General features: G+C 59.7%; 42 protein-coding genes (2 of these 42 cut by a window edge). 23 read left to right on the forward strand and 19 right to left on the reverse strand.

Going from position 1 to position 57,671, the window contains the following annotated elements; all coding sequences use genetic code 11:
• Together rloB and rloA are read right to left on the reverse strand one after the other, a co-directional pair.
• On the reverse strand, window positions 1-355 hold the 5' portion of the coding sequence (rloB, locus tag AB4N44_RS26445) for an osmotic stress tolerance membrane protein RloB (protein ID WP_008080999.1). The gene continues 1,181 nt to the left of window position 1, outside the view; the window shows 355 of its 1,536 coding nt (coding positions 1-355); its start codon is at window positions 353-355; its stop codon lies beyond the left edge, outside the window.
• A gap of 5 nt (window positions 356-360) precedes the next feature.
• Entirely contained in the window at window positions 361-897 is a 537-nt protein-coding gene (gene rloA, locus AB4N44_RS26450; protein WP_016983749.1) for a retropepsin-like aspartic peptidase RloA, read from the reverse strand.
• Between the two features lie 406 nt (window positions 898-1,303).
• Between rloA and AB4N44_RS26455 the strand changes: the two genes are divergently transcribed.
• The 6 genes from AB4N44_RS26455 (at window position 1,304) to prpD (ending at window position 10,171) form a co-directional block, all read left to right on the forward strand.
• Complete coding sequence (locus AB4N44_RS26455; protein WP_172828118.1) at window positions 1,304-2,026, forward strand: GntR family transcriptional regulator; 723 nt, start codon at window positions 1,304-1,306, stop codon at window positions 2,024-2,026.
• A complete protein-coding gene (prpB, locus tag AB4N44_RS26460) occupies window positions 2,023-2,913 on the forward strand; it encodes a methylisocitrate lyase (RefSeq protein WP_007916432.1) in 891 nt (296 codons plus the stop codon). Before AB4N44_RS26455 ends, prpB begins: the two co-directional genes overlap by 4 nt.
• A 119-nt stretch (window positions 2,914-3,032) precedes the next feature.
• On the forward strand, window positions 3,033-4,160 hold the full coding sequence (gene prpC, locus AB4N44_RS26465; protein WP_127926479.1) for a bifunctional 2-methylcitrate synthase/citrate synthase: 1,128 nt from the start codon (window positions 3,033-3,035) through the stop codon (window positions 4,158-4,160).
• Between the two features lie 200 nt (window positions 4,161-4,360).
• A complete protein-coding gene (acnD, locus tag AB4N44_RS26470) occupies window positions 4,361-6,955 on the forward strand; it encodes a Fe/S-dependent 2-methylisocitrate dehydratase AcnD (RefSeq protein WP_460111419.1) in 2,595 nt (864 codons plus the stop codon).
• A gap of 54 nt (window positions 6,956-7,009) precedes the next feature.
• Window positions 7,010-8,200: a 2-methylaconitate cis-trans isomerase PrpF gene (gene prpF, locus AB4N44_RS26475; RefSeq protein WP_460111417.1), complete on the forward strand. Its 1,191-nt coding sequence runs from the start codon at window positions 7,010-7,012 to the stop codon at window positions 8,198-8,200.
• Between the two features lie 486 nt (window positions 8,201-8,686).
• The gene (gene prpD / locus AB4N44_RS26480; RefSeq protein WP_460111415.1) at window positions 8,687-10,171 is read left to right on the forward strand and encodes a 2-methylcitrate dehydratase; all 1,485 of its coding nucleotides are present in this window, start codon (window positions 8,687-8,689) and stop codon (window positions 10,169-10,171) included.
• Here prpD and AB4N44_RS26485 read toward each other — a convergent pair.
• Entirely contained in the window at window positions 10,164-11,069 is a 906-nt protein-coding gene (locus AB4N44_RS26485) for a DMT family transporter (protein ID WP_174245107.1), read from the reverse strand. The genes prpD and AB4N44_RS26485 overlap by 8 nt on opposite strands.
• Before the next feature lie 114 nt (window positions 11,070-11,183).
• On the opposite strand from AB4N44_RS26485, the gene AB4N44_RS26490 reads away from it, so the two are divergent.
• The gene (locus AB4N44_RS26490; protein WP_460111414.1) at window positions 11,184-12,593 is read left to right on the forward strand and encodes an aminotransferase-like domain-containing protein; all 1,410 of its coding nucleotides are present in this window, start codon (window positions 11,184-11,186) and stop codon (window positions 12,591-12,593) included.
• Window positions 12,594-12,707: 114 nt separating this feature from the next.
• On the opposite strand, the gene ppsR is transcribed toward AB4N44_RS26490, so the two are convergent.
• On the reverse strand, window positions 12,708-13,526 hold the full coding sequence (gene ppsR, locus AB4N44_RS26495) for a posphoenolpyruvate synthetase regulatory kinase/phosphorylase PpsR (RefSeq protein WP_007916411.1): 819 nt from the start codon (window positions 13,524-13,526) through the stop codon (window positions 12,708-12,710).
• 174 nt (window positions 13,527-13,700) lie between these two features.
• Between ppsR and ppsA the strand changes: the two genes are divergently transcribed.
• The 9 genes from ppsA (at window position 13,701) to AB4N44_RS26540 (ending at window position 23,253) form a co-directional block, all read left to right on the forward strand.
• On the forward strand, window positions 13,701-16,076 hold the full coding sequence (ppsA, locus tag AB4N44_RS26500; protein ID WP_127926486.1) for a phosphoenolpyruvate synthase: 2,376 nt from the start codon (window positions 13,701-13,703) through the stop codon (window positions 16,074-16,076).
• 183 nt (window positions 16,077-16,259) lie between these two features.
• Window positions 16,260-17,249, forward strand: a complete 990-nt coding sequence (locus AB4N44_RS26505) for an alpha/beta fold hydrolase (protein WP_150751637.1) — start codon at window positions 16,260-16,262, stop codon at window positions 17,247-17,249.
• A gap of 225 nt (window positions 17,250-17,474) precedes the next feature.
• Window positions 17,475-17,966, forward strand: coding sequence for a ribonuclease E activity regulator RraA (gene rraA / locus AB4N44_RS26510; protein WP_160038931.1), 492 nt, complete (start codon window positions 17,475-17,477; stop codon window positions 17,964-17,966).
• 22 nt (window positions 17,967-17,988) lie between these two features.
• Window positions 17,989-18,984, forward strand: a complete 996-nt coding sequence (locus tag AB4N44_RS26515; RefSeq protein WP_460111411.1) for a zinc transporter ZntB — start codon at window positions 17,989-17,991, stop codon at window positions 18,982-18,984.
• 63 nt (window positions 18,985-19,047) lie between these two features.
• Complete coding sequence (locus AB4N44_RS26520) at window positions 19,048-19,296, forward strand: hypothetical protein (RefSeq protein ID WP_008076827.1); 249 nt, start codon at window positions 19,048-19,050, stop codon at window positions 19,294-19,296.
• Window positions 19,297-19,298: 2 nt separating this feature from the next.
• Window positions 19,299-20,123, forward strand: coding sequence for a mechanosensitive ion channel family protein (locus AB4N44_RS26525; RefSeq protein ID WP_007916401.1), 825 nt, complete (start codon window positions 19,299-19,301; stop codon window positions 20,121-20,123).
• A 90-nt stretch (window positions 20,124-20,213) separates the two neighbouring features.
• Entirely contained in the window at window positions 20,214-20,804 is a 591-nt protein-coding gene (gene sigX / locus AB4N44_RS26530; protein WP_011333251.1) for an RNA polymerase sigma factor SigX, read from the forward strand.
• A gap of 107 nt (window positions 20,805-20,911) precedes the next feature.
• Window positions 20,912-21,946, forward strand: coding sequence for an OmpA family protein (locus AB4N44_RS26535; protein WP_126361745.1), 1,035 nt, complete (start codon window positions 20,912-20,914; stop codon window positions 21,944-21,946).
• 248 nt (window positions 21,947-22,194) lie between these two features.
• Window positions 22,195-23,253, forward strand: coding sequence for an IS110 family RNA-guided transposase (locus AB4N44_RS26540; RefSeq protein WP_150774724.1), 1,059 nt, complete (start codon window positions 22,195-22,197; stop codon window positions 23,251-23,253).
• A 162-nt stretch (window positions 23,254-23,415) separates the two neighbouring features.
• Here the strand turns inward: AB4N44_RS26540 and cobA are convergent, their stop codons facing one another.
• The 8 genes from cobA to AB4N44_RS26580 form a co-directional block, all read right to left on the reverse strand.
• Window positions 23,416-24,246, reverse strand: coding sequence for a uroporphyrinogen-III C-methyltransferase (gene cobA / locus AB4N44_RS26545; protein WP_460111409.1), 831 nt, complete (start codon window positions 24,244-24,246; stop codon window positions 23,416-23,418).
• 13 nt (window positions 24,247-24,259) lie between these two features.
• Window positions 24,260-26,974, reverse strand: coding sequence for a nitrate reductase (locus AB4N44_RS26550; RefSeq protein ID WP_160038936.1), 2,715 nt, complete (start codon window positions 26,972-26,974; stop codon window positions 24,260-24,262).
• Entirely contained in the window at window positions 26,974-27,291 is a 318-nt protein-coding gene (nirD, locus tag AB4N44_RS26555) for a nitrite reductase small subunit NirD (RefSeq protein ID WP_095120050.1), read from the reverse strand. The genes AB4N44_RS26550 and nirD overlap by 1 nt, the downstream gene beginning before the upstream one ends.
• Entirely contained in the window at window positions 27,288-29,741 is a 2,454-nt protein-coding gene (nirB, locus tag AB4N44_RS26560) for a nitrite reductase large subunit NirB (RefSeq protein WP_127926492.1), read from the reverse strand. Before nirB ends, nirD begins: the two co-directional genes overlap by 4 nt.
• A 423-nt stretch (window positions 29,742-30,164) precedes the next feature.
• A complete protein-coding gene (locus tag AB4N44_RS26565; RefSeq protein ID WP_160038938.1) occupies window positions 30,165-31,835 on the reverse strand; it encodes a bifunctional protein-serine/threonine kinase/phosphatase in 1,671 nt (556 codons plus the stop codon).
• A 7-nt stretch (window positions 31,836-31,842) separates the two neighbouring features.
• Window positions 31,843-33,054 carry a nitrate/nitrite transporter gene (locus tag AB4N44_RS26570; protein ID WP_460111406.1) on the reverse strand — a complete coding sequence of 404 codons (1,212 nt, stop codon included), beginning with the start codon at window positions 33,052-33,054 and terminating at the stop codon, window positions 31,843-31,845.
• Between the two features lie 430 nt (window positions 33,055-33,484).
• On the reverse strand, window positions 33,485-34,060 hold the full coding sequence (locus AB4N44_RS26575) for an ANTAR domain-containing response regulator (protein WP_038365449.1): 576 nt from the start codon (window positions 34,058-34,060) through the stop codon (window positions 33,485-33,487).
• 15 nt (window positions 34,061-34,075) lie between these two features.
• Window positions 34,076-35,287 (reverse strand): CmpA/NrtA family ABC transporter substrate-binding protein, encoded by a 1,212-nt coding sequence (locus AB4N44_RS26580; RefSeq protein WP_150775092.1) that lies wholly within the window; start codon window positions 35,285-35,287, stop codon window positions 34,076-34,078.
• A 223-nt stretch (window positions 35,288-35,510) separates the two neighbouring features.
• Here AB4N44_RS26580 and AB4N44_RS26585 point away from each other — a divergent pair, with 223 nt between their 5' ends.
• Window positions 35,511-36,530, forward strand: coding sequence for a quinone-dependent dihydroorotate dehydrogenase (locus AB4N44_RS26585; protein WP_034152862.1), 1,020 nt, complete (start codon window positions 35,511-35,513; stop codon window positions 36,528-36,530).
• A gap of 244 nt (window positions 36,531-36,774) precedes the next feature.
• On the opposite strand, the gene rmf is transcribed toward AB4N44_RS26585, so the two are convergent.
• Complete coding sequence (gene rmf / locus AB4N44_RS26590; protein ID WP_003223300.1) at window positions 36,775-36,990, reverse strand: ribosome modulation factor; 216 nt, start codon at window positions 36,988-36,990, stop codon at window positions 36,775-36,777.
• 532 nt (window positions 36,991-37,522) lie between these two features.
• Between rmf and rlmKL the strand changes: the two genes are divergently transcribed.
• Together rlmKL and AB4N44_RS26600 are read left to right on the forward strand one after the other, a co-directional pair.
• Window positions 37,523-39,793 carry a bifunctional 23S rRNA (guanine(2069)-N(7))-methyltransferase RlmK/23S rRNA (guanine(2445)-N(2))-methyltransferase RlmL gene (gene rlmKL, locus AB4N44_RS26595; RefSeq protein ID WP_316917912.1) on the forward strand — a complete coding sequence of 757 codons (2,271 nt, stop codon included), beginning with the start codon at window positions 37,523-37,525 and terminating at the stop codon, window positions 39,791-39,793.
• Between the two features lie 145 nt (window positions 39,794-39,938).
• The gene (locus AB4N44_RS26600) at window positions 39,939-42,320 is read left to right on the forward strand and encodes a sensor domain-containing diguanylate cyclase (protein ID WP_127926496.1); all 2,382 of its coding nucleotides are present in this window, start codon (window positions 39,939-39,941) and stop codon (window positions 42,318-42,320) included.
• Between the two features lie 119 nt (window positions 42,321-42,439).
• Here the strand turns inward: AB4N44_RS26600 and dacB are convergent, their stop codons facing one another.
• The gene (gene dacB / locus AB4N44_RS26605; protein ID WP_127926497.1) at window positions 42,440-43,900 is read right to left on the reverse strand and encodes a D-alanyl-D-alanine carboxypeptidase/D-alanyl-D-alanine endopeptidase; all 1,461 of its coding nucleotides are present in this window, start codon (window positions 43,898-43,900) and stop codon (window positions 42,440-42,442) included.
• Window positions 43,901-44,133: 233 nt separating this feature from the next.
• Here dacB and AB4N44_RS26610 point away from each other — a divergent pair, with 233 nt between their 5' ends.
• Entirely contained in the window at window positions 44,134-44,478 is a 345-nt protein-coding gene (locus AB4N44_RS26610) for a YggL family protein (protein WP_007916365.1), read from the forward strand.
• 242 nt (window positions 44,479-44,720) lie between these two features.
• Here the strand turns inward: AB4N44_RS26610 and AB4N44_RS26615 are convergent, their stop codons facing one another.
• A complete protein-coding gene (locus AB4N44_RS26615; RefSeq protein ID WP_150775095.1) occupies window positions 44,721-45,911 on the reverse strand; it encodes a benzoate/H(+) symporter BenE family transporter in 1,191 nt (396 codons plus the stop codon).
• Between the two features lie 357 nt (window positions 45,912-46,268).
• Between AB4N44_RS26615 and AB4N44_RS26620 the strand changes: the two genes are divergently transcribed.
• Window positions 46,269-47,033 (forward strand): GntR family transcriptional regulator, encoded by a 765-nt coding sequence (locus AB4N44_RS26620; protein ID WP_007918375.1) that lies wholly within the window; start codon window positions 46,269-46,271, stop codon window positions 47,031-47,033.
• A gap of 270 nt (window positions 47,034-47,303) precedes the next feature.
• On the opposite strand, the gene guaD is transcribed toward AB4N44_RS26620, so the two are convergent.
• The 4 genes from guaD to xdhA all read right to left on the reverse strand — a co-directional run bounded on the left by guaD (window position 47,304) and on the right by xdhA (window position 53,446).
• On the reverse strand, window positions 47,304-48,608 hold the full coding sequence (gene guaD, locus AB4N44_RS26625; RefSeq protein WP_460111400.1) for a guanine deaminase: 1,305 nt from the start codon (window positions 48,606-48,608) through the stop codon (window positions 47,304-47,306).
• A gap of 13 nt (window positions 48,609-48,621) precedes the next feature.
• Entirely contained in the window at window positions 48,622-49,479 is an 858-nt protein-coding gene (gene xdhC, locus AB4N44_RS26630; protein ID WP_150751627.1) for a xanthine dehydrogenase accessory protein XdhC, read from the reverse strand.
• A 126-nt stretch (window positions 49,480-49,605) separates the two neighbouring features.
• Window positions 49,606-51,999, reverse strand: a complete 2,394-nt coding sequence (gene xdhB / locus AB4N44_RS26635; RefSeq protein WP_460111398.1) for a xanthine dehydrogenase molybdopterin binding subunit — start codon at window positions 51,997-51,999, stop codon at window positions 49,606-49,608.
• Window positions 51,992-53,446 (reverse strand): xanthine dehydrogenase small subunit, encoded by a 1,455-nt coding sequence (xdhA, locus tag AB4N44_RS26640; protein ID WP_460111396.1) that lies wholly within the window; start codon window positions 53,444-53,446, stop codon window positions 51,992-51,994. Before xdhA ends, xdhB begins: the two co-directional genes overlap by 8 nt.
• A 268-nt stretch (window positions 53,447-53,714) precedes the next feature.
• On the opposite strand from xdhA, the gene AB4N44_RS26645 reads away from it, so the two are divergent.
• Window positions 53,715-54,374, forward strand: coding sequence for a GntR family transcriptional regulator (locus tag AB4N44_RS26645; protein WP_038365421.1), 660 nt, complete (start codon window positions 53,715-53,717; stop codon window positions 54,372-54,374).
• Between the two features lie 2 nt (window positions 54,375-54,376).
• A protein-coding gene (smc, locus tag AB4N44_RS26650) for a chromosome segregation protein SMC (protein ID WP_460111394.1) crosses the window boundary here: on the forward strand, window positions 54,377-57,671 show its 5' portion. It continues 194 nt past the right edge of the window; the window shows 3,295 of its 3,489 coding nt (coding positions 1-3,295); its start codon is at window positions 54,377-54,379; its stop codon lies beyond the right edge, outside the window.

The following is a 57,671-nucleotide window of genomic DNA, read 5'->3' on the forward strand; positions in this document are numbered from 1 at the left end:
GCTTGGTCAGCACCAGACGGTAATAAAGGGTCTGGTTGCCCTTGGCCCGGCGTGCCGACCAAGTGACCTTGCGGTTGCCATCGACGCGGTTCACCGCAACGCCGTAGTTATTGGAGATAAAGCTCTCGTTGAGGCTGACGTAATCGCGACTCAACGGTGGCACGAACATCTGGATCTTCACCGGATCCTTGGTGCTGGCGACGAACTCGACCTTGGCGTCGATGTTCCACAAGTCGTCGGTGGCGTCTTCGGTTACCGGGATGCCGAGCACGAAAATCTGATAGGCCGTAACCGAAACGCCCAGCAGCACCAGAATGGTGATCAGGATTTTCAGGTGGAAGGTTAGAGAACGCATGGAAATTACTCGGCGGTATGAGCGGCGATGGTGCAGGCGGGTTTGCCGGCAGCGTATTTAAGACTTGGATCGACCAGCGCGTCGAAGCGTTTAAGCGCCTCGGAGCCAATCAAAAGCGGATATTGGAACGCACTTCGGTCGGTCAGGTTCACTTCGATGCTGCGCATCGCTGATCCCATGCAGATATCCAGCTCGATCACCGGACGGGCGGTGTACTTCTTGCCTTCTTCCGGGTCGTAGTCGCCAGCACGGCGCTTGATCTTGCTGACCCGGGCCAGCGGCCGTTCGATCGGGTGTGAATGCGCAGCGTCTATCGCCAGGTAGAAACGTACCCAGGACTCACCGTTGCGTTTAAAGCGTTTGATGTCGCGGGCACTCAGCGAGGCGGTTTTCGCGCCCGTGTCGAGTTTGGCCGCGACTTCGAGGTTGATGCCGTCAAGCGAAGCGTATTCGTTGAGGCCGTACACGGTTTTCTCCCCCGCGGCGGCGAGGCCGGGCAGGCAAAACAGGGCAAAAAATGTGGGGAAGGGCTTGAGTCTCATAAATCCTGGTGCGCAGCGTTCCGTTTTCGGTTCAGGTCCTTGGCAATACTTGCGCAAGACCCTTCGTGTGCCTGGCAGCTTTTTATGACAAGCCGTACAAATGGCCAGCAAATGCGGGCGGCATTCTAGCACGGTGGTTTTATGGCGCCAGCGCCCGAGCCGGTCTATACCCCTTTGGGAACCCTGTGGGAGCGAGCCTGCTCGCGAAGGCGGTGCGTCATCCCATGCAGATGCTGACTGACAGTACGCTTTCGCGAGCAGGCTCGCTCCCACAGGGATTAATCGACCAATGGGAGATTGCCTACGGTTATTAGACGATTGTCGACAATACCTATTTATCCTTTGACTGATGCGGGCTAATTGGCTAGTTTTTGCCGCATCGGATTTAAAGGTGTCGACAATCATGCTGGATCAACTCGATCCCCCGGTCATCAGCGGCGACGATTCCGAGACACTTTCGGAAAACGTCTTCCGGCGCATTCAAGCGGCTATCGTCAAAGGCGAGATCGCCCCGGGCAGCAAGATCTCCGAGCCGGAGCTGGCGCGCACCTACGGCATCAGCCGGGGGCCATTGCGGGAGGCGATCCACCGTCTGGAAGGCCAGCGCCTGTTGGTGCGGGTACCGCACGTCGGCGCGCGGGTGGTGTCGCTCAGCCACGCCGAATTGCTCGAACTCTACGAAATCCGCGAATCCCTCGAAGGCATGGCCTGCCGTTTGGCAGCCGAACGCATGAGCGTCGAAGAAATCGACGAACTGCGCCGGGTGCTGGAAACACATGAGCGCGATGCGGCGTTTCAGGCCGGTGTCGGCTATTACCAGCAGGAAGGTGATTTCGACTTCCACTACCGGATCATCCAGGGCAGCGGCAACCGCACGCTGACGCAGATGCTCTGCGGCGAGTTGTATCAACTGGTGCGCATGTACCGCATCCAGTTTTCCACCACGCCGAACCGCCCGCGCCAAGCCTTCGCCGAACACCACCGGATTCTCGATGCCATCGCCGACCGTGACGGCGAGCTCGCGGAATTGTTGATGCGCCGTCACATCGGCGCCTCGAAACGCAACATCGCCCGTCATTACCAGGACGGCGCCCACAATAAGACAGCCACTGAACGAGGTGAGTCATGAGTTCCAAGCACAGCACTCCAGGCCAGCGTTTCCGCGATGCGGTCGCCAGCGAGCATCCATTGCAGGTGGTCGGCGCAATCAACGCCAACCACGCGCTGCTGGCCAAACGCGCCGGTTTCAAGGCGATCTACCTGTCCGGTGGCGGGGTGGCTGCAGGCTCGCTCGGCGTGCCGGATCTGGGCATCACCGGTCTGGATGACGTGCTGACCGACGTGCGCCGCATCACCGACGTTTGCGATCTGCCGCTGCTGGTCGACGTCGACACCGGTTTCGGTTCCTCGGCATTCAACGTCGCGCGCACGGTCAAATCGATGATCAAGTTCGGCGCGGCGGCGATTCACATCGAGGATCAGGTCGGCGCCAAGCGCTGTGGCCACCGTCCTAATAAAGAGATCGTCAGCCAGCAGGAAATGGTCGACCGCATCAAAGCCGCCGTCGATGCCCGCACCGATGACAGCTTCGTGATCATGGCGCGCACCGATGCGCTGGCGGTGGAAGGTCTGGAATCGGCACTCGATCGCGCAGCGGCGTGCATCGAGGCTGGCGCTGACATGATCTTCCCGGAAGCGATCACTGAGCTGGAGATGTACAAGCTGTTCGCCAACCGTGTGAAAGCGCCGATTCTGGCCAACATCACCGAGTTCGGTTCGACACCGCTGTACACCACCGAGCAACTGGCCGGCGCCGACGTGTCGCTGGTGCTCTATCCACTGTCGGCGTTCCGCGCGATGAACAAGGCTGCCGAAAACGTTTACACCGCGATCCGTCGCGACGGCACGCAGCAGAATGTCATCGACACCATGCAGACTCGCATGGAGCTTTACGATCGCATCGATTACCACACCTTCGAGCAGAAACTCGATGCGTTGTTTGCCGCCAAGAAATAAAGATCAAAAGATCGCAGCCTGCGGCAGCTTCTACACAGCTCCCTGTAGGAGCTGTCGAGTGCAACGAGGCTGCGATCTTTTCGCCACACTCCCTAACAAATTCAAGATTGGAGAACACAATGGCCGAAGCAAAAGTACTCAGTGGCGCCGGGCTCCGTGGCCAGGTCGCCGGGCAAACCGCACTGTCCACCGTGGGCCAGGCCGGTGCCGGGCTGACCTATCGCGGTTACGACGTGCGCGAACTCGCTGCCGATGCGCAATTTGAAGAAGTCGCTTACCTGCTGCTCTACGGCGAGCTGCCGACGAAGGCGCAACTCGACGAATACCAAGGCAAACTGAGCAAGCTGCGCGACCTGCCGCAAGCGCTGAAAGAAGTGCTCGAACGCATCCCCGCCGACGCCCACCCGATGGACGTGATGCGCACCGGTTGCTCGTTCCTCGGCAACCTCGAGCCGGAGAAAGACTTCTCCGAACAGCGCGACAAAACTGACCGCTTGCTGGCCGCATTCCCGGCGATCATGTGCTACTGGTATCGCTTCAGCCACGACGGCAAACGCATCAACTGCGTCAGCGACGAGCCGACCATCGGCGGCCACTTCCTGCACTTGCTGCACGACAAGAAGCCGAGCGAACTGCACGTGAAAGTGATGAACGTCTCGCTGATCCTTTATGCCGAGCACGAATTCAACGCCTCGACCTTCACCGCCCGTGTTTGTGCATCGACGCTGTCCGATCTGTATTCCTGCGTCACTGCCGCTATTGGTTCGCTGCGCGGTCCGTTGCACGGCGGCGCCAATGAAGCAGCGATGGAAATGATCGAGCGCTTCTCGTCGCCGGAAGAGGCGATCAAAGGCACCCTCGGCATGCTTGAGCGCAAGGACAAGATCATGGGCTTCGGCCACGCGATCTATAAGGACAGCGATCCGCGCAACGAGGTGATCAAGGGCTGGTCGAAAAAACTCGCGGATGAAGTCGGCGACAAAGTGCTGTTCCCGGTTTCCGAAGCCATCGACAAGACCATGTGGGAGCAGAAAAAACTGTTCCCCAACGCCGATTTCTACCATGCCTCGGCGTACCACTTCATGGGCATCCCGACCAAGCTGTTCACGCCGATCTTCGTCTGCTCGCGCCTGACTGGCTGGGCTGCGCATGTGTTCGAACAACGCGCCAACAACCGCATCATCCGTCCAAGCGCCGAGTACGTCGGCGTCGAACAGCGCAAGTTCGTGCCAATCGAACGTCGCTGAAATGGTGAGCTGACGCGATCCCGGAAAACACCGCTAGACCCTGTGGGAGCGAGCCTGCTCGCGAAGACGGACTGACATTCACCATCGATGTCGACTGATCTACCGCTTTCGCGAGCAGGCTCGCTCCCACAGTGGATGGTGTGTAACTCAGGTTTGTGTCAGCCACCCTTTGAAACTACCGTGACCCGAGTCCTGACCCGATGAACACAGAATTTCGCAAAACCCTGCCCGGCAGCCCTCTGGATTATTTCGACGCCCGTGCGGCGGTCGAAGCGATTCAGCCCGGCAGTTACGACACCCTGCCGTACACCTCCCGCGTGCTGGCGGAAAACCTCGTGCGTCGCTGCGACCCGGCCACGCTTACCGATTCCCTCAAGCAACTGATCGAACGCAAACGCGACCTCGACTTCCCGTGGTTTCCGGCGCGTGTGGTTTGCCACGACATTCTCGGTCAGACCGCGCTGGTCGACCTCGCTGGCCTGCGCGACGCGATCGCCTTGCAGGGCGGTGACCCGGCGCAGGTCAACCCGGTAGTGCCGACGCAATTGATCGTCGACCACTCGCTGGCAGTGGAGGCAGGCGGTTTCGACAAGCAGGCGTTCGAGAAAAACCGCGCCATCGAAGACCGTCGCAACGAAGACCGTTTCCACTTCATCAACTGGACCAAAAAGGCCTTCAAGAACGTTGACGTGATCCCACCGGGCAACGGCATCATGCACCAGATCAACCTGGAGAAAATGTCTCCGGTGATCCAGGTGCGTGAGGGCGTGGCGTTCCCCGACACTTGCGTCGGCACCGACAGCCACACCCCGCACGTCGATGCTTTGGGCGTGATTGCCATCGGCGTTGGCGGTCTCGAAGCCGAGAGCGTGATGCTCGGTCGCGCCTCGTGGATGCGCCTGCCGGAAAGCGTCGGCGTCGAATTGACCGGCAAGCTGCAACCGGGCATCACCGCCACCGACATGGTGCTGGCGCTGACCGAATACCTGCGCAAACAGAAAGTCGTCGGCGCATGGCTGGAATTCTTCGGCGAAGGCGCAGCGGCGCTGACCCTTGGCGACCGCGCGACCATCTCCAACATGGCCCCGGAATACGGCGCCACGGCGGCGATGTTCTACATCGATCAGCAAACCATCGATTACCTGAAACTCACCGGTCGCGAAGACCAGCAAGTGCAGTTGGTCGAGCAGTACGCCAAGCTCACCGGCCTGTGGGCAGACAGCCTGAAAGGCGCGCAATACGAGCGCGGTCTGACTTTCGATCTGTCCTCGGTGGTGCGCAACATGGCCGGCCCGAGCAACCCGCACGCCCGCGTCGCGGTGGCGGATCTGGCCGCCAAAGGCATCTCCGGCCAGTGGGATGACGTGCCGGGACAAATGCCCGACGGCGCAGTGATCATCGCCGCCATTACCAGTTGCACCAACACCAGTAACCCGCGCAACGTCATCGCCGCCGGCCTGCTCGCGCGCAACGCCAACAAACTCGGCCTGACCCGCAAGCCATGGGTGAAATCCTCGCTGGCGCCGGGCTCGAAAACCGTGGCGCTGTACCTCGACGAAGCAGGGCTGACCACGGAGCTGGAGCAGCTCGGATTCGGTGTCGTCGCCTTCGCTTGCACTACCTGCAACGGCATGTCCGGTGCGCTCGATCCGGTGATCCAGCAGGAGATCATCGACCGCGATCTGTATGCGACCGCCGTGCTCTCGGGCAACCGCAACTTCGACGGCCGCATCCACCCGTACGCCAAGCAAGCGTTCCTCGCGTCGCCGCCGCTGGTGGTCGCCTATGCGATTGCCGGGACCATCCGCTTCGATATCGAAAAAGACGTGCTCGGTGTCGTGGACGGCAAAGAAATCCGCCTGAAAGACATCTGGCCGAGCGACGAAGAAATCGACGCCGTAGTGAAATCTTCGGTCAAGCCTGAGCAGTTCCGTCAGGTCTACATTCCGATGTTCGCCGTCCACGAAGACACCGGCCCGAAAGTCACTCCGCTGTACGACTGGCGTGATATGAGCACCTACATCCGCCGTCCGCCGTACTGGGAAGGCGCACTGGCCGGCGCGCGTCCGCTCAAGGGCATGCGCCCGCTGGCGGTGCTGCCGGACAACATCACCACCGATCACCTGTCGCCATCCAACGCAATCATGCTCGACAGCGCCGCCGGTGAATACCTGGCGAAAATGGGCCTGCCGGAAGAGGACTTCAACTCTTACGCCACGCACCGTGGCGACCACTTGACCGCGCAGCGTGCAACGTTTGCCAACCCGAAACTGTTCAATGAAATGGTCGTGGAAAACGGCAAGGTCAAACAGGGTTCGCTGGCGCGTGTCGAGCCGGAAGGCAAAGTGATGCGCATGTGGGAAGCCATCGAAACCTACATGGAACGCAAGCAGCCGCTGATCATCATTGCCGGCGCCGATTACGGTCAGGGTTCGTCGCGCGACTGGGCGGCAAAAGGTGTGCGTCTGGCTGGCGTCGAGGCGATTGCCGCAGAAGGTTTCGAGCGCATTCACCGCACCAACCTGGTGGGCATGGGTGTGTTGCCGCTGGAGTTCAAGCCGGGCACTGACCGTCACACGCTGGCCATCGACGGCAGCGAAACCTATGACGTGATCGGCGAGCGCAAACCGCGCGCGGACCTGACGCTGGTGATCCATCGCAAGAACGGCGAGCGCGTTGACGTGCCGGTGACCTGCCGTCTGGATACCGCTGAAGAAGTATCGATCTACGAGGCCGGCGGCGTGTTGCAGCGCTTCGCTCAGGACTTCCTTGAAGAGTCGGCGGTTGCCGTTTAAATCAACTGATGCGGGCATGGGATTTTAAGTCCCATGCTTTCGGTAAGGAGCAATATGGCTCACGCACCACAAATAAAAATCCCCGCCACCTACATGCGCGGCGGCACCAGCAAAGGCGTGTTTTTCAGCCTCAAGGATCTGCCTGAAGCGGCGCAGATTCCCGGTCCGGCTCGCGACGCTTTATTGCTGCGCGTGATCGGCAGTCCCGACCCGTACGACAAACAAATCGACGGCATGGGCGGCGCGACGTCGAGCACCAGCAAAACCGTGATCCTGTCGAAAAGCATCAAGGCTGATCACGACGTCGATTACCTGTTCGGTCAGGTCTCCATCGACAAGCCCTTTGTGGATTGGAGCGGCAACTGCGGCAACCTCTCGGCAGCGGTCGGTTCGTTCGCCATCAGCAATGGCCTGGTCGATGCCAGCCGCATTCCGCACAACGGTGTCGCGGTGGTGCGCGTGTGGCAGGCCAACATCGGCAAAACGATTATTGCCCACGTGCCGATCACCAACGGCGAAGTGCAGGAAACCGGTGATTTCGAACTCGATGGCGTGACTTTTCCGGCTGCTGAAGTACAAGTCGAATTCATGGACCCGGCGGCGGAAGAAGAGGGTGGCGGTGGTTCGATGTTTCCTACCGGCAACCTGATCGATGAGCTGGAAGTGCCGGGCGTTGGCACGTTCAAGGCGACCATGATCAACGCCGGCATCCCGACGATTTTCGTCAACGCCGCAGACATTGGTTATACCGGCACTGAGCTGCAAAGTGCGATCAACAGCGATCCGCAAGCGCTGCAGATGTTCGAGAAGATTCGGGCTTATGGCGCGCTGCGCATGGGACTGATTGCTAATCTTGATGAAGCGGCGAAACGGCAGCACACGCCGAAAGTCGCGTTCGTTGCCAAGCCTGTGGATTACGTGGCGTCGAGTGGTAAAGCGGTTGGCGCTGGTGACGTGGATTTGCTGGTGCGGGCGTTGTCGATGGGCAAGTTGCATCACGCGATGATGGGCACGGCGGCGGTGGCGATTGGTACGGCGGCAGCGATTTCCGGCACGTTGGTGAACCTTGCGGCGGGTGGCGTTGAACGGAATGCCGTGCGCTTCGGACATCCGTCCGGAACGTTGCGTGTTGGCGCTGAAGCCAGTCTGGAAAACGGCGAGTGGGTGGTGAAGAAAGCCATCATGAGCCGTAGCGCACGCGTTCTCATGGAAGGCTACGTGCGCATCCCGGGTGATTCTTTCTGATTTGAGATTTTTCACCCTCACCCCAGCCCTCTCCCAGAGGGAGAGGGGGCCGACCGAGGTGTCTTGGGTTGTACATCGACCTGAAAGATCAAGTCGATTATGGATTCAGGGGGCCGACCGAGGTGTCTGGGGTTGTACATCGACCTGAAAGAACGAGTTGATTATGGATTCAGGAGCCGATCGAGGTGTCTGGAGTAGTACATCGACCTGAAAGATCGAGTCGATTATGGATTCAGGGGCCGACCGAGGTGTTTGAAATTGTGCATTGACCAGATCGATTATGGATTCAATGGCGATCGTTCACGTCGGTGAACCTCTACAGCATCCCCCAATCGGTTCCCTCTCCCTCGGGAGAGGGCTAGGGTGAGGGGCCCACCCACAGAAGAAACACAAAACAAGCAGGCACCCCAGACCTGCAATCACCCAAACCCGCCAAGCCCTGAGGAAGACCGCACCCACTCATCATTCCCGCACAGGAGAACCGCAATGAGCGCCAACGTCGACCTGAACAACCGCCCCGACTACGACCATGTCCTGCAGGACATCGCCGACTACGTCCTCACCTTCAAAGTCACCTCCACCGAAGCTCTCGACACCGCCCGCAACTGCCTGATGGACACGCTGGGCTGCGGCCTGCTGGCACTGCGCTTTCCCGAATGCACCAAGCATCTCGGCCCAATCGTCGAAGGCACCGTCGTGCCGTTTGGTGCGCGAGTCCCGGGTACGTCTTATCGCCTCGACCCGGTGAAAGCCGCGTGGGACATCGGCTGCATCGTCCGTTGGCTCGACTACAACGACACCTGGCTCGCCGCCGAATGGGGCCATCCATCGGACAACCTGGGCGGCATTCTTGCGGTGGCCGATCACCTCTCGCAGAAGCGTCTGGCCAATGCTGAAGCGCCGCTGACCATTCGTGATGTCCTCGAAGCAATGATCATGGCTCACGAGATACAAGGCGTGATTGCCCTGGAAAACTCCTTCAACCGGGTAGGACTCGATCACGTCATTCTGGTGAAAGTCGCCTCGACCGCCGTTACCGCCAAACTGATGGGCGCCAATCGCGAGCAACTGTTGTCGGCGTTGTCCCATGCGTTTGCCGACGGTCAGGCACTGCGCACCTATCGTCATGCGCCGAATGCCGGTTCGCGAAAGTCCTGGGCGGCCGGGGATGCGACGAGTCGTGGCGTGCGTCTGGGCGACATCGCCATGCGCGGCGAAATGGGTATTCCCGGCGTGCTGACTGCGAAACAGTGGGGCTTTTATGACGTACTGTTCAGCCACACCAATAGCGATCTGGCGCTGAAACCGGAAGATAAACGCGCTTTCAGTTTTTCGCGGCCGTTCGGCAGTTACGTGATGGAAAACGTCCTGTTCAAAATCAGCTTTCCCGCCGAGTTCCACGCGCAAACCGCCTGCGAAGCGGCGGTGACCTTGCACCCGCAGGTGCGCAATCGTCTGCACGAGATCGACAAGATCGTCATCACCACCCACGAATCGGCAATTCGCATCATTTCCAAGGTCGGGCCGCTGGCCAACGCCGCCGACCGCGACCACTGCATCCAGTACATGACCGCCGTGCCGCTGGCGTTCGGCAATCTGGTCGCCGAGCAGTACGAAGACGATTTCCACCGGGCGCATCCAGTCATTGATGTGCTGCGCGAAAAAATGGTCATCGTCGAAGAGCCACGTTTCACCCGCGAGTATCTCGAGGCCGACAAACGTTCGATCGCCAACGCCGTACAAGTTTTTTTCAAGGACGGCAGCAGCACCGAAAACGTCGTGGTGGAATACCCGATCGGCCATCGCCGGCGCCGTGCCGAGGGCATTCCGTTGCTGGAGGACAAGTTCAAAGCCAACCTGGCCACGCGCTTCACCGGTCAGCGCAGCAGCGAGATCTTCGCGTTGTGCAAGGATCAGGCGCTGCTTGAAGCAACGGCTGTTAACCGCTTTGTGGATATGTTGGTTATCTGAACCACTTTTCCACAGGCAATTTGGTGATCGCAAAACCGCTCAACAAAATCGCCGAATAGATCATCAGTTCCCGGGACAGGGTTTGCCCTTCGTACCAGGCGCCGATGATCACGGCGAACACCGGGAAAATGATAAACACGAACGACAGGATGATCGGGCTCAAGCGTTTAAGCAGCAAAAAGTAAACGATGAATCCACCCACCGATGCCACCAACCCGAGATACAGCAGGGCGCCCCACGAGCGGGCGCTGACGTCACTGAACGCCGGCGTCTCAATGCTCAGACCGACAATAAATAACATCAGGCCGGCAATGCCGATCGGCAGCGTGTTGTAGGTGATCACGCTGATCGCGCTGCCGTGTTTTTTCGTCACCACGTAGCACAGCGCATGCATCACCGCTGCACACAGAATTGCCAGTACGCCAAGCCATTCCGCCTGATCCAGATGCAGACCCTGACTGCGAATAATCATGAACAGACTGCCAAAGCCAATCGCGATGCCGAGCATTTGCGACGGGTAGATTTTCTCGCGCAGAAACAGCGCCGAGAACAGCAGGATAAAAACTGGCATGCAACTGAACAGCAGGGCGGTCAGGCCCGATGACACGTGCATCTCGCCGTAGTTGAGCAGGTAGTAGGGCAGGCTGAAATACGACAGCGTGACGAACACAAAGAACCAGCGACTTTGCTTTGGAAAAAACAGCGGTTCCTTGCGCAACAGCGCGAAGCTCAGGAACAGCGGAAAAGCGATCAGAAAACGCAGCCCGGCGGCGGTCAGCGGTGGCACGCTTTCCACCGCAATCTTGATACCCAGCCACGTCGTGCCCCAACTCAGGCAGACGATCAGAAACAAGGTACTGGTGATCAATCCGGCGAGCCAGGGTTTGCTGATGTTCATCGGTGTGCTGACGGCGGTCGACATGCGGCGTGCTCCGAACGGTGGAATTGACCTGATCGCGGAAACGGTCTATTCCTGATTGAACCTGTTTTAAGCACGCTATTCGGGGTGACAATGACTGTCAAAGTAAGTATTGCCATGGTGTCAATCCTTCGCGATGGCCTCGTCAACGGCGTGGGCGTGAAGTACAAACGTCTGGCGGATGCAGTCGCGCAAGCCATCGATGAGGGCGTCATCGATGCGGGATGCAAGTTGCCGCCGCACCGTTTGCTGGCGGACAGCCTGGGGGTGACCATCGGCACCATCAGCCGTGCCTACGGTGAACTTGAGCGTGTCGGATTGGTGGTGGCTCGCGTAGGAGATGGCACCTATGTGTGTCAGCGCGGGATGGAGCGGCCGCAGGACAAAGGCTTTCGCAATGTCAGTGATGAGCCGTCAGCCTGTTTCGACATGAGCCGCAATCAACCGATTCCAGCGCAAGAAGCGGCGTTCATGAGCCAGAGCCTGCAGGAGCTGGCCAGCGATCCGCGGGTGTTGCAGCAATTGACCGGGTACACCGCTGAAGGTGGGCTGGCACGGCACCGATTGGCGGGTGCGGTCTGGCTGCAGCACGAGGCGTTTGTGCCGCACGTCGATCAGGTGTTGTGCGTCAACGGTGGCCAGCATGGTCTGTTGTGCGCACTGATGGGCCTGCTCAAGGCCGGCGACACGGTGGTCACCGAGCATTTGTCCTACCCCGGATTGATTGGCGTCGCACGCCAGCTCGGGATAAAGCTCATTGGCGCGGCGATGGACGACGAAGGGCTTTTACCGTCGGCGCTGGAGGACATTTGCCGTCAGCATCGTGTTTCAGCGCTGTATTGCACCCCAACGATCCAGAATCCTACAGCCGCTGTGATGTCGATCCCACGGCGCGAGGCGCTCGCCGAGCTCTGTCGCCAGCACAACTTGTTGATCATCGAAGATGAAGCCCACGCTGTGCTGGATCGCCAGCGCCCGTTGCCGCTCAGTTATTTTGCGCCGGAGCGTTCAGTGCTGATCGGCAGTTTGAGCAAGGCTGTTTCAGCGGGTTTGCGCGTTGGTTATCTGCACGCGCCGCAAGCGTTGATCGGGCGTTTGAGTGCCGCCATCCGCGCCACCTGCTGGATGGCCAATCCGTTATCGATGGAAGTGGCGAGCCTGTGGATCGAAAGCGGCATGGCCGAGCGTTTGCTGGACGAGCAGATCAGCGAGATCGCTCGGCGCAAAGCGTTGGTGGCGCCTGTTCTGCAGGGTTTGAATTACAAGACTCACCCTTACAGTCCGCATTTCTGGGTGGAGGTGCCTGAGCTGTGGCGGGCGTCGCAGATTGCGGCGGAGTTGAAGGAAAACAACTATCTGGTAGCCACCGCCGAGGTGTTTGCGGTCGGGCATTCAGCGGTGCCGCAGTTCATTCGGGTAAGTGTGTGTAATGCGGTGGGGGATGATCGGTTGTTGCTGGCAGGTTTTGAAGCTCTGGCCAAGGCATTAACAGACACCGTGTAATCGTTCTTCGCGAGCAGGCTCGCTCCCACATTCGACCGCATTTCAACGGGATAAACGCGATCAAACTGTGGGAGCGAGCCTGCTCGCGAAAGCGTCAGCCCAGACACCACAAATCTATTTGAACCGCCGCTCCACACCTTTCTCCACCAGAATCTTCGCCGAAATCTCTTCCACCGAAAAATGGGTGGAGTTGATGTTGGGGATGTTTTCGCGGCGGAACAGATTCTCCACTTCACGCACTTCGAATTCGCACTGGGCGTAGCTCGAATAGCGGCTGTTGGGCTTGCGCTCGTTGCGGATCGCGGTGAGGCGGTCCGGGTCGATGGTCAGGCCGAACAGCTTGTGCTGATGCGCGCGCAGGGCAGTAGGCAGGGTCAGACGCTCCATGTCGTCTTCGGTCAGCGGATAGTTGGCCGCGCGGATGCCGAACTGCATGGCCATGTACAGACACGTCGGCGTTTTGCCGCATCGCGACACGCCCACTAGTATCAAATCGGCTTTGTCGTAATAGTGCGTGCGCGCGCCGTCGTCGTTGTCGAGGGCAAAGTTAACCGCCTCGATGCGCTCCATGTAATTGGAGTTGTGCCCGATCGAATGGGATTTGCCGACGGTATAGGAAGAATGCTCGGTCAGTTCCTGCTCCAGTGGGGCGAGGAAGGTCGAGAAAATGTCGATCATGAAACCATTGGACGTTGCGAGAATCTCACGGATGTCCTGATTGACGATGGTGTCGAAGATGATCGGACGGAAGCCGTCGGTTTCAGCGGCTTTGTTGATTTGTTGTACCATGGCTCGCGCTTTATCCACGCTGTCGATGTACGGTCGCGTGAATTTGCTGAAGGTAATGTTTTCGAACTGCGCCAGGAGGCTTTGACCCAGGGTTTCGGCAGTGATGCCGGTGCCATCGGAGATGAAGAAAGCAGATCGTTTCATTTGCACCTTGGGCCTTAAGCTAGTCATCAATCTTGGATATGATAGGCGCGATTTGCCGGCCGCCAATGGCCAGCATTCTCACTTATTTTCCAGGTCCAGGCCATACAACCGGCCAAGGCTCCCCCGGGCCGCCGGTTTCTGAGCTTTTCCAACACAGTTAGTGGAGAGATCACCTTGGTAGAGTACGTAGTTTCCCTCGATAAGCTCGGCAAACACGATGTTGAGCATGTGGGGGGCAAGAACGCATCCCTGGGCGAGATGATCAGTAACCTGGCAGGCGCCGGTGTTTCGGTCCCCGGCGGCTTCGCCACGACGGCTCAGGCCTATCGTGATTTCCTCGAACTGAGCGGCCTCAACGACCAGATCCACCAGGCCCTCGACGCGCTCGACGTCGACGACGTCAACGCCCTGGCCAAGACCGGCGCGCAGATCCGTCAATGGATCATGGAAGCCGAATTCCCCGAAAAACTGAATGCCGAGATCCGCACCGCGTTCGCCGCGCTGTCGGCCGGCAACCCTGACGTGGCCGTGGCCGTGCGTTCTTCCGCTACCGCCGAAGACCTGCCGGACGCCTCCTTCGCCGGTCAGCAGGAAACCTTCCTGAACATCCGTGGTGTGGAAAACGTTATCCGCGCCGCCAAAGAGGTGTTCGCTTCGCTGTTCAACGACCGTGCGATTTCCTACCGCGTGCACCAGGGCTTCGACCACAAACTGGTCGCCCTGTCGGCTGGCGTGCAGCGCATGGTGCGTTCGGAAACCGGCACTGCCGGCGTGATGTTCACCCTCGATACCGAATCCGGTTTCCGTGACGTGGTGTTCATCACCGGCGCTTACGGTCTGGGCGAAACCGTTGTACAAGGCGCGGTCAACCCGGATGAGTTCTACGTCCACAAGGGCACGCTGGAGGCCGGTCGTCCGGCGATTCTGCGTCGTAACCTGGGCAGCAAAGCCATCAAGATGATCTACGGCGACGAGGCCAAGGCCGGTCGTTCGGTCAAGACTGTCGATGTCGACAAGGCTGATCGTGCACGTTTCTGCCTGAGCGACGCTGAAGTCAGCGAGCTGGCCAAGCAAGCGATGATCATCGAAAAGCATTACGGCTGCCCGATGGACATCGAGTGGGCCAAGGACGGTGACGACGGCAAGCTGTACATCGTGCAGGCCCGTCCGGAAACCGTGAAAAGCCGCACCCAGGCCAACGTCATGGAACGTTACCTGCTGAAAGAAACCGGCACCGTGCTGGTGGAAGGTCGTGCGATTGGCCAGCGCATCGGCGCCGGTAAAGTGCGCATCATCAAGGACGTCTCCGAGATGGACAAAGTCCAGCCGGGCGACGTGCTGGTTTCCGACATGACCGACCCGGACTGGGAACCGGTCATGAAGCGCGCCAGCGCCATCGTCACTAACCGTGGCGGTCGTACCTGCCACGCAGCGATCATCGCTCGCGAGCTGGGTATTCCGGCTGTGGTTGGTTGCGGCAACGCCACCCAACTGCTGAAGGATGGCCAGGGCGTGACCGTGTCTTGCGCCGAAGGCGACACCGGTTACATCTTCGAAGGCGAGCTGGGTTTCGACATCAAGAAGAACTCCGTCGACGCCATGCCGGAGCTGCCGTTCAAGATCATGATGAACGTCGGCAACCCGGACCGCGCCTTCGACTTCGCGCAGTTGCCGAACGCCGGTGTCGGCCTGGCCCGTCTGGAATTCATCATCAACCGCATGATTGGCGTACACCCGAAAGCGCTGTTGAACTACGACGGTCTGCCGCAGGAAATCAAGGAAAGCGTCGACAAGCGTATCGCTGGTTACGACGATCCGGTCGGTTTCTATGTCGAGAAACTGGTTGAAGGCATCAGCACCCTCGCTGCCGCGTTTGCACCGAAGAAAGTCATCGTGCGTCTGTCGGACTTCAAGTCCAACGAATACGCCAACCTGATCGGCGGCAAGCTCTACGAGCCGGAAGAAGAAAACCCGATGCTGGGCTTCCGTGGCGCTTCGCGTTACATCAGCGAATCGTTCCGCGACTGCTTCGAGCTTGAATGCCGCGCGCTGAAGCGTGTGCGCAACGAAATGGGCCTGACCAACGTCGAAATCATGGTGCCGTTCGTCCGTACCCTCGGCGAAGCCAGCCAAGTGGTGGATCTGCTCGCCGAAAACGGCTTGAAGCGCGGCGAGAACGGTCTGCGCGTGATCATGATGTGCGAATTGCCATCCAACGCGATCCTTGCTGAAGAATTCCTCGAATTCTTCGACGGTTTCTCGATCGGTTCCAACGACCTGACTCAGCTCACGCTGGGCCTGGATCGCGATTCCGGTATCATCGCGCACCTGTTCGACGAGCGTAATCCGGCGGTCAAGAAGCTCTTGGCCAACGCGATTGCCGCGTGCAACAAGGCCGGCAAGTACATCGGTATCTGCGGTCAGGGTCCATCCGACCACCCGGATCTGGCCAAGTGGCTGATGGAGCAGGGCATCGAAAGCGTGTCGCTGAACCCGGACACCGTGCTGGAAACCTGGTTCTTCCTGGCGGAAGGCCAAGCGCCGGCCTGATAAGTATGTGAACGGCCCGTTCCCTGTGGGAACGAGCCTGCTCGCGAAGACGGAGCAACATCCGCCATGGATATTGGCTGACACTCCGCTTTCGCGAGCAGGCTCGCTTCCACAGGAGGCGGGTTTTGAGATTCAAGTAGGGCGGGCTCCTGTAGATGCCGCCCTTTTTTGTGCAAGAGCATTATGCAAAGCAGCAGTGACCTATTTCCTGTCGCCCTGATCAGCGCCGAACGGCGCGGCGATCTGAGCGAAGACGTGTATCGCCTGAAACCCGGCAACAGCCCCGACTGGTCCGTGGAAATCGCTGTGACCCGGTTGGGCATGGCCGATGACTCGGCGCCTCGCGGTGTGCCGGTGATTTTGCTGCACGGCAGTTTTTCCAATCGACGTTTCTGGTTTTCACCGAAAGGCCTGGGCCTGGGCGCGTATCTGACGCGACTTGGGTTCGACGTGTGGATTCCGGAGATGCGCGGTCACGGTTTGTCGCAGCGCAACGAGGAATACCGGCGCAACCGTGTCGCCGACTACGCCCGTTACGATCTGCCGGCGATTGCCGCGTTCGTGCGTGAGCAGAGCGGGCAGATTCCGCACTGGATCGGCCATTCGCTGGGCGGCATCACCCTGGCGGCGGCACTCGGTGGCGAATATCTTGGCGAGCCGGCGGTGGCTTCGGCGGCATTTTTCGGCACCCAGGTCAGCCGTACTTACTGGCCGCTGAAAATCCCGCCGGTCGAGTGGAGCGGGCGCTTTATTCTCAAGCGCTTTGCGCAATTGTCGGGTTCGCGGCTTAAACGAGGCCCGGAAGATGAACCGATCGGCCTGGCGCTGGAAAGCATGCGCTGGTACGGCTTGTTCGGCCGTTTTGGTGATAAGGACAAGGATTGGTGGGCGGGTCTGGCCGACGTCAAGGTGCCGGTGCTGGCAGTGACGGCGGCGGGGGATCATCAGGATCCGGCCTGGGCCTGTCGCAAACTGTTCGAACAGATCGGCTCCGAGCACAAGCAATTCGTCAATCTGGGGCGCGAGCAGGGTTTCACCGATAATTTCGGTCATGTTGAAATGTTGGTGAGCAAAGCGGCGCAGAATGAAGTGTGGCCGTTGGTAGCGCGCTGGTTGAACGATCAGCAAACGCCGTTACTGGGCGAGAAGCCTGATCTGGCTGCTGCGGTCTGAGACGGGGCTGGGTAAAGGGCATTTCGTTCAGGTCGGCTTGCGGCTAAGATATGACGAATTGTGCGGTTCTGGTCATATTCGGTGGCAGTTTAGCGATTACGTTTCAGCGTTTGTTCAGGTCCATTCAGCGAACATTCAATGAGCTAAGGTAAACAGCGACCACCGGAGCTCGTCTCTTCAGAACGCGGCATCCTTGATCGTCTTGCTTTTTACAGGAGTTTTTCGATGAACCATTACCTTACGCCTGACCTGTGCGACGCCTATCCGGAGCTGGTGCAGGTGCTGGAACCGATGTTCAGCAATTTCGGTGGCCGTGATTCATTCGGCGGCGAAATCGTGACCATCAAATGCTTCGAAGACAACTCGCTGGTCAAGGAACAAGCCGAACTCAAAGGCAACGGCAAGGTGCTGGTGGTTGATGGCGGCGGTTCGCTGCGACGTGCATTGCTGGGCGACATGATCGCCGAGAAAGCCGCTAAAAACGGTTGGGAAGGGCTGGTGATCTACGGCTGCATCCGTGACGTCGACGTCATTGCCCAGACCGATCTGGGCGTGCAGGCGCTGGCCAGCCACCCGATGAAAACCGAAAAACGCGGCATTGGTGACCTCAACGTCGCGGTGACGTTTGCCGGCGTGACGTTCCACCCGGGCCACTACATTTATGCGGACAATAACGGCGTGATCGTCTCGCCGAGCCCGCTGAAAATGCCTGAATAAGATTTTCGACAAAGGGATGCGGATGTTCGAGGAAGAAAACGCGCAATGGGGGCTGGTGCATGCCCTGGTGCTGGACGGTAAAGGCGGTGCGCGTTCGATAGCCCGGACTGAGCTCGACGATTTGCAGCTGCAGGCCCATGAAAGCCTGTGGCTGCATTGGGATCGCAGCCATCCGCAAACCCAGACCTGGCTGCGCAAATCCAGCGGCCTAAATGAATTCACCTGCGACTTGCTGCTGGAAGAGAACACTCGACCGCGCCTGTTGCCGTTGCCCGATTCCGAATTGCTGTTGTTCTTGCGCGGCGTCAATCTCAACCCGGGTGCCGAGCCGGAAGACATGGTCTCGGTGCGGATTTTCGCTTCCGCCCCGCGGGTGATTTCCCTGCGTTTGCGTCCTTTGCGTGCCACTGATGAATTGTTGGTGCAATTGGCGGACGGCAAAGGCCCGAAAACGGCTTCTGAACTCATTCTTTATCTGGCGCAGTTCCTCACCAACAAGGTGCAGGATCTGGTCACCTGCCTCTCGGAAATCGCCGATGAGGAAGAAGAAAAGATGGATGCCGACGAACGGTATACCCCCGAGCATGGTGCCATTTTGCACATCCGGCGCAGGGCCGCTGGGTTGAAGCGTTTTCTTGCGCCGCAGCGGGATATTTTCGGACAACTGACGCGGATAAAACTGCCTTGGTTTGTCGATGGCGATGCCGATTACTGGAACGAATTGAACAACAGCCTGACCCGCTATCTCGAAGAGCTCGAATTGACCCGGGAGCGCGTGGGGCTTGTGCTGGAGGCGGAAGACCGGCGTTTGAGCGAGCGCATGAATCGCACGATGTACCGCTTCGGGATCATCACCTGCATCTTTTTGCCGATGAGTTTCATCACCGGTCTGCTGGGCATCAACGTTGGCGGAATTCCATTCTCCAGCAGCCCTTATGGCTTCCTGATCGCCTGCTTGACGGTGCTCGCTCTGGCCTTCGGTCAGTGGTGGTTATTCCGTCGTTTGCGCTGGGTCTGAAAATGGCGCATGTGACCCGACCAAATCTGCCCGCGTCTTTCACAGACATCACGAGAGGTGCGTATGCACGATCCGTTTGAACAGTCTTTGCGCGACATGCTCAACGCTTCGCCGTCCAGCCGCGACGACGATGCCTGTCTGGGCCGCGTACTCAAAACCGCCAACCGCCAGGTTGGCGCCGGTGATCTGTTCAGCCTGCTGGGCCGCTGGCTGCCCGCGCTGATGATCGCCCTGAATAACGGCTCGGCCCATGTCTCGCCGGTTTCCCGTCTTCGTAAACCTACCGCTCGCACTGCTGATAAGGCTGATTGAATATGGAACTCGACCTCTGGACTCAGAGCCTCGTCACTGCAATGACTGCGTTGTGGACCAAAGTAGCCAACTTCATTCCGAACCTGTTCGGCGCACTGGTCGTGCTGCTGTTGGGTTTCGTCGTGGCCAAGCTGCTCGATACCTTGCTCTCCAAACTGCTCGCCAAACTCGGCCTCGATCGCCTGATGGGTGGCACCGGCCTGACCAAATTAATGTCGCGGGCCGGCCTGCAAGTGCCGATCTCGACCCTTATCGGCAAAATCGTCTACTGGTTCGTTCTGCTGATCTTTCTGGTTTCGGCAGCAGAATCCCTTGGCCTTGAGCGAGTTTCAGCTACGCTGGATATGTTGGCGCTCTATTTGCCGAAAGTATTCGGCGCGGCGCTGGTGTTGCTGGTGGGTGTATTGCTTGCGCAATTGGCCAACGGGCTGGTGCGCGGGGCGGCAGAAGGTGTGGGCCTGGACTACGCTTCGGGGCTTGGGCGAATTGCCCAGGGGCTGGTGATCATCATCAGCATCTCGGTCGCGATCAGTCAGCTAGAGGTCAAGACCGACCTGCTGAACCATGTGATTGTCATCGTTTTGATTACCGTTGGTCTGGCGGTTGCGCTGGCCATGGGTTTGGGAAGCCGGGAAATTGCCGGTCAGATTCTTGCGGGAATCTATGTGCGTGAGTTGTATCAGGTTGGGCAACAAGTGCGTGTTGGCGAGGTCGAAGGGCAGATCGAGGAGATCGGCACGGTGAAAACCACATTGCTGACCGATGAGGGTGAGCTAGTCTCTCTTTCCAATCGGATCCTGCTGGAACAGCATGTGAGTAGCCGCTAATCCGGCAAACCCTGCTAATGTATGCCGCCGCGAAATGCCAGCTGATGCTGGTCGCGGTGGACATTGACCTGACTGTCGGCACGACTTGTTTTGAATAAAGCCCAAACGCTATCCACGCGCTACGACCCCCGCGAGCTCTCTGATGAGGAGTTGGTCGCGCGCTCGCATACCGAGCTGTTTCACGTAACGCGCGCCTATGAAGAACTGATGCGGCGTTACCAGCGAACATTATTTAACGTTTGTGCGAGATATCTTGGGAACGATCGCGACGCAGACGATGTCTGTCAGGAAGTCATGTTGAAGGTGCTGTATGGCCTGAAGAACTTCGAGGGGAAATCGAAGTTCAAAACGTGGCTCTACAGCATCACGTACAACGAATGTATTACGCAGTATCGGAAGGAACGGCGAAAGCGTCGCTTGATGGACGCATTGAGTCTTGACCCCCTCGAGGAAGCGTCCGAAGAAAAGGCGCCGAAACCCGAGGAGAAGGGCGGGCTTGATCGCTGGCTGGTGTATGTGAACCCGATTGACCGTGAAATTCTGGTGCTACGATTTGTCGCAGAGCTGGAATTTCAGGAGATCGCAGACATCATGCACATGGGTTTGAGTGCGACAAAAATGCGTTACAAACGTGCTCTAGATAAATTGCGTGAGAAATTTGCAGGCATTGCTGAAACTTAGTTCAGCGCAAATATCTCTTACGTGTAGGCAAGTTCTGATAGACTTGCCGCCGAGTTGTCCCCCGGTTTGCGGGACTGCTTCACAATCACCAGATGGGGATTTAACGGATGAAACTGAAAAACACCTTGGGCTTGGCCATTGGTTCTCTGATTGCCGCCACTTCGTTCGGCGCTCTGGCACAAGGCCAAGGCGCAGTTGAAATCGAAGGCTTCGCAAAGAAAGAACAATTCGACAGCGCTCGTAACTTCAAGAACAACGGCAACCTGTTCGGCGGCTCGATCGGTTACTTCCTGACCGACGACGTTGAACTGCGTCTGGGCTACGACGAAGTGCACAACGTACGTGCCGATGATGGCAAGAACGTAAAAGGCGCTAACACCGCTCTGGACGCTCTGTACCACTTCAACAACCCAGGCGACATGCTGCGTCCATACGTCTCGGCCGGTTTCTCCGACCAGAGCATCGACCAGAACGGTTCGAACGGTCGTAACCGTTCTACCTTCGCTAACGTTGGTGGCGGTGCCAAGCTGTACTTCACCGAGAACTTCTACGCTCGTGCCGGCGTTGAAGCTCAGTACAACATCGACCAGGGCGACACCGAGTGGGCTCCTAGCGTTGGTATCGGTGTGAACTTCGGTGGCGGCTCCAAGCCTGCTGCTGCTCCAGTTCCAGCACCAGCTGAAGTCTGCTCCGACAGCGACAACGATGGCGTTTGCGACAACGTTGACAAGTGCCCGGACACCCCAGCCAACGTAACTGTTGACGCTGACGGCTGCCCAGCAGTTGCTGAAGTTGTTCGTGTTGAGCTGGACGTTAAGTTCGACTTCGACAAGTCGGTTGTGAAGCCAAACAGCTACGGCGACATCAAGAACCTGGCTGACTTCATGAAGCAGTACCCATCCACCACCACTACTGTTGAAGGTCACACTGACTCCGTCGGTCCTGACGCTTACAACCAGAAACTGTCCGAGCGTCGTGCAAACGCCGTTAAGCAAGTTCTGACCAACCAGTACGGTGTTGAATCGTCCCGCGTTCAGTCTGTTGGCTACGGCGAATCCCGCCCAGTTGCTGACAACAAAACTGACGCTGGCCGCGCTGTAAACCGTCGCGTAGAAGCGCAGGTTGAAGCTCAAGCTAAGTAATTAGCTGCCGCTCTGAGAAAAGCCCGGCTTAGGCCGGGCTTTTCTTTGCCTGCGATTTGGCTTTGCAGCTTTAAAAGATCGCAGCCTTCGGCAGCTCCTACATGAAATCTGCATACGTCCTGTAATTGTATGGACTCGCCCAAGCCGAGGCGTCTGTGCGCCACGGTGGCATTCTTATAGAAGCCAACGACAGCGAGGGCGAGGCCATGAAAAAGCATACGACGAATAATCAGTCTTTGTCAGCCGACGTGTCGGCATGCTCCACAGTCGCAGTGGATCTTGCCAAAAGGGTTTTCCAGGTGGCAGGGGAAGATGCCCTCGGCCTGCTGATATTCGAGGAGAGAATCAAGTCACGCGAAGCCTTTCAGGTATTTCTCCGTGAGCTTCCTCCGAGCGTGACGGTGTTGGTGGAAACCGGGCCCGGTGCTCAAGCATGGGCGCGGTTGCTGCAAATGCAGGGTAATCCCGTTCGCATCCTGCCCGCTCAACTGGTCGCCAGCCACCGCAGCGGCCCGAAAAATGATCGCAACGATGCTTTGGCTATCTTGCGTGCCGGCCGCGACTGCAAAATCTCGGCGGTGCCGATCAAGAGCGCGGCCGCGATGGCGATGCAGGCTCTACACCGGGCGCGTCAGGGATATGTGCGGCGGCGCACTGCGGTCGGCAATCAAATGCGCGGTTTACTGCTCGAACATGGAGTGGCCATGGCACAGGGCGAAATTGCGATCAGCCAGCTGGTGCCTCGAATACTGGAAGATGCCACCCAACCGCTGCCTGATTTGTTGCGTGAACTGATTGCTGAATTGCTGGGCGAATGGAGTCAATTGGGCGATCGCGTCAACGTGCTGACCGGCCGGCTGGAAATGGCAGCGAAAGAAGACGAGACGGCGAAGCGGCTGATGACGGTGCGCGGTGTTGGCCCGATCATCGCCACGGCGCTGATCGCCAAGCAGACCGAGCCTGAACGGTTCGCCAACGCTCGCTTGTTCGCCGCCTATTTCGGGTTGGTGCCCAGCCAGCACAGTTCTGGCGAGAAGACCCGACTGGGCAAGATGAGCAAGCATGGTGATGCGTATTTGCGCAGTCTGACGATCCAGGGCGCTCATGCTGTTTTAAGGCAACTGCGGCCTGATTCACAGCAGCCGGACGATCAGCGGCTGCAACGCTGGATCAACCGCTTGGGTCGCAAGGAAGCTGCGGTGCGATTGGCTAATCGCAACCTTCGGATTTTGTGGGTGCTGCTGCAAAACGATCAAACATATCGTCGCCAGCCGGGCAACGGCCAGGAGGCGACGATGAGTCACTGATAAAAGAGTTCTGCCACCGAGGCGCTAAGCCGCTTCAACCCCTGCTAAGAACATTGACCCCAGGTCAGACCGTCGCGAATTGATGCCTGAGCTCCTACTGGCCCTTGAGGCCTTACTGTAATCGGCATATCGCGAGCTTACCCAATGTTGGCCAGAAGCCGGTTAACGCTTCCTCGAATAGGCCTTATACATAGATGCAACCGGGTAGCAGTGTTCAAAAGCGGGTTGAATGGTGGGGCGAGTCCATACATAGGAGCTGCCGCAGGCTGCGATCTTTTGATCTTCACCAGCAGCCGCCACCGCACCAATCACCAGAATCGCCGGGCTCTTCAATCCGAAAATTCCTGCGTCATCGCTCATGCTCATCAGATCACTGCGGCATTCGCGCTGCTCTGGCAACGAGGCATTCTCGATCATCGCCACCGGCGTATCTGCGGCCATCCCGCCCGCCAACAACTGATCGCGAATCTCGCCCAGCTTGGCCACGCCCATATAAACCACCAGCGTCGTCCCGCCCTGCGCCAGCGCCTGCCAGTTCAATTGGCTGTCATCCTGCGTGTGCGCGGTCACCAGGGTCACGCCGCGTGCCACACCGCGCAACGTCAGCGGAATATCGCACTGCGTCGCCCCAGCGAGCCCAGCGGTGATGCCATTGACCAACTCCACCTCAACGCCACGTTCACGCAACCACTGTGCCTCTTCACCGCCACGGCCGAAAATGCATGGATCGCCACCCTTGAGCCGCACCACACACTTGCCGTGGCGGGCATAGCGCAGCATCAGCCGATGGATGAACGCCTGCGGTGTCGAACGGCAACCACCGCGTTTACCCACGGCAATGATTCGCGCGCCAGGGCAATGTTCCAGCACCGCGTCGTTGACCAGATCATCGATCAGCACCACATCGGCCTCGCGCAACGCACGCACCGCTTTTAGGGTCAGCAATTCGGGATCACCAGGACCTGCACCCACCAGCCAGACTTTTGCGTTCATGGTGTTTTCCTCATCAGATGACGGCGACCGGCTGCACATCGGCAGCCAGCAAGCGTTTTATTTCCGGGACACAGGAGCCGCATTGCGTGCCGCAGCCCAAATTGTTTTTCAAACCTTGCAGATCCAGACCCTGGCGAATGCCGGCGCAGATCGCGTTGAGGCTGACGTTCTTGCAGTTGCACAGGGTTTTATCCGCAGCAATTTGCGCCCCGGCACTGCCCGGCGGCGCACTCATCGGTGCCAGCAACCAGCGCCGCAGTTGTTCGTCTGCACGACCTTCCAGCCACAACCCCTGTAGCCAATGCTGGGCAAGGGTTTCACCGGCCAGGCGGATCGCGGTGATGCGGCCGTTTTCAATACGCACGCGTTTGCCAATGGCCCGGCGCGGATCGTCGTAGGCCAAAACCGGGCCGTCGATCAGCGACAAGCAATGATCGATTTCACTGAGCAATTGCGCATCCGGTGCCTCTCTGTTGGCAGCGCGTATCAGCAATGCCGATCGTTCACGTCCGACAAGGCTGAGACTCACGTAGGAAAATGCCTCACAGAGCGGTCGTAGGGCCTCGAAATGCCGTTGAACATCACCCTCGATGAGTGCGAAAAGCTGCCACGGCAGATTGACCGGCTCCAGGCGCACGCCGCTGTGTTTCAGTTCCGGTTGTTTCGACAATGGATCGAGGGCCGGCAGGGTCAGGCTGTTTACGCCGCCCTTGAGAAAGCGGTCCCCCCAGTGCATCGGCAGAAACGCTTGTCCCGGACGTACGCTGTCGTCGCTGCCAACCGCGACGATCACTGCGCCGCGACGACTTTTAAGGTTGACCAGATCTCCCGGCTGCAAACGATGCCGACGCATTTCGTCTGGATGCAGGCTCAACACCGCTTCGCTGACATGCCCGAACAGTTGCGCCGCCGTACCGGTGCGGCTCATACCGTGCCATTGATCGCGCAAGCGGCCAGTGATCAATGTCAGCGGAAAGCGTGCATCACGCTGTTCTTTGGCGGCGCGGTAAGGTTCGGCAATGAAATGAGCGCGTCCGTTGGCGGTTGGGAAAATCCCGTCTTCGTACAGTCGTGGTGTTCCTTGTCGTGCGCCGACAGGGAAGGGCCATTGCTGCGGTCCGATCTCGTCGATCAGCGCATGACTGATCCCGGACATATCCAGATCGCGGCCATGCGTCAGCCCTTTGAATTCATCGAACAACTGCGCGGGCTGAGTGAACGTGAACAGGCTTGGCCCGGCGGGGCGCAGACGTTTCTCCAGGCGTTGTGCGAAATCTACCGTGATCGCCCAGTCCGGCCGCGCTTCGCCCGGTGGGAGAATGGCTTTGCGTACGTGGGAAATGCGTCGCTCGGAGTTGGTCACCGAGCCTTCCTTCTCGCCCCAACTGGCGGCAGGTAGCAGGAGATCGACGAATGCTGCGGTTTCGGTGGTGCGAAAGGCTTCTTGCAGAACCACAAACGGGCAAGCTTCCAGCGCCGCGCGCACCGCACTCTGATCCGGCATCGATTGCGCAGGGTTGGTGCAGGCAATCCACAACGCCTTGATCTTGCCGCTGCGCACTTGCTCGAACAGTTCGATGGCGCTGAGACCAGTGCTTTCCGGCAGTTGATCCACACCCCAATAAGCCGCCACTTCGGCGCGGTGTTCAGGGTTGGCCGCGTCACGATGACCCGGCAACAGGTTCGACAAACTGCCAGTTTCCCGTCCACCCATGGCATTTGGCTGACCGGTGAGAGAGAAAGGTCCTGCACCCGGACGGCCAATTTGCCCGGTGGCCAAGTGCAGATTGATCAGCGCGCTGTTCTTCGCACTGCCAGCCGTGGACTGGTTCAGCCCCATGCACCACAGCGACAGAAAACCTGGCGAAGTGCCCACCCATTCAGCGCACTGCTGCAATTGCTCAACGCTGATGCCACACAACTGCGAAACCATTTGTGGGGTGTAATCACGCACCAGACTTTTCAGTTCAGCGAGGCCATCGGTGTGCGCCTTGACGAAGTCGCGATCAATCCAGTCTTCCCACAACAACAGATGCAAAATCCCATGGAACAAGGCGACGTCGGTGCCGGGCAGAATCGCCAGATGCAAATCGGCGAGGTCGCAGGTGTCGGTGCGCCGTGGATCAATGACGATGACTTTCATCTGCGGGCGGCGGGATTTTGCCTCTTCCAGCCGACGGAAAAGTACCGGGTGGGCGTAGGCCATGTTACTGCCGACAATCATCACGCAATCGCTGAGTTCCAGATCCTCATAACTGCAAGGCGGGGCGTCGGCACCTAGGCTGCGCTTGTAGCCGACCACGGCTGAGGACATGCACAGGCGAGAGTTGCTATCGATGTTGTTGGTGCCGACCAGCGCCCGCGCCAGTTTGTTGAAGGCGTAGTAGTCCTCGGTCAGCAACTGCCCGGAAATATAGAACGCCACACTGTCCGGGCCATGCTCGGCGATGGTCTCGGCGAACACGTTGGCGGCGTGTTCCAATGCGGTGTCCCAGTCCGTGCGGCTGCGGGCCAGGCCTTTGCCCAGGCGCAGTTCCGGGTACAGCGCGCGAGCCGCGAGGTCGCCGGTCAGGTGCAGGGTCGAGCCTTTGCTGCACAGTTTGCCGAAGTTGGCCGGGTGCGCCGGATCGCCGCTGACGCCGAGGATGCGCTCGCCGTCATGCTCGATCAGCACGCCGCAGCCGACCCCGCAATAACAGCAGGTCGAGGCGGTCGTCTGGCGGTTCATCAGATGGCGTCCCGCAGGGCCAGTTGCACACGACCGTTTTCGACCCGCGCCGGGTGATGGTGCGCGCAACCGATGTCCGGCGCCTGAGCTTCGCCGGATTCGAGGTCGATTTGCCAGTTGTGCAGCGGGCAGGCGACGCGTTTGCCGTAGATCAACCCTTGTGACAGTGGTCCGCCCTTGTGTGGGCAGCGGTCGTCGAGGGCGAAAACTTCGTCGTCGCTTGTACGAAAAATCGCGATGTCACCTTTCGGTCCGGCAATGATCCGCGAACCGAGGGTATTGATCTCGTCGAGGGCACAGATATCGAGCCAGTTCATGCAGGCACCTCCAGATTTTTCACCGGGATTACGTCGAATTCTTTCTTCAGTTGCGGCTGCGCCAGGCGTTCTTTCCACGGGTCTTGCTCGAACGACAGGGAGAATTGCAGGCGCTCGTTCAGGGCTTTGCGGCGCTCGGGATCTTCCAGCACGGCTTTCTTGATGTGTTCCATGCCGACCCTTTGCAGGTAGTGCACGGTGCGTTCGAGGTAGAAGGCTTCTTCGCGATACAGCTGCAGGAAGGCGCCGTTGTATTCGCGGACTTCTTCGGCGGTTTTCAGCTTGACGAAGAATTCGGCGACTTCGGTTTTGATCCCGCCGTTGCCGCCGATGTACATCTCCCAGCCGGAGTCGACGCCGATGATTCCTACGTCTTTGATTCCTGCTTCCGAGCAGTTGCGTGGGCATCCGGAGACCGCGAGTTTCACTTTGTGCGGCGACCACATGTTGAACAGGTCGTGCTCGAGTTCGATGCCCAGTTGTGTCGAGTTCTGCGTGCCGAAGCGGCAGAACTCGCTGCCGACGCAGGTTTTCACCGTGCGGATGGATTTGCCGTAGGCGTGGCCGGAGGGCATGTCGAGATCCTTCCAGACGCCGGGCAGATCCTGCTTCTTGATGCCGAGCAAATCGATACGCTGGCCGCCGGTGACCTTGACCATCGGCACCTGATACTTGTCAGCCACATCGGCAATTCGCCGCAGTTCCGAAGGGTTGGTCACGCCGCCCCACATGCGGGGTACCACCGAATAGGTACCGTCCTTCTGAATGTTGGCGTGCGCACGCTCGTTGATCAGGCGCGATTGCGGGTCGTCCTTGGCTTCGCCGGGCCAGGTGGAAATCAGGTAATAGTTGAGGGCAGGGCGGCACGTTGCGCAGCCGTTCGGCGTGCGCCAGTTGAGGTAGCTCATGGTGCCGGCGATGGTCAGCAGATGCTGTTCGCGAATCGCTTGGCGAATCTGCCCGTGGTTGAGATCGCTGCATCCGCAGATGGCTTTTTCGCTTTTCGGTTTGACGTCGGCCGCGCCGCCAACGGTGTTGATCAGGATCTGTTCGACCAGCCCGGCACAGGAACCGCAGGAGCTGGCAGCCTTGGTGTGTTTCTTCACCTCATCGACGCTGAACAGGCCGTGTTCCTGAATCGCTTTGACGATGGTGCCTTTGCACACGCCGTTGCAGCCGCAGACTTCGGCGGTGTCGGCCATGACCATGGCTTTGTCCTGGCCCTGATGTCCTACGTCGCCCAAAGCGTTTTCGCCAAACATCAGGTGATCGCGGATCTCGCCGATGGCGTGATTCTCACGAATCTGGCGGAAATACCAACCGCCATCTGCCGTATCGCCGTACAGACAGGCGCCGACCAGCACGTCATCCTTGATCACCAGTTTTTTATACACGCCGCCGATCGGGTCGGAGAGGGTGATGGTCTCGGTGCCTTCGCCGCCCATGAAGTCGCCAGCGGAAAACAGGTCGATGCCGGTGACTTTCAATTTGGTCGACGTCACTGAGCCCTGATAACGGGCGAAACCCAATTGTGCGAGGTGGTTGGCGCAAACCTTGGCCTGTTCGAACAGCGGCGCGACCAGACCGTAGGCAATCCCGCGATGGCTGGCGCACTCGCCGATCGCGTAGATGCGCGGATCGTAGGTTTGCAGGGTGTCGTTGACCAGGATCCCGCGATTGCACGGGATGCCAGCCTTTTCCGCCAGTTCGGTGTTGGGGCGAATGCCGGCCGCCATCACCACCAGATCAGCGGGAATGATGTCGCCGTTCTTGAATTGCACCGAGCCAACCCGGCCATTGCCGGCATCGTGCAGGGCCTGGGTCTGTTCGCACAGACGGAAGTGCAGGCCACGGGATTCGAGGGCGCTTTGCAGCAGTTGACCGCTGGTTTTGTCCAGTTGCCGTTCCAGCAGCCATTCGCCGATGTGCACCACGGTGACGTGCATGCCGCGCAGCATCAGGCCATTGGCGGCTTCGAGACCGAGCAGACCGCCACCGATGACCACCGCGTGTTTGTGGGTTTTGGCGGTGTCGATCATCGCTTGGGTGTCGGCGATGTCGCGGTAACCGATCACCCCGTGCAAGGTGTTGCCGGGGATCGGCAGGATGAACGGCGTCGAACCGGTGGCGATCAGCAGGCGATCGTATTCGGCTTCGGTGCCGTCCTCGGCGATCACCCGGCGTTTGACCCGGTCGATCTCCACCACTTTGCGGTTGAGCAGCAACTTGATGTGGTTTTCCAGGTACCAGTCGAGGTCGTTGAGCACGATCTCCTCGAAGGTCTGCTCACCGGCCAGCACCGGTGAGAGCAGGATGCGGTTGTAGTTGGTGTGCGGTTCGGCGCCGAAGACGGTGATGTCGTACAGCTCGTTGCTCAGCTTGAGCAGTTCTTCGAGGGTGCGGACTCCGGCCATGCCATTGCCGATCATCACCAGTTTGAGTTTTTTCATCAGGTTCTCCGGGGAGCTGCGGCTGGCCTCTTATGGGCAGTCAGGCCTTGCTCGAGAAATTTTGCGCAAACAAAAAAAGGCGTCCCGCTAGTTGCCTAGCGAGGACGCCTTTGTCCTGGTCCCGTTCTCTCGGGAAGCGCAGCCTTCGTCGTTGAAGGTTGGGCTTTATGTGTGTGTTGGTTGGGGTAATGCAGTGGTTGTGCCAAGTGGGGACGGTGGCGGGTTTATTGGGGGGGACAGATTTTGAGGGTGGATTTTTTGCACTGATTCGAAGCAGGTTGCTCGTTCGTGGGGCATTCAGGCAGTTGAATTTGTAGTGATTGGGTGGGCGCCTTCGCGAGCAAGCTCGCTCCCACAGGGGATTTGCGAACGACACGAATCTCTTGTGGGAGCGAGCCTGCTCGCGAATGGCGCGACGCGGTGTCAGCCATGAAACAACAAAACCAGCAGCACCAGATTCCCCAATAAAGCCACGATCGCCATCGTCCGCCAGACCTTCAGCGGCTCACGCTCCAGTAACGGTCTGGGCCGCACACTCAAACTCCGCCGCTCGCCCTGCTCCAACACCAGCAACCACTCCTCAGCCGTTTCAAACCGTTGTTGCGGATCAGCCGCCACCCCACGCTCCAGACTCTGCGCCAGCCATTCCGGCAGATCCGGCCGAAATCGACTGGCACTCACCGCCACGCCAAATCGCGGCCGCTGAAACGCTTCGATCTCGCCATAGGGAAAATGCCCGGTGAGCAGGAAGTACAGGGTCACGCCGACTGCATACAAATCCTGCTGCGCACTCGGCGGATCGCCGCGAAACGCTTCCGGGGCGATGTAGCTTGGCGTCCCCGGTAAAGTCGACGGCGCGTCTTCGGACAAGCCTGGGCAGTACGCCAGGCCAAAATCCAGCAAACGCAATTCGCCGTCATCACTCCAATGCAGGTTTTCCGGTTTTATATCGCGGTGCAGAATCTGCCGTCGATGCAGCAGTCCGGCCGCGCGTAGTAGACGCTCCGCGATGTCCTGCCATTGCGCTAGGGGTAAAGGCCCATTTTGTTGAAGAATCTGCGCCAGCGTCGTCCCGGAATATTCGCGCATCACGTAGTACAAATGCTGACGCTGCTGGCACGCATGGACTTCAGGAAAATGCCGCCCGGCCACACGTTTCAGGAACCATTCTTCGGACAACAACGCTTGCCCGGCGTAGGAATCATCGGCGGAGCGCGTGGGCAGGGTTTTCAGCAACCACCTCTGACCTTGCCCATCATGCACTCGATAGAGCAGCGATTGCTGACTCTGAGCAACAATCCCTTGCACCTGCCAGCCTTCAAAGTGCTGCCCGGGTTTCAGCGCTGGAGGCAGTGGCCATTGCTGCAAATGAATCAGTGCATCGCCGATATTTGCCTCACCCAAAGCATCAACCCGTACCAGCAATGCACTGGCATTGTCCTGGCTCCCCGCCAGATGCGCGGCGTTGACCAGCGTCTGCGCGGCGCTGTGAAGATCCGGCTGATCACGCAGAATCGCCGCAATGGCGGTATCGCCGAGTGTCGACCAGACACCGTCACTGAGCAAAACAAAGCACTCGCCGTGGCGCAGTTCACCATCAAGGAAGTCCAGCACCAGATGCTGATCCAGCCCCAATGCACGTTTGAGCACATGCTGCATGCCCGGCTGATCCCAGACATGATCTTCAGAGATCCGCTGCAAACTGTCGGCGTGCCAGCGATACACCCGGCAGTCGCCGACGTGGGCGAGGGTGAAGCGCCGACCGCGCATGACCAAGACGCTGACCGTGGTGAGCAGCGGTTGCCCACCGCCATTGGCCTGCAGCCAGCGGTTTTGCGCGAGCAGCAGGCGATCCAGTGCCTGCGCCACGCTCCAGGTTTCCGGCGTGGCGTAGTAGTCGAGCGCCAAGGCCTGCAAGGTCGAGCGCGCAGCCAGTCCGCCATCGGCGCATTGGCTGACGCCGTCGGCGATGGCAAACAGAAAACCTTTGCTCGCCGCCAGCGCCGGAGCGGGTGTGACCAGGCGCAAAGCGTCCTGATTCTCCGCGCGTGGGCCGGTGGCGCTGGCTTCGGCAAAGCTCAGTTGCAGGGCCATTGATGCCTCAGACCCGCGCCGCCGTCACCGCTGCCGAGCCCCAGGTGGTTCTCCAGCGACGCTTGACGCCGTGCAGACCAAACCACGCCAATACGCCGAGGCTGGCGAACAACCACAGGGCCAGTTGATAGCTGCCGGTGCTTTGTTTGATCGCGCCCATGCCGGCGGCCAAGGCAAAACCGCCGATGCCGCCGGCCATGCCGATCAACCCGGTCATCACGCCGATCTCCAGACGAAAGCGCTGCGGCACCAGTTGGAAAACCGCACCATTGCCTGCCCCTAAACCGAGCATCGTGCAGACGAAAAACGCCAGTGCCGCGTAGGAACTTGGCAGGTTGAAGCCGACGGCCGCGATGCACACGGCAGCGACGGTGTACATCGCCAGCAAGGTGCGTATGCCACCGAAACGGTCAGCCAGGGCGCCGCCCAGCGGACGCATCAGGCTGCCGCCGAACACGCAGGCTGCGGTGTAGTAACCGGCCGTCACCGGGCTCAAGCCGTATTGATCGTTGAAGTAGCCGGGCAGGGCGCTGGCCAGACCGATGAAACCGCCGAAGGTCACGCTGTAGAAAAACATGAACCACCAACTGTCACGGTCGCCGAGGGCTTTGAAGTAGTCAGCCATGGCTTTGGCTTTTGGCCGCTCAGGCGCATTTTTTGCCAGCCAGGCGAACAGCACCAACGTCAGGATCAACGGAATCAGAGCGAAACCGAAAACATTGCTCCAGCCGAACGCAGCGGCGAGCACCGGCGCAAGCAATGCGGCGAACACGGTGCCGGAGTTGCCCGCACCGGCAATGCCCATGGCTTTGCCCTGATGCTGCGGTGGATACCATTGCGAGGCCAAGGGCAGGGCGACGGCAAACGACGCGCCGGCCATGCCGAGGAACAGGCCGAGTATCAGCGCCTGTTCATAACTGTGGATGCCGATTTTCCAGGCGCCGAACAATGCGCAGATCACGATGACCTGGCCGATCAGACCGGCGGTTTTCGGCGACAACCGATCGGCGAGCATGCCCATCACAAAACGCAGCACCGCACCGGCGAGGATCGGCGTGGCGACAACGAGGCCGCGTTGCTGCGTGGTTAGCTGCAGGTCGGCGGCAATCTGCACCGCCAACGGGCCGAGCAGGTACCAGACCATAAAGCTCAGGTCGAAATAGAGGAAGGCCGCGAACAGGGTCGGGGTGTGGCCGGATTTCCAGAAGCTTGAATTCATCGCGCACCTCAGCTGAAAAGAGTCTCGAAAGGAGTCATGCAACAGCAGGTGGGGCGCCGCCACGGCCGCACCACCGGCCCCGAGCTGTGGGGCCAAAACGCAAAAACGCCGCTACCTGATTCGCCGAAGGGGCGAACGGGGTGAGCGACGTCTTTGTCGTGGGTGGGGCAACCGCCGTTGGTTACCTGTGCGTTTTACATAGCGAGATTTGTGCCAACAGCCGGAAAATCAAAAGCCCCTCACCCTAACCCTCTCCCGGAGGGAGAGGGGACTGACCGAGGTGTCTTGCGCCAAACATCGACCTGAAAGACCTAGTCGATTATGGATTCACAGCAGAAATTGCAAGTCGGCGTACATCGCGAGCATCCCCCAATCAGTCCCCTCTCCCTTTGGGAGAGGGCTAGGGTGAGGGGGCTCTTAAGAGGACACCTCAACCCAGCAACTCACTCATGGCAATAATCTGCTCCGCCACCTGAATCAGCTTCTGCTGCCGGCTCATCGCTTGGCGCCGCATCAAGGTGTAAGCCTCTTCCTCATTGCAGTCCTTCATCTTCATCAGCAACCCTTTGGCCAGCTCAATACGCTTGCGCTCAGCCAATTGCAGGTCTCGCGCCTGCAACTGCGCGCGCAAGGCCTGATCACTCTCGAATCGTGCCATCGCCACATCAAGAATCGGCTGCAAACGCTGGGCGTGAATGCCTTCGACGATGTAGGCACTGACCCCGGACTTGATCGCCTGACGCATCACTCCGGGGTCATGCTCGTCGGTAAACATCACAATCGGCCGAGGCTGGTCGCGGCTGACCAGCACGACTTGCTCCATGACATCGCGGCTCGGTGACTCGGTATCGATCAGGATTACGTCCGGGCGCACCGTTTCGACGCGCGCGGGCAGGTCGATGGTCAGGCCGGACTCATCAATCACCTCGAAACCGGCTTCGGTCAATGCGGCTTTCAGGCGCCCGACTTTTTTCGCTGTGTCGTTGATCAACAGAATGCGCAACATGTTCGCGGTCTCCTGTCAGCGGCGGGCGAGAAGAGGGGCGTCGTCGTTCAACGCGTGCAGCTTGAAGCTGCGCGCGTAAGCGGCCGGGTCGCTGCCGTCCCAGATTTTGCCGTCGAGCAACTGGCTGCTGCGCATGTCGGTGCCCCACGCGGCAACACCGAGCTCAGTAGCGGCGTCGCGATACAGATCGAGTTGCTGAACCTGACGGGCGACAGCGAGGTAATCCGGGTCTTCACGCAGCAAGCCCCAGCGGCGGAACTGGGTCATGAACCACATACCGTCCGACAGATAAGGCAGATTCACTTCGCCATTGCCGTGAAAGCGCAGCGCGTGCGGATCCTGCCAGCGATTGCCGAGGCCATCGGCATAATCGCCGAGAAAACGCGGTTCGATGCACGAAAGCGGAGCGTCCAGATATTCCGGCGCGCTGAGCAACTGCGCGGTGCTGCGACGGTTTTCCGGGCTTTCCTCAATGAAACGGCTGGCCTCAAGAATCGCCATCACCAACGCCCGCGCGGTGTTCGGGTATTGCTCGACAAAATCGCGGGTGCAACCAAGGACTTTTTCCGGGTGATCGGGCCAGATGGTCTGACTGGTGGCCAGGGTAAAACCCAGATTCTGCTGCACCGCGCTAGCAGCCCAAGGCTCGCCGACGCAAAAGCCGTCGATGCGCCCGGCTTGCAGATGCGCAACCATTTGCGGCGGCGGCACCACCACACTGTCGACATCCTGCAACGGATGAATGCCCTGACTCGCCAGCCAGTAATACAGCCACATCGCATGAGTGCCAGTGGGAAAGGTCTGGGCGAAGGTGAGTTTTGCGCGGCTTTGGTGCACGTGCCGATCCAGCGCTTCAGGACTGCTCACGCCGAGGTTCTGCAGGCCGTGCGACAGGTTGAGGCTTTGGCCGTTCTGGTTCAGCCCCATCAGCACCGCCATGTCAGTCGGGGCGACACCGCCGATGCCCAAGTGAACGGCGTAGATCAGACCATACAGACTGTGGGCGGCATCCAGTTCGCCGCTGACCAGATTGTCGCGCAGATTCGCCCAAGAGGCCTGGCGCTTCAGGTTCAGCGTTAGTCCATAAGGCTGGGCAAAGCCCTGTGTAGCAGCAACGACAACCGATGCGCAGTCGCTCAACGCCATGAAACCGAGGTTGATTGCACTTTTTTCCGGGGCATCGCTGCCGTTGACCCAGGCCAGTGGCCCTACCGAAGGTTCATTCATACACCGCCACCTCGAAAAAAAGCGCCGCCGCGGACTTTGCGCAGGCAAAACCCGGGACGACGCCATTGTCCTTGCCCGCGTGCCGTCATTGGCCTGCGCGCTGATAGTCAAGGAGGGTGCAAGGCATATGCCAGTGCCAGTGATTTGCGCGTGCGCCTCGCGCCGCAGGTCGATGCCCGGCTATAATCGCCGCCTCTTTTCGCCGCCCGAGTCATCGCCGCCCATGTACACCCTGGCCCGTCAGCTGTTGTTCAAACTTTCCCCGGAAACCTCCCACGATCTGTCGCTGGATCTGATCGGCGCGGGTGGGCGTTTGGGTCTCAACGGCTTGCTGTGCAAGGCGCCGGCGAAGAAGCCGGTGACGGTCATGGGCCTGGAGTTCCCGAACCCGGTGGGGCTGGCGGCCGGTCTGGACAAGAACGGCGCGGCCATCGATGGCTTCGCGCAACTGGGTTTCGGTTTTGTCGAAATCGGCACCGTGACCCCGCGCCCGCAGCCGGGCAACCCGAAACCACGGATATTCCGCTTGCCGGAAGCCGAGGCGATCATCAACCGCATGGGTTTCAACAACCTCGGTGTCGATAACCTGCTGGCGCGTGTGGCCGCAGCGAAATACAAAGGCGTGCTGGGCATCAACATCGGCAAGAACTTCGATACGCCGGTTGAACGCGCGGTCGACGACTACCTGATCTGCCTGGACAAGGTCTACGCCCACGCCAGCTATGTGACGGTCAACGTCAGTTCGCCGAACACCCCGGGCCTGCGCAGCCTGCAGTTCGGTGATTCGCTCAAGCAGTTGCTCGCCGATCTGGCCACGCGCCGTGCTGAACTGGCGTTGCGTCATGGCAAGCATGTGCCGTTGGCGATCAAGATCGCGCCGGACATGACCGATGAAGAAACCGCGCAGGTTGCCCAAGCGCTGATCGAAACCGGTATGGACGCGGTGATCGCGACCAACACCACCCTGAGCCGTGTTGGCGTTGAAGGCATGGAGCATGGCGACGAGGCGGGCGGTTTGTCGGGTGCGCCGGTTCGTGAGAAGAGTACGAACACCGTGAAGGTGCTGGCCGGTGAGTTGGCTGGGCGGTTGCCGATCATTGCGGCGGGCGGGATTACTGAAGGCAAGCATGCGGCCGAGAAGATTCTCGCCGGTGCGAGCCTGGTGCAGATCTACTCCGGCTTCATCTATAAAGGCCCGGCGCTGATTCGTGAATCGGTAGACGCGATCGCCGCCCTGCGCTGATCCAATTGTGGGAGCGAGCCTGCTCGCGAAGGTGCCAGTTCAGTCAATATTTCTGTGACCGACACGCCGCTTTCGCGAGCAGGCTCGCTCCCACAGGTTTCGTGTTCCAGCACAAAAAATGAGTTTTCCGGCATAAAAAAGGGCTCCTCGAAGGAGCCCCTGGGCCGGAGCCCGCCGTCCGGGAAGGACGTGCATGGTAAGTCGTTACAAATTCAGATTGTCGTGTCGGAATTAATGCCCTGTGTCAGCCGACGGCGTGAAGTTCGTTGAGTCTGTGGATTCCCGCAGTGCCGGTCATACCGTCCCAGTTGTCGCCGCGTCCTTCTCGCCAGCCGTTAATCCAGGCTTGGCGTACCGACGGTAGAGTAAATGGGCAAAGCTCACGGGATTTGCCACCAACGCCATATTGATATCCGCGCAAAAATGCTCTTTCCAACGGATCACGCTTAAGTCTTCTCATAGGGTGTTTCCCTCACTTGTTGACTGTTTTGTGTCGCGTTGACCTCAACTGAGGTCTGGCAGAAGAAACCTGCCATGGTGCGGCTCGCTGCCGGCGTGGCGAGCCAAGGTGTTGACGCCGTTGCGACGTCAACCTGTGTTCATTTCTAACCAATGAGTCACAGCGATGGAATGACCGTTTTGTCATAAGGACGTAACGAAAAGAGTGCTATAGCGATAAGTAACCGCTTATTTATTGAACGTTTATTGAGCAAACCCCGGTATGATCGGCCCCGCGCTGGATGATGGGGTTAATTCTTTAGTGAGAATGACCCACGTTTGCGCTGGGGTATAAAGCGACGAAGGGTCGCTTTAAGACTTTTTGTTGCATCACCTTTTTTATCTGTCCCGGCATCTAAGCTCTTTTAACCCGAGCAGCGGGGATGGAACGGCACACCTTCGTGCCACGCGGGCGCTCTTTTAGAAAAGCGCCTGATTGAAAACCGGATCGGCAATGCGTTGCCGATTCACTAGCCAAAGGCTCTGGAAATACCATGTCCGACCGTTTCGAACTCTTCCTCACTTGCCCTAAAGGCCTTGAAGGCCTGCTCATCGAGGAAGCCGTCGGGCTTGGCCTTGAAGAAGCGCGCGAGCACACCTCCGCCGTGCGTGGCATGGCGACCATGGAAACCGCTTATCGCCTGTGCCTCTGGTCGCGTCTGGCCAACCGCGTATTGCTGGTGCTCAAGCGTTTCCCGATGAAAGACGCTGAAGACCTCTACCACGGTGTGCTCGACATCGAGTGGCAGGATCACATGCTCAGCGACGGCACCCTGGCCGTCGAATTCAGCGGCCACGGCTCAGGCATCGACAACACCCACTTCGGTGCCCTGAAAGTCAAAGACGCCATCGTCGACAAACTGCGCACCCCGCAGGGCGACCGTCCGTCGATCGACAAGCTCAACCCGGATCTGCGCATTCACCTGCGTCTGGATCGCGGCGAAGCGATCCTCTCCCTCGACCTGTCCGGCCACAGCCTGCACCAGCGCGGCTATCGCTTGCAGCAAGGGGCGGCACCGCTGAAGGAAAACCTCGCGGCAGCCATCCTGATCCGTTCCGGCTGGCCGCGCATTGCTGCCGAAGGCGGCGCGCTGGCTGACCCGATGTGCGGCGTCGGTACGTTCCTCGTCGAAGCCGGCATGATTGCCGCCGACATGGCGCCGAACCTGCGCCGTGAGCAGTGGGGCTTTACCGCGTGGCTCGGTCACGTGCCGGCACTGTGGAAAAAACTCCACGAAGAAGCCGTCGAACGTGCCGCTGCCGGTCTGGCCAAGCCACCGTTGTGGATTCGTGGCTACGAAGCTGATCCGCGTCTGATTCAGCCGGGTCGCAATAACGTTGAGCGTGCGGGCCTGAGCGAGTGGATCAAGATCTACCAGGGCGAAGTCGCGACCTTCGAGCCGCGTCCTGATCAGAACCAGAAAGGTCTGGTGATCTGCAACCCGCCGTACGGCGAGCGTCTCGGTGACGAGGCCAGCCTGCTGTATCTCTACCAGAACCTCGGCGAGCGTCTGCGTCAGGCCTGCCTGAATTGGGAAGCGGCGGTGTTCACCGGCGCCCCGGATCTGGGCAAGCGCATGGGCATTCGCAGCCACAAGCAGTATTCGTTCTGGAACGGCGCGCTGCCGTGCAAGCTGCTGTTGATCAAAGTGCTGCCGGATCAGTTCGTCACCGGCGAGCGTCGCACCCCGGAACAGCGTCAGGCCGAGCGCGAGCAAGCGGCTTACGACCAGACTCCGGACGAGCCGCAAGAGCGCAAGTTCAACAAGAACGGCAACCCGATCAAACCGACGCCAGCCCCGGTTCCGGTGATCGAGCAGCCGCGCTTGAGCGAAGGCGGGCAGATGTTTGCCAACCGCCTGCAAAAGAACCTCAAGGCCATGGGCAAGTGGGTCAAGCGCGAAGGTATTGATTGCTACCGCGTCTACGATGCCGACATGCCAGAGTACGCGATGGCCATCGACCTGTACCACGATTGGGTGCACGTTCAGGAATACGCCGCGCCAAAATCGATCGACCCGGAAAAAGCCTCGGCACGCATGTTCGATGCACTGGCAGCGATCCCGCAGGCACTGAACGTCGACAAGAGCCGCGTGGTGGTCAAACGCCGCGAGCGCCAGAGCGGCACCAAGCAGTACGAGCGTCAGGCTGCGCAAGGCAAGTTCAATGAAGTCAGCGAGGGCGGCGTGAAGTTGCTGGTCAACCTCACCGACTACCTCGACACCGGTCTGTTCCTCGACCACCGCCCAATGCGCATGCGCATCCAGAAAGAGGCCGCCGGCAAGCGCTTCCTCAATCTGTTCTGCTACACCGCGACCGCCAGCGTGCACGCGGCCAAGGGCGGCGCGCGCAGCACCACCAGCGTCGACCTGTCGAAGACTTATCTCGACTGGGCACGTCGCAACCTGTCGCTGAACGGCTATTCGGACAAGAACCGTCTGGAGCAGGGCGATGTGATGGCGTGGCTGGAAAGCAGCCGTGACGAGTACGACCTGATCTTTATCGATCCGCCGACCTTCTCCAACTCCAAGCGCATGGAAGGCATCTTCGACGTGCAACGTGATCAGGTGCAGTTGATTGACCTGGCCATGGCCCGTCTGGCGCCGGGTGGTGTGCTGTATTTTTCCAACAACTTCCGCAAGTTCCAGTTGGAAGAAAACCTCGCCGAGCGTTACGCGGTCGAGGAAATCAGCGCGCAGACCATCGATCCGGATTTCGCCCGCAACACCAAGATCCACCGCGCCTGGAAAATCACGGCTCGTTGACGCTTTGCGCAATTGGATCCACAGAGCCTTGATTTTTAAAGGCTCCGTGGATCTGCCCGCGCTAGCTAAATTAGTGGCTAATAGCTATAACTCACACACGGTCAATGGGGTTTTCCCGTAAATGCTGGCGTAGTGAGTTGTCTTTATGTCGTTGCACCCCGTGCGCCCAAAGATTCTGGGTTTCATCAGCGAAGACGTCTCGGCCTGGCTGGTCGCGCTGCTGGTATTGCTCGCCGGTGGGATTCTCACGGGGCTGCTCGCCTGGGCCACCCTCAATCAGTTTCAGCAACAATCCCGTCAGCGTTTTCAACTGTTGGCCAACGAACGTTACAGCCGCATCGAAGAACGCTTTCAGGATCAGGAGCAACGCCTCGACGGTCTGCGCCGCTTCTTCGCCAACTCTGAATCGGTATCCCGCACCGAATTCGACGGTTACACCCAACCCTTATTAATGCGTACCCAGGCCTATTCGTTTGCCCTCAAGGTCAGCGGTGCCGAGCGCGCGGCATTCGAGCAGCGGGTGCGTGATGAAGGTCTGAGCAACTTTACCCTCCGTGAATTGAATGCCCAGGGCGAGCTGCAACTGGCTGGCGTGCGCGATGAATACGTGCCGGTTCTCTACAGCCAGACGCAAAGCCGGCTCGGCTCACCGTTGGGTTATGACTTGCTGGCGCAACCGCTGCGGCGCGACACCCTGCAACGTGCCGATAAGCTCGGCGGGCTGGCGGTGTCGCAACCGATGCACCTGGTTAGCATTGAGCCGTCCTACGCGCGCGGCGTGTTGCTGGTGGCGCCGGTCAGCCGCAACGGCGAGCGGCAGTCGTTCGGCTACGTGATGGCGGTGATCAGCATGCGCCAGTTGCTGGCTGACGGTTTGCCGGATGCCTTCCATGATTACCTGTCAGTGCGCATTCTCGACATGTCGACCCATGATCAGCACGAGGTGTTGTTCGAGTCGAGCAACGACCCGGCACTGAGCGATTTGTCCGCCACGCGTCTGGTGCGCATGGCCGATCACGACTATCAGGTCGATATCTTGCCGAGCGACGCGTTCGTTCAGGCCAACCATTCGTCGGTGGGCAGTGTGATCATTCTGGGTGGGTTACTCAGTCTGCTGCTCAGCGCCTTGCTCTACGTGTTGGTCAGTCAGCGCCAGCGCGCCTTGCTTATGGTGGAGCAGCGCACGCAGGAATTGCATGCCAGCGAACAGGAGCTGCGCGGCACCCACGGCCAGTTGCGCGGCGTGCTGAATGCGGCGACGCAGGTGGCAATCATCGCCACCGACTTGCGCGGGGTGATCAACACCTTCAACCCCGGCGCCGAACAAATGCTCGGCTACAGCAGCGCCGATGTCGTCGGCCACATGACCCTGGAAAACCTGCACCTGCCCCGCGAGCTGACGGCCCGCGCTGCCGAGTTGAGTGCGCGTTACGGCAAGACCATCCCGACCTGCCACGCGATGCTGGTCGAGGGCGGCGAAGTCGGCGGCCATGAGGCACGCGAGTGGACGCTGGTGCGCAGCGATGGCAGCCATATTCCAGTGAACATGCTCGCCACCCCGGTGCTCGATGAGCAGGGTTTGTGGGTCGGGCATCTGGCGATCTGCATCGATATCACTGAGCGCAAGCGCGTGCACGAGGTGCTGGCGGCGCGGGATGTGTTGCTGAAGAAGCTCAGCGCTCACGTGCCCGGTGGCATCTATCAGTTCAAGATGGAATTCGACGGACGCTTCAGTGTGATCTACGCCAGCGACGGCATTCGCGAGATCTACGAACTGGAGCCGGATGTGCTGCTGTTCAACGCGGAAGCGATCTTCACGCGCATTCATCCACAGGACGTTACTCGTGTGCGCTCTTCGATTCGCGCCTCGGCCGACAGCCTCAGCCCGTGGCGCGAGGAATACCGTGTGCAGTTGCCCGAGCGCGGTCTACGCTGGGTACGCGGCGAGGCGACGCCGGAAGAACTGCCGGGCGGCGGCGTGCTGTGGCATGGCTATATCTCGGACATTTCCGACCTCAAACGCGTGGAAGAAGAACTGCGTGCGCTGTCAGTGACCGACTCGCTGACCGGCATTCATAACCGTCGCTATTTTCAGGAACGCCTGACCACCGAAATGGCCCGGGTCGAGCGCGGTGGCGGCGAGCTGTCGGTGATCATGCTCGACATCGACCATTTCAAACGCATCAACGATCAGTATGGCCACGCCGTCGGTGACCGCGTGCTGCAAGCGGTGTGCGAACGCATCGGCCATCGTCTGCGGCGTACCGATGTGTTCTGCCGGTTGGGCGGTGAGGAGTTCATGGTGCTGTGCCCGGACATCGACGGCGAACATGCGTACATGCTGGCGGTTGAACTGTGGCAGGGTTTGCGCAGTGCGCCGGTGGATGTGGTCGGCGTGGTCACGGCGAGTTTCGGTATCGCCAGTTGGCGGTCGGGGGAGGGCGCGGATGCGCTGTTGCTCAGGGCGGATTCGGGTGTGTATATGGCAAAGCAGCGCGGACGCGATCGTGTCGAGCAGATGAGCTAGCCGCGACGCTAAACCCTTGTAGGAGTGAGCCAGCTCGCGATCGCGATATGTCAGTCACTTTGATGTGCCTGAACTGACGCTATCGCGAGCAGGCTCACTCCTACAGGGGGCCGCGGTGATCAGAGGACCGAAGCGGTCTGCGCCAGTTTCGGTTGCTTGTACAGATCCAGCAGCACCTGATCGAGCACCGACGACGCGCCAAACGGCGCCTTGTCATTGAGGATCGCCACCACCGCCCAGGTATTGCCATTCACATCACGGCTGAAGCCGGCAATCGCCCGCACAGTGTTCAACGTACCTGTCTTGACGTGTGCCTCACCGCGCATCGCCGTGGTTTTCAGGCGTTTACGCATGGTGCCGTCGGTACCGGCGATCGGTAGCGAGCTGATGTATTCCGCGGCATACGGGCTGTGCCACGCCGCTTGCAGCATGCCCGCCATTTCACGGGCGCTGACGCGTTCGGCGCGAGACAGGCCGGAACCGTTCTCCATTACCAGATGCGGCGCGGTGATGCCTTTCCTGGCCAGCCACTGGCGCACGACGCGTTGCGCAGCCTTGGCGTCGTCACCGTCGGCATCGTTGCGGAATTTTTGTCCCAGGCTGAGGAACAGCTGCTGGGCCATGGTGTTGTTACTGTATTTGTTGATGTCGCGGATGATCTCCGCCAGATCCGGCGAGTAGGCACGCGCGAGCAGTTTGGCGTTGCCCGGTGTCGAGGCCAGACGATCCTTGCCCTGAATGCTGCCGCCCAGTTCTTTCCAGATCGCGCGCACGGCGCCGGCGGTGTAGGTTGCGTGGTCGAGCAGCGACAGGTAAGTCTGCGAGCTGCAACCTTCGCCCAACTGGCCGGCAACGGTCACGTTGACGCTGCCATCGGCCTGCGCCACCGGGTTGTAGCGCACGCCACCGGTGCATTGTTTGGACGGCAGGGCTTTGACGGTGTTTTCGATGTGGATGCTGGCAATCGGCGGTTCTACCGAGATCAGCACGCGACCGCCGTCATTGCGCGCAACGAAGCGCAGGGCCTTGAGGTTGACCAGCAGCGAATCCGGTTTGACCAGGAACGGTTTGTTCTCGTCATTGCCGTCATCGTTGAATTCCGGCAGTTGCGGCTGCACGAAGAAGTTGCGGTCGAGTACCAGATCGCCGGTGATCTGGGTCACGCCGTTGGCGCGCAGGTCGCGCATCAGCAGCCAGAGTTTTTCCATGTTCAGCTTCGGATCACCGCCACCCTTGAGGTAGAGGTTGCCGTTGAGGATGCCGCCGTTGAGGTCGCCGTCGGTGTAGAACTCGGTTTTCCACTGATGATTGGGGCCGAGCATTTCCAGCGCCGCGTAAGTAGTGACCAGTTTCATGGTCGAGGCCGGGTTGACCGACACGTCGGCGTTGAACACGGTCGGCGTGCCCGGGCCGTCGAGCGGCACCATCACCAGCGACAGGGCGCTAGGCTGCAATTTGCTCGCCTTGAGGGCTTTTTCAACGTTGGGGGTCAGGGAAGTATTGATGGTGGCAGCAGAAACAGGCAGCGCCAGAGGCAGAAGAAGGCCGGCGAGAAACAGTGGACGCAACGATTTGATCATATGAAATAAAACCCTACAGCCGAGGGGAAAAAGACGAGGACATGGATGAAAAGGTCCTCAGTGGTCACGAAAGTGTCGGCATTATGCCCCAACCTGTAACAGGTTGTGCCTTGTCCGGGCAGGCCAATACGTTATTTTTTTACAGGCGGTCGGTTGCTGTGTCCAGAGAGTCGGGCAATCGATTGCTTAAACTGGTAAAGTGCCCGCCGTATTTACTTAAGAGGATTGTTCCAATGGCGACTAACCGTTCCCAGCGTCTGCGCAAAAAACTGTGCGTTGATGAATTTCAAGAGCTGGGTTTCGAACTGAACCTGGACTTCAAAGAAGACTTGTCCGAAGAAGCCATTGACGCTTTCCTCGAAGCCTTCATCAAAGAAGCCATGGAAGCCAATGGTCTGGGTTATGTGGGCGGCGACGACTTCGGTCTGGTTTGCCTGCAGAAGCGTGGCTCGGTCAACGAAGAGCAGCGCGCTGCCGTTGAAGCCTGGCTGAAAACCCGCTCCGAGCTGACCAAGTATGAAGTCAGCCCGTTGCTGGACGTTTGGTATCCGGAAAAGCCGATCAACGCGGCTAAGTGATACTGAAAAAAACGGCGACCTGAGGGTCGCCGTTTTTTTTCGTCTGGTGTTTGGGTGTTCGGTTTGGGATTTGTGGTGAGGCTACCCCTCACCCCAGCCCTCTCCCCGAGGAGAGGGAGCCGATATGCGAGCTGTTCAATACCTGAGTTCGACTCGGTATCCCACGTCGGCGTATTTCTTCCAAGCACCTCGGTCAGTCCCCTCTCCCCCGGGGAGAGGGTTAGGGTGAGGGGCTTTTGACCTTAAGCTTTACGCCAATTCAAAATCACCAGCGTCAAAACCCCCGCGACAATCCCCCAAAATGCCGAACCAATGGAAAACAGCGTCAACCCTGATGCCGTGACCATAAAGGTAATCAACGCCGCCTCACGCTCCTTCACCTCGGTCATGGCAATGCTCAAACCATTGATGATCGAACCAAACAGCGCCAGCGCCGCAATCGACAGCACCAGTTCCTTCGGCAACGCGGCAAACAACGCCGCCAACGTGGCGCCGAACACACCGGCAATCCCGTAGAAAACTCCGCACCAGACCGCAGCGGTGTAGCGCTTGTTGCGATCCTCATGGGCGTGCGGCCCGGTGCAGATCGCTGCGCTGATGGCCGCGAGGTTGATGCCGTGGGAGCCGAACGGCGCCAGCAATAGTGAAGCGATGCCGGTGGTGGTGATCAGCGGTGAGGCCGGGACGTTGTAGCCGTCGGCGCGCAGTACGGCGATGCCGGGCATGTTCTGCGAGGTCATCGCCACCACGAACAACGGAATGCCGATGCTGATGGTCGCGGCGAGCGAGAAGTGCGGCGTGGTCCACACCGGCGTCGCGACTTCCAGATGAAAACCGCTGAAATCCAGCAAGCCCATGAAGCCCGACAGCGCGGTGCCGATCAGCAGCGCCGCGAGCACGGCGTAACGTGGCGACAGGCGTTTGACCAGCAGGTAGGTGAAAAACATCCCTAGCACCAGCCCGGTACGGTGCTGCGCGGCGACGAAAATTTCGCTGCCGATCTTGAACAGAATCCCTGCCAGCAATGCCGCCGCCAGTGAGGCTGGAATCTTTTTCACCAGCCGTTCGAAGCTGCCGGTCAGGCCGCAGATCGTCACCAGCACCGCGCAGGTGATGTAGGCGCCGATGGCCTCGCTATAACTGACGCCGCCCAGACTGGTGATCAGCAACGCCGCGCCGGGCGTCGACCAAGCGATGGTGATCGGCGTGCGATAGCGCAGCGACAGGCCGATCGAACAGACCGCCATGCCGATCGAAATCGCCCAGATCCACGAAGAAATCTGCCCGCTGGTCAGACCCGCCGCTTGCCCGGCCTGGAACATCAGCACCAGCGAGCTGGTGTAGCCGGTCATCATCGCGATGAAACCGGCGACGATCGCCGAGGGCGAGGTGTCGGCCAGAGGGCGCAGTCGGATTTGGGTGGCGTCGTTCATGACGGCGGTGTTCCTTATAGCAATGAAGATGTCCCCTGTACGCCAAACCCCTGTGGGAGCGAGCCTGCTCGCGAAAGCGGTGTGTCAGTCAACATTCATTTTGAATATGAAACGGCTTTCGCGAGCAGGCTCGCTCCCACAGGGGATTGTGGTCGACCAGCGGATTCTGCGAACAAGCCTAAACTCAAACGTAACGGATCGTTGCAATACAGCCGAAGTCACAAACAGCCGTACAGTCGTGTTGCCACCTTTCATTGTGTACAATCGCGCTGTTTTTTACGCGATACTTGCCAGCGACCTACTGTGCCGTATTACAGTCACGGTCTATTCGCCGCAGTTCTCCCGACTCGAGTGCCCATGAACGAACAGTTGCAACCCCTCAAGAAACAACCGCGAGCAGGCAAAGCCGGTCGCAGCGGAACCCAGGACGATATTGTCTACGCACATATCTTCGAGGCCATCCTCGAACAGCGTCTGGCGCCCGGCACAAAATTGAGCGAAGAAGCGCTGGGGGAAATCTTCGGGGTCAGCCGCACCATCATTCGCCGCGCGCTCTCGCGTCTGGCCCATGAAGGCGTCGTGCTGTTGCGGCCGAACCGTGGCGCCGTGGTCGCCAGTCCGAGTGTGGAAGAGGCGCGTCAGGTGTTTCTCGCCCGCCGTCTGGTCGAACGCGCGATCACTGAGCTGGCGGTGCAACACGCCACCGCCGAGCAGATCGCCGAGCTGCGGCAGATGGTCAACGATGAGCGCGACAGCTTCTCCCGTGGCGATCGCGGCGCCGGTATTCGTCTGTCGGGCGAATTCCACCTGAAACTGGCGGAAGCGGCGATGAACGCTCCGTTGATCAGCTTCCAGCGCAGCCTGGTGTCGCAGACATCGCTGATCATCGCTCAGTATGAAAGCGGCAACCGTTCGCACTGTTCGTATGACGAACACACCCAGTTGATCGACGCGATCGAGAAACGCGACGGTGAGCTGGCGGTCAATCTGATGATGCACCACATGGATCACATCGACAGCAAGCTCAACCTCGACGAGGAAGGCGCGTCGGATGATCTGCATGCGGTGTTCTCGCATTTGTTGCAGACCAAGAAGCCGGGGCGCCCTGCGGCCAAGCTCTGAGCTGACACCGAGTCGACCCCTTCGCGAGCAGGCTCGCTCCCACAGGGGAATGCATTTCAAATGTGGGAGCGAGCCTGCTCGCGAAGGCGATCTGACAGGCAACAAAAAATCCCCCGGGGTGTAACACCACCGGGGGATTTTTTGTGCCTGTCTGATCGTTCCCACGCTCTGCGTGGTAATGCCTCTGGGGACGCTCCGCGTCCAGTGACGCGGAGCGTCACGGGCTGCATTCCCACGCGGAGCGTGGGAACGATCATGGGGCGGGGGAAATTAGCGCTGATGCACCAACGCACCCGCCGCATACGTCTGCTGCACCGTGCGGTCATCGCCCAGCGTCATCAACACAAACAACGTCTCGGCAATGTTGTTGGCCTGCTTCAGGCGATAGCTCAGCAGCGGCGTGGCATTGTAATCCAGCACCAGGAAATCAGCGTCGGAACCCGGTTGCAGATTGCCGATCTTGTCTTCCAGGCGCAGCGCCCGTGCACCACCCAGTGTCGCCAGATACAGCGACTTGAACGGGCTCAGTCGCGCACCTTGCAGTTGCATCACTTTGTACGCTTCGTTCAGCGTCTGCAGCAGCGAGAAACTGGTACCGCCACCGACGTCAGTACCCAGACCGACATTCAGCTTGTGCTTCTCGGCCATCGGCAGGTTGAACAAGCCACTGCCGAGGAAGAAGTTGGAAGTCGGGCAGAACGAGATCGCCGAGCCGGTTTCTGCCAGACGCGCGCATTCGTCGTCGCACAGGTGCACGCCGTGAGCGAACACCGAACGCTCGCCGAGCAATTGGTAGTGATCGTAAACGTCGAGGTAGCCCTTGCGCTCCGGGAACAGCTCCTTGACCCACGCGATTTCCTTGAGGTTTTCGCTGATGTGGGTCTGCATGTACAGATCCGGATACTCGGTCAGCAGTTGGCCGGCGAGGGTCAGCTGTTCCGGGGTGCTGGTCGGTGCGAAGCGCGGGGTGACCGCATAGTGCAGACGACCCTTGCCATGCCAGCGCTCGATCAGCGCTTTGCTGTCGACGTAGCTCGATTCGGCGGTGTCGGTCAGATAATCCGGCGCGTTGCGGTCCATCATCACCTTGCCGGCGATCATCCGCAGGTCGAGCTTCTCGGCCGCTTCGAAGAGCGAGTTCACCGATTGCGGGTGCACGCTGCCGAACACCAGCGCGGTGGTGGTGCCGTTGCGCAGCAGCTCTTTGACGAAAATGTCAGCGACTTCGTCGGCGTGGGCCTTGTCGCCGAACTGGCTTTCGCACGGGAAGGTGTAGGTGTTCAGCCAGTCGAGCAGTTGCTCGCCGTAGGCACCGACCATGCCGGTTTGCGGAAAGTGAATGTGAGTGTCGATGAAGCCCGGGGTAATCAACGCGTCCTGGTAGTGCTCGATTTCGATGTCTGCCGGCAGGGTCGGCAGCAAATCACTGGCGTGGCCAAGGGCGCAGATCTTGCCGCCATCGACCACCAGCAGGCCGTCCTCGAAATATTCGTAGGAGGCTTCGATCCCGACTTCGGCGGGGTCGGCGATGCTGTGCAGGATGGCGGCGCGGTAGGCTTTGCGAGTCAGAGGCATGAGGGTTCTCTAATCAGTTTGAGGCTTTGAGTTTGGTCGCCTGACTGCGCCGCGAAACCGGCAGCAGTTTGGCAATCGGTTCGGCGCTGGCAGTCTGCTGGCCGAAGTTGGCGTTGTAGGTGGCGATGATTTCGCCGGCGATGGAGATGGCGATTTCCACAGGCAATTTGCCTTTGACTTCGCCGATGCCCATCGGGCAGCGCATGCGTTGCACCACGCCGCTGTCGAAACCGCGATCACGCAAGCGATGTTCGAACTTGACCCGTTTGGTCTTCGAACCGATCAGGCCGAAGTAGGCGAAGTCGTTGCGCTTGAGGATCGCAGCCGTGAGTTCAAGGTCGAGCTGATGGTTGTGGGTCATGACGATGCAATAACTGCCAGCGGGCAGCTCATCGATTTCATCCACAGGCTCTTCGGCGACGATTTTACGCACGCCGTGGGGGATCTGTTCGGGGAATTCGGCATCACGCGAATCGATCCAGCGCACCCGGCAGGGCAGGCTGGCGAGCAGCGGCACGAGGGCGCGGCCAACGTGGCCGGCACCGAACACGGCGATTTGCGCCTGCACCTGGCCCATCGGTTCGAACAGCAACACGGTGGCGCCGCCGCAGCACTGGCCCAGGCTGGCGCCGAGGCTGAAGCGCTCCAGATGAGTGTCCTGCTTGCCGCTGGCGAGCATCTCGCGGGCGATCTGCATGGCTTTGTATTCCAGATGCCCGCCACCAATGGTGTCGAAGCTCCGGTTAGCGCTGATGACCATTTTCGAGCCGGCGTTGCGTGGCGTCGAGCCGAGTTCTTCGATGATCGTCACCAGCACACAGGGTTCGCCCTGGTTCTGCAGGTCGGCGAGGGCGTCGATCCAGTTGTACATACACACCTCTCAGATCGTTCCCACGCTTTGCGTGGGAATGCATCACTGGACGCTCCGCGTCCGCTGTTCAGGATGCGACGCAGAGCGTCGCGGGCTGCATTCCCACGCAGAGCGTGGGAACGATCATCAAACAACCGCGGTTTCAGCTTCAACGGCTTTCACCGCTTTCAACTGACGCATCTGCTCACAACCCCACAACACCCGCTCCGGGGTCGCCGGCGCATCGATCTGCGGCTGATGTTTGTAGTCACCGAGGCTCGCCACCGCATCCTTGATCGCACACCACGACGCAATCCCGAGCATGAACGGCGGCTCACCGACAGCCTTGGAATGGAACACCGTGTCTTCCGGGTTCTTGCGGTTTTCCACCAGCTTCACGCGCAGGTCGAGCGGCATGTCCGCTACCGCCGGAATCTTGTAGCTCGCCGGGCCGTTGGTCATCAGCTTGCCTTTGTTGTTCCAGACCAGCTCTTCCATGGTCAGCCAGCCCATGCCCTGGATGAAGCCACCCTCGACCTGACCGATGTCGATGGACGGGTTCAGCGAGGCGCCGACGTCGTGAAGAATGTCGGTGCGCAGCATTTTGTACTCGCCAGTCAGGGTGTCGACGATGACTTCGCAGCACGCCGCGCCGAAGGCGAAGTAGTAGAACGGACGGCCACGCGCCTGGCTGCGGTCGTAGTAGATTTTCGGGGTCTTGTAGAAGCCGGTGCTCGACAGCGACACCTGATTGAAATACGCCTGCTGGATCAGCGCTTCAAAGGTCAGGATATGGTCGCGAACGCGCACGTGGCCGTTGTGGAATTCAACGTCTTCCTCAGTGACTTTGTAGTGCCGCGCAGCGAATTCGATCAGGCGTTTCTTGATGATTTCTGCCGCGTTCTGCGCCGCTTTACCGTTCAGGTCAGCGCCGCTGGACGCCGCTGTCGGCGAGGTGTTTGGCACCTTGTCGGTGTTGGTCGCGGTGATCTGCACGCGGTCGATTTCGACCTGGAACACTTCGGCCACGACCTGCGCGACTTTGGTATTCAGACCCTGGCCCATTTCCGTGCCGCCGTGGTTCAGGTGGATGCTGCCGTCGGTGTAGATGTGGATCAGCGCACCGGCCTGGTTCAAGAAGCTCGCGGTGAAGGAAATGCCGAATTTCACCGGGGTCAGCGCCAGGCCTTTTTTCAGGATCGGGCTGTTGGCGTTGTAGCGACGAATGGCTTCGCGGCGTTCGTGATACTGGCTGCTTTGTTCCAGTTCAGCGGTCATCTCTTCGAGCATGTTGTGCTCGACGGTCTGGTAGTAATGGGTGACGTTGCGCTCGGTCTTGCCGTAGTAGTTGGCCTTGCGCACCGCGAGCGGATCGAGGTGCAGGTGACGGGCAATCGCGTCCATCACTTCTTCGATCGCGACCATGCCCTGCGGGCCACCGAAACCACGGTAAGCGGTGTTCGACGCGGTGTTGGTCTTGCAGCGGTGACCGTTGATGGTCGCATCGCCGAGGTAATAGGAGTTGTCGGAGTGGAACATCGCCCGGTCAACGATCGAGGCGGACAAGTCCGGCGAGCAGCCGCAGTTGCCGGCCAGATCCATGTTGATCCCGTGCAGGCGTCCGGTGCTGTCGAAGCCGACGTCATACTCGACGTAGAACGGGTGACGCTTGCCGGTCATCAGCATGTCTTCGACGCGCGGCAGGCGCATCTTGGTCGGCTGACCGGTGAGGTGCGCAACCACCGCGCACAGGCAGGCCGGGCTGGCGGCTTGAGTTTCCTTGCCACCGAAACCACCGCCCATGCGGCGCATGTCGACGACGATTTTGTTCATCGACACGTCGAGCACTTCGGCGACCAGTTTCTGCACTTCGGTGGGGTTCTGCGTCGAGCAGTAGACGATCATGCCGCCGTCTTCAGTCGGCATTACCGAGGAGATTTGCGTCTCCAGATAAAAGTGTTCCTGACCGCCGATGTGCAGCGTGCCTTGAATGCGGTGTTCAGCCGTCGCCAGTGCGGAAACCGAATCGCCGCGCTGGTGAGTGTGGCTGTCGAGGACGAAGTGGCGTTTGCGCAGGGCCTCAACCACGTCGAGCACAGGTTCGAGGTCTTCGTATTCGATGATCGCGGCCATCGCCGCTTTACGCGCGGTTTCCAGATCTTTCGCGGCGACGGCGAGCACCGGTTGACCGACGAATTGCACGTCATCGATGGCCAGCAGCGGGTCGCCCGGCATCAACGGGCCGATGTCTTTCAAGCCCGGAACGTCTTCGTGGGTGATGGCGATGCGCACGCCTTCGAAGGCATAGCACGGCGAGGTGTCGATGCTGATGATTTTCGCGTGGGCGCGGTCTGACATGCGTGCGTACAGGTGCAACTGGTTGGGAAACTCCAGGCGATCATCGATGTACTGCGCTTCACCGGACACGTGCTTGGCGGCGCTGTCGTGCTTGACGCTGCGGCCGACACCGGAGGTCAGATCCTTGGCGAACAATTCAGCCAGTTCAGCCTGGGTTTTTTCTACGCCGTGATGGTTAGACATAAGCGGTCACCCGAGTCTCGATGTGCGGTGTTTGCAGTTCGATGAAGTATTTGCGCAGCAGGTTCTGCGCGCTGAGCAGGCGATATTCCTTGCTGGCGCGGAAGTCCGAGAGCGGCGTGAAGTCTTCCGCCAATGCGGCGCAGGCACGTTCGACCACGGCGTTGTTGAACGGCGCACCGATCAGCGCAGCTTCACAGTGGGCAGCGCGTTTCGGGATCGCGGCCATGCCACCGAAGGCCATGCGCGCATCGGTGATCACGCCGTTTTCGACGCGCAGGTTGAACGCGGCGCAGACGGCGGAGATGTCGTCGTCCAGACGCTTGGAGACTTTGTAGGCGCGGAACAACTGCTCGGCGCTGGCGCGCGGCACGATGATCTTCTCGATGAACTCACTTTCCTGACGGGCCGTGACTTTGTAATCGATGAAGTAATCGTCGAGGTTCAGGGTGCGGCGGGTTTCGCCCTTGCACAGCACGACTTGCGCGCCGAGGGCGATCAGCAGCGGTGGCGAGTCACCGATCGGCGAGGCGTTGCCGATGTTGCCGCCGAGGGTGCCCTGATTGCGGATTTGCAGCGAGGCGAAGCGGTGCAGCAGTTCGCCGAAGTCTGGGTACTCGGCGTTCAACGCTTCGTAGCAGTCGGAGAGGGCGGTGGCGGCGCCGATTTCGATGCGGTCTTCGAAGGTGTCGATGCGCTTCATTTCCGCGACGTTGCCGACGTAGATCATCACCGGCAAGGTGCGGTGGAACTGGGTGACTTCCAGTGCCAGGTCAGTACCGCCAGCGAGAAGCCGTGCTTGTGGATAAGCGTCATAGAGATCGGCCAGATCAGCGACGGTCAGCGGTACCAGACAGCGCTTGTCGCCGCTGTTGAGTTCGCCGATATCGGTCGGGGCGATGGCTTTCAGTCGGGCGATGGTTTCCGCTTCGCGGGCATCGAACTGATCCGGTTGCTTGCCGCAGCAGGATTGCTCGGCAGCCGCCAGAATCGGCCGGTAGCCGGTGCAGCGGCAGAGGTTGCCGGCCAACGCTTCGTGGGCCTTGGCGTGATCCGGTGCATCGCTGTTCTTTTGCAGGGCGAACAGCGACATGACGAAACCGGGGGTGCAGAAACCGCACTGCGAGCCGTGGCATTCGACCATGGCTTTCTGCACGCTGTGCAGTTCACCTTTGTGCTTGAGGTCTTCGACGCTGATCAATTGTTTGCCGTGCAGCGACGAGACAAAGGTCAGGCACGAGTTGAGGCTGCGATAGCGAATGTGTTCGCGGCCAGCGTCATCCGTCTGCAACTCGCCGACCACTACGGTGCAGGCGCCGCAGTCACCGCTGGCGCAACCTTCTTTGGTGCCGGACTTGCCCACGTGTTCACGCAGGTAATTGAGCACAGTCAGATTCGGGTCCAGGGCGTGCTCGCTACGGAGTTCCTGGTTAAGTAAAAACTGGATCACGGAAGGCCTCGCAGACTCATTATTGTTGTTAACCGACTTGAGCCGAATTTAGCAGGTCTGACTTTTCGGTCAATGGTTTTCTGACTTAAAGGTCAGGAAAGTCCATTTCGTCGATCAACTACGTGTCTATTCATTATTGACCTTCATCGGTCAGCCTGCTTTTTTGCGGGAATCGTGCCAAAAACCGCTGAGTGGGCACTCCGCCATGACCGTGCATTTGCGCTACACTGCGCCGCTTGTGCAGATCGATAGAGTTTGAAGGACAACCATGACGTTCAAGGCGCCGGACAGCCTCGCCGAGCAAATCGCTCACCACCTCGCCGAACGCATCATTCGTGGCGAAATGAAGCCGGGAGAGCGCATCCAGGAACAGAAGGTCACGCTGGCCCTCAATGTCAGCCGCGGCTCGGTCCGCGAAGCCTTGCTGATCCTCGAACGCCGCCACCTGATCGCGATCCTGCCGCGCCGTGGCGCGCACGTCACCGAGCTGACGCCGCACAAGGTGCAGAGCCTGTGCACGCTGATGAGCGAGTTGTACATTTTGCTCGGCAACTCGGTGGCCAATGGCTGGCAAGTGCAGTCGGACATGGCGCCGTTCGTGCAGATCCAGCAGCGCCTGACCGCCAGCTACGAGCGTCAGGACATCCGCAGCTTCGTCGACGACAGCTTCAGCGTGATGCGCGCCGCCTATCCGTTCGCCAACAATCCGTACCTGCAAGAAACGGTAGAGAACCTGCAGCCGGCGATGAGCCGCGCCTACTTCCTCGCCCTCGAACAGCGCAAGGCTTCAATGAGCGAGTTCCTCGAACTGTTCGAACGCCTGCTAGCTGCCGTGCTTGCCCGTGATTTGCCGCAGATCCGCATCGTGCTGACGGCTTACGCCCAGCGCAGTTGCGATCTGGTGGTCTCCGCGCTGACGGTTGCCTAAGCGTGCGGCTCAAGTGCATCAAGCTGGCGGGATTCAAATCCTTCGTCGACCCGACCACGGTGAACTTCCCCAGTAACATGGCGGCAGTCGTCGGGCCGAACGGTTGCGGCAAGTCGAACATCATCGACGCCGTACGCTGGGTGATGGGCGAGAGTTCGGCGAAGAACCTCCGTGGCGAGTCGATGACCGACGTCATCTTCAACGGTTCGACCAGCCGTAAACCGGTGAGTCAGGCGAGTATCGAGCTGGTCTTCGACAACTCCGACGGCACGCTGCTGGGCGAGTACGCCGCCTACGCCGAGATTTCCATTCGCCGCAAAGTCACCCGCGACAGCCAGACCACGTATTACCTCAACGGCACCAAATGCCGGCGGCGCGACATCACCGATATCTTCCTCGGCACCGGTCTCGGCCCGCGTAGCTACTCGATCATCGAGCAGGGGATGATCTCCAAGCTGATCGAATCCAAGCCCGAAGACCTGCGTAACTTCATCGAAGAAGCGGCCGGCATCTCGAAATATAAAGAGCGCCGCCGCGAGACCGAAAACCGCATCCGCCGCACTCACGAAAACCTCGCGCGTCTGACCGACCTGCGTGATGAGCTCGAGCGTCAACTTGAGCGCCTGCACCGTCAGGCCGAAGCGGCGAAGAAGTATCAGGAATTCAAGGCCGAGGAGCGCCAGCTCAAGGCGCAACTGTCGGCCTTGCGCTGGCAGGATCTCAACGATCAGGTCGGCCAGCGCGAGTCGATCATCGGCACCCAGGAAATCAGTTTCGAAGCGCTGGTCGCCGAGCAGCGAAACGCTGATGCGGCCATCGAACGCCTGCGTGACGGTCACCATGACCTGTCCGAACGCTTCAATCTGGTGCAGGGGCGCTTCTATTCGGTCGGCGGCGACATCGCCCGGGTCGAGCAAAGTATCCAGCACGGCCAGCAACGTTTGCGGCAGTTGCAGGACGACTTGAAAGAAGCTGAACGTGCGCGCCTCGAAACCGAGTCGCATCTGGGCCACGACCGCACGTTGCTGCTGACCCTCGGCGAAGAGCTGGACATGCTCACCCCCGAGCAGGAAGTCACCAGCGCCGCCGCCGAAGAAGCCGCCGCTGCACTGGAAGATTCCGAATCCGTGATGCACGGCTGGCAGGAACAGTGGGACGCCTTCAACCTGACCGCCGCCGAACCGCGCCGTCAGGCCGAAGTGCAGCAATCGCGCATCCAGCAGCTGGAAACCAGCATGGAGCGTCTTGCTGACCGGCAAAAGCGTCTTGGCGAAGAGCGTGCGTTGCTCTCGGCCGACCCGGAGGACGCGGCGATCATGGAGCTCAACGAGCAGCTCGCCGAGTCCGAAGCGACCCTCGAAGATTTGCAGACCAGCGAAGAAGCCCAGGTCGAAAAACTCGAACAACTGCGTCAGGAATTGCAGCAAGCGCTGACCGCGCAGCAGCAGGCGCAGGGCGATCTGCAGCGCCTCAACGGTCGTCTCGCGTCCCTTGAAGCCTTGCAACAAGCCGCGCTCGACCCGGGCACCGGCACCGCCGAGTGGCTGAAGGAACACAACCTCGCCGAGCGTCCGCGCCTGGCCGAAGGCCTGAAGGTCGAGGCCGGTTGGGAACTGGCGGTGGAAACCGTGCTCGGCGCCGATCTGCAAGCGGTGCTGGTCGACGACTTCAGCGGCTTCGATTTATCCGGTTTCACCCAAGGCGATCTGCGTCTGCTCAGCCCCGGCAATGATGGTGTGCGCGCGGCGGGCAGCTTGCTGGATAAAGTCGACGCGCAGATCGATCTGTCGCCGTGGCTCGGTCAGGTCAAACCGGTCGACAGCCTTGAGCAGGCGTTGGCCTTGCGTGGGCAGTTGAGCACCGGCGAAAGCCTGATCAGCCGCGACGGTTACTGGGTCGGTCGGCACTTTTTACGCGTGCGTCGGGCCAGCGAAGCGGAAAGCGGCATGCTCGCCCGGGGCCAGGAAATCGAAGCGCTGCACCTCGAGCGGGAAGAGAAAGAAGCCACGGTCGAGGCCATGGAAACCCGTCTGCAAACCCTGCGCGCGCAACAGCGTCAGCAGGAAAACGGCCGCGAGCATTTGCGTCGTTTGCTGCAAGACGAAGCGCGTCAGCAGGGCGAATTGAAAGCGCAGCTGTCCGCTGGCAAAGCCAAGGCCGAACAGTTGACGCTGCGTCGTACCCGTCTTGATGAAGAGCTGGTCGAACTCGGCGAGCAACGCGAACTCGAGCACGAGCAGATCGGCGAAGCGCGCATGCAATTGCAGGACGCGCTGGATGCCATGGCGCTGGACACCGAGCAACGCGAATTGCTGTTGGCCCAACGCGACAGTCTGCGCGAACGCCTTGACCGGGTGCGTCAGGAAGCGCGGCAGCACAAGGATCACGCGCATCAATTGGCCGTGCGTCTTGGCTCGTTGCGCGCGCAGCACGACTCCACGCGTCAGGCGCTGGAGCGTCTGGAAATGCAGGCCGAGCGCCTGACTGAAAAGCGCGAACAGTTGAGTCTGAATCTGGAGGAGGGCGAGGCGCCGCTGGAAGAGTTGCGCCTGAAGCTCGAAGAGCTGCTCGACAAGCGCATGACCGTCGACGAAGAACTGAAGACCGCGCAGATCGCCCTCGAAGACGCCGACCGCGAATTGCGCGACGCGGAAAAACGCCGGACTCAGGCTGAGCAGCAATCGCAGTTGATTCGTGGCCAGCTCGAACAGCAGCGCATGGAATGGCAAGCCCTGACCGTGCGCCGCAAGGCTTTGCAGGACCAACTGCTGGAAGACGGCTACGATCTCAATGGCGTCCTTGCCACACTGACTGCACAAGCCAGTGAACGCGAAGCCGAAGAAGAACTCGAACGCATCAACGCGCGGATTCAGCGCCTGGGTGCGATCAACCTCGCGGCCATCGACGAATACACGCAACAATCCGAGCGTAAACGTTATCTGGATGCGCAGGACGCCGATCTGGTCGAAGCGCTGGAGACCCTGGAAAACGTTATTCGCAAGATCGACAAGGAAACCCGCAACCGCTTCAAAGATACCTTTGATCAGATCAATGGCGGTTTACAGGCACTTTTTCCAAAAGTTTTCGGTGGTGGACGGGCGTATTTGGAACTGACGGGCGAAGATCTACTCGATACAGGGGTAACGATCATGGCGCAGCCGCCAGGGAAGAAGAACAGCACCATCCATTTGCTCTCCGGCGGGGAAAAAGCCCTGACCGCGCTGGCACTGGTTTTTGCCATCTTCAAATTGAACCCGGCGCCGTTCTGCATGCTCGATGAGGTTGACGCGCCACTGG

This window comes from Pseudomonas sp. S3_C06 (assembly GCF_054667675.1).

Excerpts from the sequence above, each read along its gene's own strand:
- rloA (WP_016983749.1), bottom strand. The coding sequence starts at position 897 with ATGAGACTCAAGCCCTTCCCCACATTTTTTGCCCTGTTTTGCCTGCCC.
- prpB (WP_007916432.1), top strand. The coding sequence starts at position 2,023 with ATGAGTTCCAAGCACAGCACTCCAGGCCAGCGTTTCCGCGATGCGGTC.
- prpC (WP_127926479.1), top strand. The coding sequence starts at position 3,033 with ATGGCCGAAGCAAAAGTACTCAGTGGCGCCGGGCTCCGTGGCCAGGTC.
- acnD (WP_460111419.1), top strand. The coding sequence starts at position 4,361 with ATGAACACAGAATTTCGCAAAACCCTGCCCGGCAGCCCTCTGGATTAT.
- prpF (WP_460111417.1), top strand. The coding sequence starts at position 7,010 with ATGGCTCACGCACCACAAATAAAAATCCCCGCCACCTACATGCGCGGC.
- prpD (WP_460111415.1), top strand. The coding sequence starts at position 8,687 with ATGAGCGCCAACGTCGACCTGAACAACCGCCCCGACTACGACCATGTC.
- AB4N44_RS26485 (WP_174245107.1), bottom strand. The coding sequence starts at position 11,069 with ATGAACATCAGCAAACCCTGGCTCGCCGGATTGATCACCAGTACCTTG.
- AB4N44_RS26490 (WP_460111414.1), top strand. The coding sequence starts at position 11,184 with ATGACTGTCAAAGTAAGTATTGCCATGGTGTCAATCCTTCGCGATGGC.
- ppsR (WP_007916411.1), bottom strand. The coding sequence starts at position 13,526 with ATGAAACGATCTGCTTTCTTCATCTCCGATGGCACCGGCATCACTGCC.
- AB4N44_RS26505 (WP_150751637.1), top strand. The coding sequence starts at position 16,260 with ATGCAAAGCAGCAGTGACCTATTTCCTGTCGCCCTGATCAGCGCCGAA.
- rraA (WP_160038931.1), top strand. The coding sequence starts at position 17,475 with ATGAACCATTACCTTACGCCTGACCTGTGCGACGCCTATCCGGAGCTG.
- AB4N44_RS26515 (WP_460111411.1), top strand. The coding sequence starts at position 17,989 with ATGTTCGAGGAAGAAAACGCGCAATGGGGGCTGGTGCATGCCCTGGTG.
- AB4N44_RS26520 (WP_008076827.1), top strand. The coding sequence starts at position 19,048 with ATGCACGATCCGTTTGAACAGTCTTTGCGCGACATGCTCAACGCTTCG.
- AB4N44_RS26525 (WP_007916401.1), top strand. The coding sequence starts at position 19,299 with ATGGAACTCGACCTCTGGACTCAGAGCCTCGTCACTGCAATGACTGCG.
- AB4N44_RS26535 (WP_126361745.1), top strand. The coding sequence starts at position 20,912 with ATGAAACTGAAAAACACCTTGGGCTTGGCCATTGGTTCTCTGATTGCC.
- cobA (WP_460111409.1), bottom strand. The coding sequence starts at position 24,246 with ATGAACGCAAAAGTCTGGCTGGTGGGTGCAGGTCCTGGTGATCCCGAA.
- AB4N44_RS26550 (WP_160038936.1), bottom strand. The coding sequence starts at position 26,974 with ATGAACCGCCAGACGACCGCCTCGACCTGCTGTTATTGCGGGGTCGGC.
- nirD (WP_095120050.1), bottom strand. The coding sequence starts at position 27,291 with ATGAACTGGCTCGATATCTGTGCCCTCGACGAGATCAATACCCTCGGT.
- nirB (WP_127926492.1), bottom strand. The coding sequence starts at position 29,741 with ATGAAAAAACTCAAACTGGTGATGATCGGCAATGGCATGGCCGGAGTC.
- AB4N44_RS26565 (WP_160038938.1), bottom strand. The coding sequence starts at position 31,835 with ATGGCCCTGCAACTGAGCTTTGCCGAAGCCAGCGCCACCGGCCCACGC.
- AB4N44_RS26570 (WP_460111406.1), bottom strand. The coding sequence starts at position 33,054 with ATGAATTCAAGCTTCTGGAAATCCGGCCACACCCCGACCCTGTTCGCG.
- AB4N44_RS26575 (WP_038365449.1), bottom strand. The coding sequence starts at position 34,060 with ATGTTGCGCATTCTGTTGATCAACGACACAGCGAAAAAAGTCGGGCGC.
- AB4N44_RS26580 (WP_150775092.1), bottom strand. The coding sequence starts at position 35,287 with ATGAATGAACCTTCGGTAGGGCCACTGGCCTGGGTCAACGGCAGCGAT.
- AB4N44_RS26585 (WP_034152862.1), top strand. The coding sequence starts at position 35,511 with ATGTACACCCTGGCCCGTCAGCTGTTGTTCAAACTTTCCCCGGAAACC.
- rmf (WP_003223300.1), bottom strand. The coding sequence starts at position 36,990 with ATGAGAAGACTTAAGCGTGATCCGTTGGAAAGAGCATTTTTGCGCGGA.
- rlmKL (WP_316917912.1), top strand. The coding sequence starts at position 37,523 with ATGTCCGACCGTTTCGAACTCTTCCTCACTTGCCCTAAAGGCCTTGAA.
- AB4N44_RS26600 (WP_127926496.1), top strand. The coding sequence starts at position 39,939 with ATGTCGTTGCACCCCGTGCGCCCAAAGATTCTGGGTTTCATCAGCGAA.
- dacB (WP_127926497.1), bottom strand. The coding sequence starts at position 43,900 with ATGATCAAATCGTTGCGTCCACTGTTTCTCGCCGGCCTTCTTCTGCCT.
- AB4N44_RS26610 (WP_007916365.1), top strand. The coding sequence starts at position 44,134 with ATGGCGACTAACCGTTCCCAGCGTCTGCGCAAAAAACTGTGCGTTGAT.
- AB4N44_RS26615 (WP_150775095.1), bottom strand. The coding sequence starts at position 45,911 with ATGAACGACGCCACCCAAATCCGACTGCGCCCTCTGGCCGACACCTCG.
- AB4N44_RS26620 (WP_007918375.1), top strand. The coding sequence starts at position 46,269 with ATGAACGAACAGTTGCAACCCCTCAAGAAACAACCGCGAGCAGGCAAA.
- guaD (WP_460111400.1), bottom strand. The coding sequence starts at position 48,608 with ATGCCTCTGACTCGCAAAGCCTACCGCGCCGCCATCCTGCACAGCATC.
- xdhC (WP_150751627.1), bottom strand. The coding sequence starts at position 49,479 with ATGTACAACTGGATCGACGCCCTCGCCGACCTGCAGAACCAGGGCGAA.
- xdhB (WP_460111398.1), bottom strand. The coding sequence starts at position 51,999 with ATGTCTAACCATCACGGCGTAGAAAAAACCCAGGCTGAACTGGCTGAA.
- AB4N44_RS26645 (WP_038365421.1), top strand. The coding sequence starts at position 53,715 with ATGACGTTCAAGGCGCCGGACAGCCTCGCCGAGCAAATCGCTCACCAC.